This window comes from Streptomyces sp. Je 1-332 (genome assembly GCF_040730185.1).
GTDB lineage: Bacteria > Actinomycetota > Actinomycetes > Streptomycetales > Streptomycetaceae > Streptomyces.
Genome location: NZ_CP160402.1, coordinates 3,803,993 through 3,860,158 on the forward strand (window position 1 = coordinate 3,803,993; position 56,166 = coordinate 3,860,158).

General features: G+C 68.8%; 55 protein-coding genes and 2 rRNA genes (2 of these 57 only partly in view). 38 read left to right on the forward strand and 19 right to left on the reverse strand.

Translation table 11 applies throughout. The features are described 5' to 3' along the window. The 6 genes from ABXJ52_RS17110 to ABXJ52_RS17135 form a co-directional block, all read right to left on the reverse strand. On the reverse strand, positions 1-618 hold the 5' portion of the coding sequence (locus ABXJ52_RS17110) for a sulfurtransferase (RefSeq protein WP_367043434.1). It extends 228 nt beyond the left edge of the window; the window shows 618 of its 846 coding nt (coding positions 1-618); the start codon lies at positions 616-618; the stop codon falls past the left edge of the window. 158 nt (positions 619-776) lie between these two features. After that, positions 777-857 (reverse strand): putative leader peptide, encoded by an 81-nt coding sequence (locus ABXJ52_RS17115; RefSeq protein WP_351007875.1) that lies wholly within the window; start codon positions 855-857, stop codon positions 777-779. Positions 858-1,097: 240 nt separating this feature from the next. Continuing rightward, positions 1,098-1,850, reverse strand: coding sequence for a DUF2993 domain-containing protein (locus tag ABXJ52_RS17120; RefSeq protein WP_367043435.1), 753 nt, complete (start codon positions 1,848-1,850; stop codon positions 1,098-1,100). A gap of 111 nt (positions 1,851-1,961) precedes the next feature. After that, complete coding sequence (locus ABXJ52_RS17125; RefSeq protein WP_367043436.1) at positions 1,962-3,113, reverse strand: hypothetical protein; 1,152 nt, start codon at positions 3,111-3,113, stop codon at positions 1,962-1,964. An 8-nt stretch (positions 3,114-3,121) separates the two neighbouring features. After that, positions 3,122-3,376: a MoaD/ThiS family protein gene (locus tag ABXJ52_RS17130; RefSeq protein WP_160505846.1), complete on the reverse strand. Its 255-nt coding sequence runs from the start codon at positions 3,374-3,376 to the stop codon at positions 3,122-3,124. Continuing rightward, positions 3,376-4,272 carry an alpha/beta fold hydrolase gene (locus ABXJ52_RS17135; protein WP_367043438.1) on the reverse strand — a complete coding sequence of 299 codons (897 nt, stop codon included), beginning with the start codon at positions 4,270-4,272 and terminating at the stop codon, positions 3,376-3,378. Before ABXJ52_RS17135 ends, ABXJ52_RS17130 begins: the two co-directional genes overlap by 1 nt. A 243-nt stretch (positions 4,273-4,515) precedes the next feature. Here ABXJ52_RS17135 and ABXJ52_RS17140 point away from each other — a divergent pair, with 243 nt between their 5' ends. From ABXJ52_RS17140 to ABXJ52_RS17165, 6 genes are all read left to right on the forward strand, one after another. Next, entirely contained in the window at positions 4,516-5,328 is an 813-nt protein-coding gene (locus ABXJ52_RS17140) for a response regulator transcription factor (protein ID WP_367043439.1), read from the forward strand. A 23-nt stretch (positions 5,329-5,351) separates the two neighbouring features. Continuing rightward, positions 5,352-6,374, forward strand: coding sequence for a LacI family DNA-binding transcriptional regulator (locus ABXJ52_RS17145; protein WP_367043441.1), 1,023 nt, complete (start codon positions 5,352-5,354; stop codon positions 6,372-6,374). Between the two features lie 142 nt (positions 6,375-6,516). Continuing rightward, a complete protein-coding gene (locus tag ABXJ52_RS17150) occupies positions 6,517-7,545 on the forward strand; it encodes a trypsin-like peptidase domain-containing protein (protein WP_367043443.1) in 1,029 nt (342 codons plus the stop codon). Between the two features lie 36 nt (positions 7,546-7,581). Further along, complete coding sequence (locus ABXJ52_RS17155; RefSeq protein WP_367043445.1) at positions 7,582-7,812, forward strand: hypothetical protein; 231 nt, start codon at positions 7,582-7,584, stop codon at positions 7,810-7,812. Between the two features lie 45 nt (positions 7,813-7,857). Then, a complete protein-coding gene (locus ABXJ52_RS17160) occupies positions 7,858-8,598 on the forward strand; it encodes a response regulator transcription factor (RefSeq protein ID WP_367043446.1) in 741 nt (246 codons plus the stop codon). Then, positions 8,595-10,013, forward strand: a complete 1,419-nt coding sequence (locus ABXJ52_RS17165; protein WP_367043448.1) for a HAMP domain-containing sensor histidine kinase — start codon at positions 8,595-8,597, stop codon at positions 10,011-10,013. Before ABXJ52_RS17160 ends, ABXJ52_RS17165 begins: the two co-directional genes overlap by 4 nt. A gap of 1 nt (position 10,014) precedes the next feature. Here the strand turns inward: ABXJ52_RS17165 and ABXJ52_RS17170 are convergent, their stop codons facing one another. Continuing rightward, the gene (locus tag ABXJ52_RS17170; protein WP_367043450.1) at positions 10,015-11,337 is read right to left on the reverse strand and encodes a DUF2993 domain-containing protein; all 1,323 of its coding nucleotides are present in this window, start codon (positions 11,335-11,337) and stop codon (positions 10,015-10,017) included. 97 nt (positions 11,338-11,434) lie between these two features. Next, entirely contained in the window at positions 11,435-13,246 is a 1,812-nt protein-coding gene (locus ABXJ52_RS17175; protein WP_367043451.1) for a bifunctional metallophosphatase/5'-nucleotidase, read from the reverse strand. A gap of 282 nt (positions 13,247-13,528) precedes the next feature. On the opposite strand from ABXJ52_RS17175, the gene mshD reads away from it, so the two are divergent. The 11 genes from mshD (at position 13,529) to pstB (ending at position 25,299) form a co-directional block, all read left to right on the forward strand. Beyond that, positions 13,529-14,449 carry a mycothiol synthase gene (gene mshD / locus ABXJ52_RS17180; RefSeq protein ID WP_367043453.1) on the forward strand — a complete coding sequence of 307 codons (921 nt, stop codon included), beginning with the start codon at positions 13,529-13,531 and terminating at the stop codon, positions 14,447-14,449. Between the two features lie 91 nt (positions 14,450-14,540). Beyond that, positions 14,541-14,951 carry a GntR family transcriptional regulator gene (locus ABXJ52_RS17185; protein ID WP_367043454.1) on the forward strand — a complete coding sequence of 137 codons (411 nt, stop codon included), beginning with the start codon at positions 14,541-14,543 and terminating at the stop codon, positions 14,949-14,951. Next, positions 14,948-15,847, forward strand: a complete 900-nt coding sequence (locus ABXJ52_RS17190) for an ABC transporter ATP-binding protein (protein ID WP_367043456.1) — start codon at positions 14,948-14,950, stop codon at positions 15,845-15,847. The genes ABXJ52_RS17185 and ABXJ52_RS17190 overlap by 4 nt, the downstream gene beginning before the upstream one ends. After that, the gene (locus tag ABXJ52_RS17195; RefSeq protein WP_367043458.1) at positions 15,844-16,869 is read left to right on the forward strand and encodes a hypothetical protein; all 1,026 of its coding nucleotides are present in this window, start codon (positions 15,844-15,846) and stop codon (positions 16,867-16,869) included. The genes ABXJ52_RS17190 and ABXJ52_RS17195 overlap by 4 nt, the downstream gene beginning before the upstream one ends. A gap of 212 nt (positions 16,870-17,081) precedes the next feature. Then, a complete protein-coding gene (locus ABXJ52_RS17200) occupies positions 17,082-19,328 on the forward strand; it encodes an RNA degradosome polyphosphate kinase (protein ID WP_367043460.1) in 2,247 nt (748 codons plus the stop codon). Then, a complete protein-coding gene (locus tag ABXJ52_RS17205; protein ID WP_367043461.1) occupies positions 19,309-20,418 on the forward strand; it encodes a CHAD domain-containing protein in 1,110 nt (369 codons plus the stop codon). Before ABXJ52_RS17200 ends, ABXJ52_RS17205 begins: the two co-directional genes overlap by 20 nt. Further along, positions 20,415-20,837, forward strand: a complete 423-nt coding sequence (locus ABXJ52_RS17210; RefSeq protein WP_367043463.1) for an NUDIX hydrolase — start codon at positions 20,415-20,417, stop codon at positions 20,835-20,837. Before ABXJ52_RS17205 ends, ABXJ52_RS17210 begins: the two co-directional genes overlap by 4 nt. Positions 20,838-21,040: 203 nt before the next feature. Then, positions 21,041-22,171: a phosphate ABC transporter substrate-binding protein PstS gene (pstS, locus tag ABXJ52_RS17215; protein WP_367043464.1), complete on the forward strand. Its 1,131-nt coding sequence runs from the start codon at positions 21,041-21,043 to the stop codon at positions 22,169-22,171. A gap of 232 nt (positions 22,172-22,403) precedes the next feature. Then, a complete protein-coding gene (gene pstC, locus ABXJ52_RS17220; RefSeq protein ID WP_367043465.1) occupies positions 22,404-23,426 on the forward strand; it encodes a phosphate ABC transporter permease subunit PstC in 1,023 nt (340 codons plus the stop codon). After that, positions 23,423-24,472 (forward strand): phosphate ABC transporter permease PstA, encoded by a 1,050-nt coding sequence (gene pstA, locus ABXJ52_RS17225; protein WP_367043467.1) that lies wholly within the window; start codon positions 23,423-23,425, stop codon positions 24,470-24,472. Before pstC ends, pstA begins: the two co-directional genes overlap by 4 nt. A gap of 50 nt (positions 24,473-24,522) precedes the next feature. Then, on the forward strand, positions 24,523-25,299 hold the full coding sequence (gene pstB, locus ABXJ52_RS17230) for a phosphate ABC transporter ATP-binding protein PstB (RefSeq protein WP_367043469.1): 777 nt from the start codon (positions 24,523-24,525) through the stop codon (positions 25,297-25,299). A gap of 191 nt (positions 25,300-25,490) precedes the next feature. Here pstB and ABXJ52_RS17235 read toward each other — a convergent pair whose 3' ends face one another. Both ABXJ52_RS17235 and ABXJ52_RS17240 read right to left on the reverse strand, forming a co-directional pair. Further along, entirely contained in the window at positions 25,491-26,489 is a 999-nt protein-coding gene (locus ABXJ52_RS17235) for an inorganic phosphate transporter (protein ID WP_367043471.1), read from the reverse strand. Positions 26,490-26,498: 9 nt separating this feature from the next. After that, positions 26,499-27,119, reverse strand: a complete 621-nt coding sequence (locus tag ABXJ52_RS17240) for a DUF47 family protein (RefSeq protein ID WP_367043472.1) — start codon at positions 27,117-27,119, stop codon at positions 26,499-26,501. Positions 27,120-27,341: 222 nt separating this feature from the next. On the opposite strand from ABXJ52_RS17240, the gene ABXJ52_RS17245 reads away from it, so the two are divergent. After that, complete coding sequence (locus ABXJ52_RS17245; protein ID WP_160505880.1) at positions 27,342-27,698, forward strand: metal-sensitive transcriptional regulator; 357 nt, start codon at positions 27,342-27,344, stop codon at positions 27,696-27,698. A 292-nt stretch (positions 27,699-27,990) separates the two neighbouring features. Here the strand turns inward: ABXJ52_RS17245 and ABXJ52_RS17250 are convergent, their stop codons facing one another. Together ABXJ52_RS17250 and ABXJ52_RS17255 are read right to left on the reverse strand one after the other, a co-directional pair. Continuing rightward, entirely contained in the window at positions 27,991-28,176 is a 186-nt protein-coding gene (locus ABXJ52_RS17250; RefSeq protein WP_367043474.1) for a hypothetical protein, read from the reverse strand. Positions 28,177-28,299: 123 nt separating this feature from the next. After that, positions 28,300-29,121 carry a hypothetical protein gene (locus ABXJ52_RS17255; protein ID WP_367043475.1) on the reverse strand — a complete coding sequence of 274 codons (822 nt, stop codon included), beginning with the start codon at positions 29,119-29,121 and terminating at the stop codon, positions 28,300-28,302. A gap of 121 nt (positions 29,122-29,242) precedes the next feature. Between ABXJ52_RS17255 and ABXJ52_RS17260 the strand changes: the two genes are divergently transcribed. Together ABXJ52_RS17260 and ABXJ52_RS17265 are read left to right on the forward strand one after the other, a co-directional pair. Next, the gene (locus ABXJ52_RS17260) at positions 29,243-29,398 is read left to right on the forward strand and encodes a hypothetical protein (RefSeq protein ID WP_367043477.1); all 156 of its coding nucleotides are present in this window, start codon (positions 29,243-29,245) and stop codon (positions 29,396-29,398) included. Between the two features lie 94 nt (positions 29,399-29,492). Then, entirely contained in the window at positions 29,493-31,076 is a 1,584-nt protein-coding gene (locus ABXJ52_RS17265; RefSeq protein ID WP_367043479.1) for an FAD-binding oxidoreductase, read from the forward strand. Between the two features lie 417 nt (positions 31,077-31,493). Here ABXJ52_RS17265 and ABXJ52_RS17270 read toward each other — a convergent pair whose 3' ends face one another. The 3 genes from ABXJ52_RS17270 to ABXJ52_RS17280 all read right to left on the reverse strand — a co-directional run bounded on the left by ABXJ52_RS17270 (position 31,494) and on the right by ABXJ52_RS17280 (position 33,862). Next, positions 31,494-32,213, reverse strand: coding sequence for a phosphatase PAP2 family protein (locus tag ABXJ52_RS17270; protein WP_367043481.1), 720 nt, complete (start codon positions 32,211-32,213; stop codon positions 31,494-31,496). A gap of 287 nt (positions 32,214-32,500) precedes the next feature. After that, positions 32,501-33,511 (reverse strand): bifunctional lytic transglycosylase/C40 family peptidase, encoded by a 1,011-nt coding sequence (locus tag ABXJ52_RS17275; protein WP_367043482.1) that lies wholly within the window; start codon positions 33,509-33,511, stop codon positions 32,501-32,503. 87 nt (positions 33,512-33,598) lie between these two features. Next, positions 33,599-33,862: a hypothetical protein gene (locus tag ABXJ52_RS17280; RefSeq protein WP_367043483.1), complete on the reverse strand. Its 264-nt coding sequence runs from the start codon at positions 33,860-33,862 to the stop codon at positions 33,599-33,601. 9 nt (positions 33,863-33,871) lie between these two features. On the opposite strand from ABXJ52_RS17280, the gene ABXJ52_RS17285 reads away from it, so the two are divergent. Together ABXJ52_RS17285 and ABXJ52_RS17290 are read left to right on the forward strand one after the other, a co-directional pair. Further along, complete coding sequence (locus tag ABXJ52_RS17285) at positions 33,872-34,231, forward strand: hypothetical protein (RefSeq protein WP_367043485.1); 360 nt, start codon at positions 33,872-33,874, stop codon at positions 34,229-34,231. A gap of 195 nt (positions 34,232-34,426) precedes the next feature. Next, positions 34,427-35,113, forward strand: a complete 687-nt coding sequence (locus tag ABXJ52_RS17290; protein WP_367043486.1) for a DUF4232 domain-containing protein — start codon at positions 34,427-34,429, stop codon at positions 35,111-35,113. 28 nt (positions 35,114-35,141) lie between these two features. Here the strand turns inward: ABXJ52_RS17290 and ABXJ52_RS17295 are convergent, their stop codons facing one another. Next, a complete protein-coding gene (locus ABXJ52_RS17295) occupies positions 35,142-35,780 on the reverse strand; it encodes an NAD(P)-binding domain-containing protein (protein ID WP_367043488.1) in 639 nt (212 codons plus the stop codon). A gap of 377 nt (positions 35,781-36,157) precedes the next feature. On the opposite strand from ABXJ52_RS17295, the gene ABXJ52_RS17300 reads away from it, so the two are divergent. Genes ABXJ52_RS17300 through ABXJ52_RS17315 form a run of 4 tightly spaced genes read left to right on the forward strand, consistent with a single transcriptional unit; the run spans position 36,158 to position 39,107 of the window. Continuing rightward, complete coding sequence (locus tag ABXJ52_RS17300; RefSeq protein ID WP_367043489.1) at positions 36,158-36,484, forward strand: hypothetical protein; 327 nt, start codon at positions 36,158-36,160, stop codon at positions 36,482-36,484. Beyond that, the gene (locus ABXJ52_RS17305; RefSeq protein ID WP_367043491.1) at positions 36,481-37,710 is read left to right on the forward strand and encodes a putative T7SS-secreted protein; all 1,230 of its coding nucleotides are present in this window, start codon (positions 36,481-36,483) and stop codon (positions 37,708-37,710) included. Before ABXJ52_RS17300 ends, ABXJ52_RS17305 begins: the two co-directional genes overlap by 4 nt. Before the next feature lie 27 nt (positions 37,711-37,737). After that, positions 37,738-38,424 carry a hypothetical protein gene (locus ABXJ52_RS17310; protein WP_367043493.1) on the forward strand — a complete coding sequence of 229 codons (687 nt, stop codon included), beginning with the start codon at positions 37,738-37,740 and terminating at the stop codon, positions 38,422-38,424. Beyond that, a complete protein-coding gene (locus tag ABXJ52_RS17315; protein ID WP_367043494.1) occupies positions 38,421-39,107 on the forward strand; it encodes a hypothetical protein in 687 nt (228 codons plus the stop codon). Before ABXJ52_RS17310 ends, ABXJ52_RS17315 begins: the two co-directional genes overlap by 4 nt. Here ABXJ52_RS17315 and ABXJ52_RS17320 read toward each other — a convergent pair. Beyond that, complete coding sequence (locus ABXJ52_RS17320; protein ID WP_367043496.1) at positions 39,104-39,856, reverse strand: TetR/AcrR family transcriptional regulator; 753 nt, start codon at positions 39,854-39,856, stop codon at positions 39,104-39,106. The genes ABXJ52_RS17315 and ABXJ52_RS17320 overlap by 4 nt on opposite strands. A gap of 94 nt (positions 39,857-39,950) precedes the next feature. Here ABXJ52_RS17320 and ABXJ52_RS17325 point away from each other — a divergent pair, with 94 nt between their 5' ends. The 12 genes from ABXJ52_RS17325 (at position 39,951) to ABXJ52_RS17380 (ending at position 53,544) form a co-directional block, all read left to right on the forward strand. Further along, positions 39,951-40,172, forward strand: coding sequence for a hypothetical protein (locus tag ABXJ52_RS17325; RefSeq protein ID WP_367043497.1), 222 nt, complete (start codon positions 39,951-39,953; stop codon positions 40,170-40,172). Positions 40,173-40,540: 368 nt separating this feature from the next. Beyond that, positions 40,541-42,193: a tetratricopeptide repeat protein gene (locus tag ABXJ52_RS17330; RefSeq protein ID WP_367043499.1), complete on the forward strand. Its 1,653-nt coding sequence runs from the start codon at positions 40,541-40,543 to the stop codon at positions 42,191-42,193. 236 nt (positions 42,194-42,429) lie between these two features. After that, positions 42,430-42,738 carry a hypothetical protein gene (locus ABXJ52_RS17335; RefSeq protein ID WP_367043501.1) on the forward strand — a complete coding sequence of 103 codons (309 nt, stop codon included), beginning with the start codon at positions 42,430-42,432 and terminating at the stop codon, positions 42,736-42,738. Between the two features lie 225 nt (positions 42,739-42,963). Continuing rightward, a complete protein-coding gene (locus ABXJ52_RS17340; RefSeq protein WP_367043503.1) occupies positions 42,964-43,803 on the forward strand; it encodes a hypothetical protein in 840 nt (279 codons plus the stop codon). Then, a complete protein-coding gene (locus ABXJ52_RS17345; RefSeq protein ID WP_367043505.1) occupies positions 43,793-45,154 on the forward strand; it encodes a hypothetical protein in 1,362 nt (453 codons plus the stop codon). Before ABXJ52_RS17340 ends, ABXJ52_RS17345 begins: the two co-directional genes overlap by 11 nt. Next, the gene (locus ABXJ52_RS17350; protein ID WP_367043507.1) at positions 45,151-46,710 is read left to right on the forward strand and encodes an SCO6880 family protein; all 1,560 of its coding nucleotides are present in this window, start codon (positions 45,151-45,153) and stop codon (positions 46,708-46,710) included. The genes ABXJ52_RS17345 and ABXJ52_RS17350 overlap by 4 nt, the downstream gene beginning before the upstream one ends. Before the next feature lie 17 nt (positions 46,711-46,727). Beyond that, positions 46,728-48,149: an ATP-binding protein gene (locus ABXJ52_RS17355; protein WP_249589079.1), complete on the forward strand. Its 1,422-nt coding sequence runs from the start codon at positions 46,728-46,730 to the stop codon at positions 48,147-48,149. A gap of 3 nt (positions 48,150-48,152) precedes the next feature. After that, complete coding sequence (locus ABXJ52_RS17360; RefSeq protein ID WP_367043509.1) at positions 48,153-49,745, forward strand: type IV secretory system conjugative DNA transfer family protein; 1,593 nt, start codon at positions 48,153-48,155, stop codon at positions 49,743-49,745. 110 nt (positions 49,746-49,855) lie between these two features. Next, entirely contained in the window at positions 49,856-50,791 is a 936-nt protein-coding gene (locus ABXJ52_RS17365; RefSeq protein ID WP_367043512.1) for an ATP-binding cassette domain-containing protein, read from the forward strand. Continuing rightward, positions 50,788-51,600, forward strand: coding sequence for an ABC transporter permease (locus ABXJ52_RS17370; protein WP_367043513.1), 813 nt, complete (start codon positions 50,788-50,790; stop codon positions 51,598-51,600). The genes ABXJ52_RS17365 and ABXJ52_RS17370 overlap by 4 nt, the downstream gene beginning before the upstream one ends. A 55-nt stretch (positions 51,601-51,655) precedes the next feature. Next, positions 51,656-52,876 carry a histidine kinase gene (locus ABXJ52_RS17375; protein ID WP_367043515.1) on the forward strand — a complete coding sequence of 407 codons (1,221 nt, stop codon included), beginning with the start codon at positions 51,656-51,658 and terminating at the stop codon, positions 52,874-52,876. Then, positions 52,873-53,544 carry a response regulator transcription factor gene (locus ABXJ52_RS17380; RefSeq protein ID WP_367043518.1) on the forward strand — a complete coding sequence of 224 codons (672 nt, stop codon included), beginning with the start codon at positions 52,873-52,875 and terminating at the stop codon, positions 53,542-53,544. The genes ABXJ52_RS17375 and ABXJ52_RS17380 overlap by 4 nt, the downstream gene beginning before the upstream one ends. An 80-nt stretch (positions 53,545-53,624) precedes the next feature. Here ABXJ52_RS17380 and rrf read toward each other — a convergent pair. Then, positions 53,625-53,741: ribosomal RNA gene (gene rrf / locus ABXJ52_RS17385) — 5S ribosomal RNA — on the reverse strand. A 91-nt stretch (positions 53,742-53,832) separates the two neighbouring features. Next, a 23S ribosomal RNA gene (locus ABXJ52_RS17390) occupies positions 53,833-56,166 on the reverse strand; it runs 790 nt beyond the window's last position.

The window sequence follows — 56,166 nt, forward strand, 5'->3', positions numbered from 1 at the left end:
GTCGTTGGCGTTCTTCGACCACGGGATGTTGCGCGCGGACGGGACGTGGCCCGGACGCTGCGACTGCTCCTGCGGCAGGTGCGCGGGGGCGAGCAGCTTGCCGCTGAACTCGTCGGGCGAGCGCACGTCGACCAGGTTCTGCGCGCCGATCGCGTTGACGACGTCGTCACGGAAGGCGCGGATCGAGGTGTCCTGGGGCTTGGCCTTGTAGGACGTGGCGGGGCGGCTCGGGACCTCGGAGCCGTCGACCAGGTCGCGGGAGTCGAGCTCCCACTTCTTGCGGCCGCCGTCGAGGAGCTTCACGTCCTGGTGGCCGTAGAGCTTGAAGTACCAGAAGGCGTAGGACGCGAACCAGTTGTTGTTGCCGCCGTAGAGGACGACGGTGGTGTCGTTCGCGATGCCCTTGGCCGACAGGAGCTTCTCGAAGCCCTCCTGGTCGACGAAGTCGCGGCGGACCGGGTCCTGGAGGTCGTCGGTCCAGTCGATGCGGATCGCGTTCTTGATGTGGTTCTTGTCGTACGCGGAGGTGTCTTCGTCGACCTCGACGATGGCGACCTTCGGGTCGTCGATGTGGGCCTCGACCCAGTCGGCGTCTACCAGGACGTCGCTGCGGCTCATACTTCTTCTCCTCCGGGGCAGTTGCGGCGGGGCTGCGGTGCTGTGCGAGGGGTTCGTGGCGGGTACGGGCGGTGACTGCGCTGTAGCGCGGCGTACGCGGCACGGGGTGGCCCTGACGGTGTCAACGGGCCGGGGGATACGGGAGTCGGAGCTCCCGCTCAGAAGGTGCGACAGAGCATGGCGGCGACGCGGCACAGGTCTACTGCCCGCCGCTTCGTGAGGTCCGCCTGTCGCTGCATGCGTCCGATCGTAAGGACGCGAGGGTGGCCGTGTCACCGGGGTGTCGGATGGTGAGACGGGATCATCCATGATGTGGGATGCGTGCGGGTTGGATCGAACGGAGAAGCCGCCCGCGCGGGGGCGGGGAGCGGGGTTCGCTCCTGTCGCATCCATCGCGCGGACGGCTTTGTCTCGTACTGCGGAACGGCCGCTCCGGGCGGGCAATCCGGGAGGCCGCTGCGGGCCTCAGCCCGCGTACCTCAGCCCGCGAGTCTCACGTTCGTTCCCTTGACCGAGATGTCCACGCCGTCCTGCGCCGGCTCCACCTCGTCGATCTTGATGCCGCCCGGCAGGCCGGTGATCTTCTCCTCGAAGTCGGTCACATCGCGGACCATGCCCTCGGGGAGGGGGATCGAGACGCCCATGACCTCGAACTTCTTCGGGATCTCGTCGGCGTTGACCTTGATCGTGTCGCCCTCGACCTTGACCGAGCTCAGCACGTGCACCGGCCTGGGCAGCTTCGCGCCGCCCTTGCTCACCTCGACCTCGACCTTGATCTTGCCGTCACCGCCGTCGGAGAGGCCGACCACCTTGCCGGTGGCGCCCAGCGGCAGCTCGACGGGCGGCTCGCCCTGCGCCTCCTTGAGCAGCTCGTCGTACGAGATGTGGGCGGTGCCCGTGGCCTCCGCGGCGGTGGCGGAGCTGTAGTCGCCGGAGAACTCGACGCCCTGCATCCGGGCGTTCAGATCGGCGATGCGGATCGTGTCGGAGCCGGAGGTGGCGTCGTAGTTCTCGATGCCGATCTCGACGTCGTCGAGTGTGCCGCCCGCGACCTGGGTCAGGAAGGGAAAGCCCTTGATGGAGACGTCGGGCGTCTCGCTGAGCCCCTCGCTGGTACGCAGCTTCTCCGCCACCTCGTCCTCGGCGAAGCCCACCATGAAGCGGTCGGCGCCCACGAAGAGACCCCCCAGGATCACGAGGACGATCAGAAGTATTCGTACGGAGCGCTTCATGTCCGGTGTTCCCCCACCTTGTACCCCCGCTTGGCTGTCGTTGCCGCGAGCCTAAAGGACAGGTCCCCGGCCGGAGTGCCCGGCCGGGGACCTGTCGATCAGCTGTGACGATCAGCCGATGGCCCTGCCCAGGAGGTAGACGGCCGGGGCCGCGGCGGCGAGCGGCAGCGCGACACCCGCCGTCATGTGCACGAAGCGGGACGGGTAGTCGTAGCTGGCGACCCGGTGGCCGATCAGCGCGCAGACGCCGGCCCCGAGACCGAGCAGCGCCCCCTTGCTGCCGACGTCCGTCGCGCCGCCGACGGCGACTCCGGCCCCCGCGGCGGCGAGCAGCGCGACGACGACCGAGGCGGGCGTCGGCAGCGGCAGCGCGCGGGCGATCACGGCGACCGCCACGGCGATACCGCCCACCGTCACGGCTTCCTCCGACGCCGCGAGGTGCCCGGTCGCGATGATCGCGAGCGCGGCGGACGCGACGGTCGCCATCAGACCGGCCATCCGCTCGTCGGCGGAGGCGCGGCTGCGCAGCTGGAGCACGAGAACGAGCAGCACCCAGACGCCGAGGGTGCCGAGGATCGCGGCGGGCGCGTTCTCCTTGCCGGTGGCGAGCAGGGCGATGTCGGCGACGACCCCGCCCATGAAGGCGAGTGCGATGCCCTGCCGGGCGGGCCACATCCCGTTGAGCCGGAACCATCCTGCGGCGGTGACGGCCTGCAGCAGGATCAGCGGTACGAGGAGTGCGTACTGCCCGATGGCGGCCGTCACGGCGAGCAGCAGCCCGAGGACGGCGGTCAGCGCGGCGGGCTGGATCCCCGGCTCTATGACCGGCGACCGCCCCTCGGCACGGGCGCGCTGGGCGTCGGTGACGCGGGGGTTGCCGGTGGTGGTGGCGGGGCCGTAGGTGGCGGGGGGCTCTTCGTCTGCTGCCACTGCCGCTGCGGCGGCCGGCGGCTGCGGTTGCTGCGGCTCCCCGTACGACTGCGGGGGCAGATAAGCCGTCTCCGTCACGTCCACCACAGGTGAGGGCTGGATCGTCGTGTCCCAGGTCTGCCCCTCCCACTGCTGGGTGTACGGGTCCTGGGCGTACGGCTGTTGCTGCGGGTGCGCGTACTGCTGCTGCGGGTACTGGTACTGCTGCTGGGCGTACTGCTGGTCAGCGGGGTAAACCTGCTGCTCGGGCGGGTATGCCTGCGGCTCGGCAGGCGGGTAGTCCCCCCGGTAGGGGTCGTAGTCCCCGTACCCCTGATATCGCGGATCGCTCATATCGCTGCTCACCCTCCTGCGAACGGCGGGAGCACCTCGACCGTGCCGCCCTCGGCCAGCCGTACCGTCTCATGCCCGCGGGTACCCACGGGGTCGCCGTCGATGAGGAACGAGCATCGCCGCAGTACACGGACCAGCTCGCCGGGGTGTCGCTCGCGCGCCGCGTCCAGCGCCTCGGCCAGCGTCGTCGCGGCGTACGGCTCCTCCGCGACACCTGCGGCTGCTTTGGCCGCGGCCCAGTAACGAATGGTGCCGTTCACCATCACAGCTCCTCTCCTTCGGCGGTCGCCGATCCCTCGGCTGTTGCCGGTCTTCCTTCGGCTGTCGCCGACGTCCATGATGCCGTGACCCAATCGGCGATCCGACCGAGCAGTGCGTCGTCCGCCGCGTTCTCCGCGTGCCCCATGCCCGCCTCCAGCCAGAGCTCCGCCCCGCCCTGCGCGGCGGCGGCCAGCATCCGGGGGTGGTCCACGGGGAAGTACGGGTCCCGGTCGCCGTGCACGATCAGCAGCGGCGTCGGCGCGATGAGCGGGACCGATTCCACGGGCGAGAGCGGTACGGGGTCCCACTCGTGCGGGTGGATTCGCGTGCGCAGACCCCACCGGCCCACCACGCGCCCCGCGGGCCGCGTCACCACCCAGTGCAGCCGCCGCATCGGCGCCGTCCCCCGGTAGAACCAACGGGCCGGGGCACTCACAGCGACCACCGCGTCAACCCGCGCTTCCGTGCGCCCCCCATGCGCGGCGCCCGCGATGGCCGCGTGCCGCAGCACCACGGAACCGCCCATCGAGAAGCCCACGGTCACCACCCGTGCGTGGCCGAGGGACCGCGCCCACTCCACCGCGGCAGCCAGGTCGAGCACCTCGCGGTCACCGACCGTGGAGAACCCGCCGGACGCCCCGTGGCCCCGGAAGGAGAACGTGATCACGGCCGCGGCCTTGGCGAAGACACCGGCGGCCCGCCGCACGTGCGGCCGGTCCAGATCTCCGGTGAAGCCGTGCGCGATCACGATCGCCAGGTCCGTTCCCGGGTCGGGGCCGGGCTGGTACAGAGCGTCGATCACGACTCCGTCCCGTGTACGGAGCGTTGCGCTCTGCTGAACGCGAGTGATCGGCTGCACAGAAGATCGCGCGACTTGACCTGCCGGACCGGAACTCATGTGGGCTATTCTCCTTGGCAGAGGATCCGGGCAGCGAAGCCCCCGGGTCCTTTCGTGCTTTCAGACGCGTTGTGATCGACAGCGCGCCAGGGTCCAGGGCGCGGGCCCCGGAATCACGGCAGTACCAGGTAGTAACAGTACGAAGCAGTGCCGTAAACGTCCTCGCAGGGACCGAGGAGGAACCGACGTTATGGGCGAGCGAAACGTGCACAACCGTATGACGACCCAGGCAGGTGGGGAGCGATGAGTTCTCTGCTGCTCCTCACCAATGCCCTTCAGCCGTCGACGGAGGTGCTTCCCGCCCTCGGCCTGCTGCTGCACAACGTGCGGGTCGCCCCCGCCGAAGGCCCGGCCCTCGTCGACACCCCTGGTGCCGACGTCATCCTGATCGACGGCCGCCGTGACCTCCCGCAGGTCCGCAGCCTCTGCCAGCTGCTGCGCTCCACGGGACCCGGCTGTCCGCTCGTCCTCGTCGTCACGGAGGGCGGCCTCGCGGCCGTCACCGCCGACTGGGGCATCGACGACGTGCTCCTGGACACCGCGGGACCGGCCGAGGTCGAGGCGCGGCTGCGGCTCGCGATGGGCCGCCAGCAGATCACGTCGGACGACTCCCCCATGGAGATCCGCAACGGCGATCTGTCCGTGGACGAGGCGACGTACAGCGCGAAGCTGAAGGGCCGGGTCCTGGACCTGACCTTCAAGGAGTTCGAGCTGCTCAAGTACCTGGCGCAGCACCCGGGCCGTGTGTTCACGCGGGCCCAGCTGCTCCAGGAGGTATGGGGCTACGACTACTTCGGCGGTACGCGCACGGTCGACGTCCACGTACGTCGCCTTCGCGCGAAGCTCGGTGTAGAGCACGAGTCGCTGATCGGCACCGTCCGGAATGTCGGCTATCGCTTCGTGACGCCGGAGAAGGTCGAGCGGGCCGCCGACGGGGCGAAGGCAAAGGCGGCGACTCCGCCTGCCGAGGGTGAGCACAGGCCGACGCCTAAGGGCGACCAGGCCCCCGCCGTGTCCCCGCCGAAGGAAGCTGCCGTACGACCTGCCCAGCGGTAGTTCCATCCGCGTAGACTCCGCGCGTGGCCAAGGTGACTCGGGATGACGTGGCGCGACTTGCGGGTACTTCCACCGCCGTCGTCAGCTATGTCATCAACAACGGACCTAGGCCGGTTGCCCCGGCCACGCGCGAGCGTGTACTCGCCGCGATCAAAGAGCTGGGGTACCGGCCCGACCGGGTCGCCCAGGCCATGGCGTCGCGGCGTACGGACCTCATAGGCATGATCGTGCCGGACGCGCGGCAGCCGTTCTTCGCGGAGATGACGCACGCCGTGGAGCAGGCGGCGTCCGAGCGCGGAAAAATGGTGCTCGTCGGCAACACCGACTACGTGGACGAACGCGAGGCCCACTATCTGCGGGCCTTCCTCGGCATGCGGGTCTCCGGGCTCATCCTCGTCAGCCACGGCCTGACGGATTCGGCCGCCGCCGAGATCGACGCGTGGGACGCGCGGGTCGTGCTCCTGCACGAGCGGCCCGAGGCGATCGACGACGTCGCCGTCGTCACGGACGACCTGGGCGGCGCGCAGCTTGCCACGCGGCATCTCCTTGAGCACGGGCACGAGTACGTCGCCTGTGTCGGCGGCACGGCCGAGACCCCGACCGTCGGTGACCCCGTCTCCGACCACGTCGAGGGGTGGCGGCGGGCCATGCGGGAGGCGGGGCGCTCGGTGGAGGGGCGGCTCTTCGAAGCCCCGTACAACCGGTACGACGCGTATCAGATGGCGCTCGAGCTGCTTGCCCGGCCGGACCGGCCGACGGCGGTCTTCTGCTCCACGGACGACCAGGCGATCGGCATCCTGCGGGCCGCGCGGGAGCTCCGGATCGACGTGCCGGGTGAGCTTGCCGTCGCCGGGTTCGACGACGTGAAGGAAGCGGGCCTGACGGATCCGCCGCTGACGACGGTGGCGTCGGACCGTCCCGCGATGGCGCGGGCGGCGGTTGATCTTGTTCTGGACGACGGGCTTCGGGTCGCCGGTTCGCGCCGGGAGCGGCTGAAGCTGTTCCCGTCCCGCCTTGTGGTCCGGCAGTCCTGCGGCTGCAACTGAGGCACGTCCCGCAGGGCCGCCGCCCCGGGCCGCCTGCAGGGCCGCCCGCCCCGGGCCGCTTTATATGGGGCATACGAGCTTCTACCGGTGTTCTCAGGGCGCACTCAGCCGCCTCTCATGAACGCCCCGCAGCCTGGATCCCATGACAAACAGCGGCGAGTACCTCCAGCAGCAGCAGTCGTCAGCGCCTGTTCACCATGGCGGTACGCAGGGCGCGTACCCGCCCCCGCCCGCTTTCGCGCCGGAGGCGCAGGCACCGGGAGAGCCGCCGAGGCACCGGCGCCGTGCCAGGGGCCCCATGGCCCTGCTCGCCGCCGTGGCCATCGCGGCGGCGGCGGTCGGCGGCGGCACCGCCTACGCCTTCCAGGAACTGACCGGCAAGGACGGCTCGGCGAGCAGCGCGACCAACACGAACGTCGTGCCCACCAGCCAGAAGGGCACCGTCTCCGGCGTCGCCGAGGCGGTGAGCCCCAGCATCGTGGAGATCAGCGCGCAGTCCGGCTCGGGCGAGGCCACCGGATCGGGCGTGATCATCACCAAGGACGGCGAGATCATCACCAACAACCACGTGATCTCCGGCGCCTCCTCGGTCAAGGTGACGACGAACGACGGCAAGACGTACAACGCCGAGGTCGTCGGCACCGACAGCAAGAAGGACCTGGCGCTGATCAAGCTCAAGGGCGCCTCCGGCCTCAAGGCCGCGAGTCTTGGCGACTCCGACAACGTCAAGACCGGCGACGACGTCGTGGCGATCGGCTCCCCCGAGGGGCTGACCGGCACCGTCACCAGCGGCATCATCTCCGCCCTCGACCGTGACGTCACCGTCTCGGCCGACCAGGACCAGCAGGGCCAGGGGCAGCGGCAACAGCAGGGCGGCGGCGGCAACTGGCCCTTCGAGTACGGCGGCGAGCAGTTCAACGGCGACACCGGCTCGTCGAAGACCACGTACAAGGCCCTGCAGACCGACGCCTCGCTCAACCCGGGGAACTCCGGCGGCGCCCTCATCGACATGAACGGCAACATCATCGGCATCAACTCCGCGATGTACTCGCCCAGTTCGGCGCAGGCCGGGGCCCAGTCGGGCTCCGGAAGCGTCGGCCTCGGCTTCGCCATCCCGATCAACACGGTCAAGGCCGACCTGGACACCCTGCGGGCCGGCTCGACCGACTGACCCCGACCACTCCCCCTGGAGCACCTGGAGGCCGCCATGCCCGGACCCCTGATCACCGTCAACCGCGCCCGGCACGTCCTCGCCGTCACCGTCGGCTGGGGCAGCCTGCCCGACACCGACCCGGCGGGACTCGGCCTCCCCCTCTCCGTGGCCGGGGAACTGCACGGCGCCACCGCGACCGCCCGCGTCCCGGAAGTGGCCACGGCCAAGGCACCGTCCTCCCGGCCCGCCGCACGCCGCAAGCCCCGCGCGCGCGTGCGAGGCTGATAGCGGCCCCGTCCACCGCCCCGTACCCGAGGAAGTACCAAGCCGATGAGCCCCGCCGAAGGCGACCGCGAACAGCTGCGCATCCTGATCGTCGACGACGAGCCCGCCGTGCGGGAGGCGCTGCAGCGCAGTCTCGCCTTCGAGGGGTACGGCACGGAGGTCGCCGTCGACGGCGCCGACGCGCTGGAGAAGGCGGCGGCCTACCGCCCCGACCTCGTCGTCCTCGACATCCAGATGCCCCGCATGGACGGCCTCACCGCCGCGCGCAGGCTCCGCGCGACGGGCTCGGTGACGCCCATCCTGATGCTCACCGCGCGCGACACCGTGGGCGACCGTGTCACGGGGCTCGACGCGGGCGCCGACGACTACCTGGTCAAGCCGTTCGAGCTCGACGAACTGTTCGCCCGCATCCGGGCACTCCTGCGCCGCAGTTCGTACGCCGCCGCCGCGGGCCAGGCCGAGGAGGGCGACACGCTCGCCTTCGCCGACCTGCGGATGGACCTCGCGACGCGCGAGGTCACTCGCGGGGCGCGCACGGTGGAGCTGACCCGCACGGAGTTCACCCTCCTGGAGATGTTCCTCGCGCATCCGCGGCAGGTGCTCACGCGGGAGCAGATCCTGAAGGCGGTCTGGGGCTTCGACTTCGAGCCCTCCTCCAACTCCCTGGACGTGTACGTCATGTACCTGCGCCGCAAGACGGAAGCCGGGGGCGAGCCTCGGCTCGTTCATACGGTGCGGGGTGTGGGGTATGTGCTGCGGCCCGGCTCCGGCGGGGGCGTGGAGTGAAGGGTCTTGTCCGCAGGTACCGCGCGATGCCGTTGCGCTCGCGCCTGGCGTTGCTGGTGGCCACCGCCGTCGCGGTCGCGGTCGCGGCGGCAGCCGTCGTGTGCTGGTTCGTGGTGCGGAACGCACTGATCAACTCGCTGGACGACGCGCTGGGTTCCAGCCGTGTGCCGGAGGACCTGGTCCTCAGCCTGATCGACCAGGACGGCCAGTGCCGCCATGCCTCGATCGTCACCAATCGGGAGAACAACCCGAACCCGTTCAAGTCGACCGTCCAGGTGGTCGACCGCAAGGGCAACAGCTGCGTCATCTCCGGGCAGCAGTCCGTCGAGGTCTCGCCCGCGGACATCTCGGTCGCCAAGCACGAGTCTCCCCAAGCCGTCCACACCGCCACCGCGGCGAACGGCGCGAAGTACCGGGTGCTCACCTACCCCCTGGACAGGCAGCCCCTGGCCGTCACCGTCGCCCGGCCCCTCAGCGAAGTCGACGACACCCTCAACAACCTGGTCCTGGTCCTCGCCGTCGTCGCCGGCATCGGCGTCATCGGAGCGGGCGCCGCCGGCCTGTGGGTGGCCCGTACCGGGCTGCGCCCGGTCGATCAGCTCACCGAGGCCGTCGAGCACGTGGCCCGCACCGAGGACCTGGATCTGCGGATTCCCGCGGACGGCGACGACGAGATCGCCCGGCTCTCCCGCTCCTTCAACTCCATGACCGCCTCGCTCGCCTCGTCCCGCGACCTCCAGCAGCAGCTCATCGCCGACGCCGGGCACGAGCTCCGCACCCCCCTCACCTCGCTGCGTACGAACATCGAGCTGCTCGCCCGCAGCGAGGAGACGGGCCGGGCCATCCCGCCCGACGACCGCAAGGCCCTGCTCTCCTCCGTCACGGCGCAGATGACCGAACTGGCGGCGCTGATCGGGGACTTGCAGGAGCTTTCGCGCACGGACAGCGGCCAGGACGGCAAGGTGCAGGTCATCGCCCTGCACGAGGTGGTGGAGACCGCCCTGGAGCGGGCGCGGCTGCGCGGGCCCGAGCTGACGTTCACCGCGGACCTCGCCCCCTGGTACGTACGCGCGGAACCCCCGGCGCTGGAGCGGGCCATCGTGAACATCCTGGACAACGCGGTGAAGTTCGGGCCCCCCGGCTCCACCGTCGAGGTGGCCCTGAAGGACGGCGCGCTGACCGTACGGGATCACGGCCCCGGCATCCCCACCGACGAGCTCCCGCACGTCTTCGACCGGTTCTGGCGTTCCCCGTCGGCCCGCAGCCTCCCCGGATCGGGCCTCGGCCTGTCCATCGTGGCCCGCACCGTGCACCAGTCCGGCGGCCAGGTCGCGCTGCGGCCCGCCGAAGGCGGCGGGACGGTGGCGACGGTCAGCCTGCCGGGAGCGCCCACCCCGCCCCCAGCCACGGCGTGACCTACGTGCCGATGCCGAGCCCCGTCCCGGTGAGGCGCACCCGGATGCCGTCCTCCTGCACGCTCACGTCCTGGAGCCGGACGTTCCCCTCGCCCGGCAGCTTCGGCAGCTGGAAGGCGAGCGTGAGGCGGTCGGCGAGTACGGGGCGGGTGAGCTGGGAGAGGCCCTTGAGGAGCGCGGGGTCCAGGCCCAGCTTCTTCAGGAGCTCGGGGTGGCCCATCGCGACGTCGATGAGGTTCAGGCCCATCACGTCGTTGATGAAGCGCGGCGTTCCGACGAGGTCGTGGAGCTTGGTGTCGCTCTTCAGGGCACCGCTGACCATCGAGTCGGACACCCCGAGCCGCTTGACGATCGACGGCACGGAGAGCAGGGCCTTCGCCTTGGCGGTCTCCTCGGCGAGGCGGTCCGCGGAGTCCTTGCTGAGGTGCAGGCCCTCGGACTCGCGGGTGCCGGGCCGGTAGGTCGCCAGATCGCCGATCTGCAGGCTCATCCCGCCGATGTCGGTGGAGACGCCGCGCTCGCCGTTGCGCTGGATGCGGGCGTCGGCGCGCAGCTTCAGGTCGTGGCCGGCGACGGGCAGGGTGCCGCGCGCCAGGACCTGGTCGTTGCCGTGGCCGGTGAACGTGACCTGGGAGGCGCCCAGTTCACGGTTCAGGTCGTCGAAGGAGAGCAGCACCTCGCCCTTCATCTCGCGGATGAGGGCGCCCTTGATGTCGGTGGGCCCGTCGCCGGTGATCGTCACGTCCTCGGCGGTGGCGGAGACCTGGGCGAGCGAGATCCGGTCGGCCGCGACGTCCGGGACGGTGACCTTGACCTTGTCCACGCGCTTGTCGAGGACCTGGGTCAGGAAGGGAAAGCCTTCGATGTCGACCTCGGGCGCGGCGCTCAGGTGCAGGGAGTCCTTGAGCTTGTCCGCGGCCTCGTGCTCGGCGTAGAGCAGGGCCCAGCGGTCACCGAGCGCGAGGAAGGCGGCGAGGACCACGAGGGCGACGACGGCTTTCGCGGCGAGCGGGAGCCCGGCGAAGCGGTTGCGGCGGCGACGGTTGCCGCGGCGGTGGTTCGGAGGCTGCCAGGGAGCGTCAGCCCTGCGGGCTCCGGCCTCGGTCTCGTCCTCGTCGTCGGTCTCGCGGAGGAAGTCCTCCAGCGGGCCGGGTCCCGCGAGGGCACCGAGCTCGTCGTACGGGTTGAGCGGGGCGGTGGTCTCCGCGCGCGTCTCGGGTGCTGCTGATGCTTCGGGGGGAACCGATGCGGCGTGCCAACCATCAGACGGACTAGCCTGGTTGTGATCGGGCGGAAGCGTGGCTATGCGGTGGGGGGAACGCATCAGCTGATTTCACCATACGTTCACACCCCACCCCAAGCCTTACGCCCAGTAACGAACGATTTATGCCGCCTTCTGAGCGCGTCTGTTAACGCGTCGTTCACTTCACGATGGTGATCCGGTCCGCCTTGGGCGGTGCGATCGGCTTGTCGGCCGAGGAGTTGGCGGTCAGGTAGTCGTTGAACGCCTTCAGGTCGTCGCTGCCGACCAGCGGCTTCGTACCCTTGCCGAGCTCGGCGAAGCCGTCGCCGCCGCCCGCGAGGAAGGAGTTCATCGCCACACGGTAGGTGGCGGCCGGATCGATCGCCTTGCCGCCCAGCTTGATCGAGTCCGTCACGACACGGTCGGCGCCGGACTTCGTCATGTCCAGCGTGTAGGTCAGGCCGTCCGAGATCTGCAGAATCTTCGGGGATGCCTCGTTCGCCCCGCTCACCTGCTGCTTGAGCCCGGTGATCAGCTGCGCGCCGGTCAGGTCGACGAGATTGACGGTGTTGCTGAACGGCTGCACGGTGAAGCCCTCGCCGTACGTCACCACCCCGTCACCCTCGCTCCCGCTCGCCTTGTGGACGAGGTCGGAACGGATGCCGCCCGGGTTCATCAGTGCAAGATCCGTCTCCGGATCGAGCGACTTGCCGTGCGCGAGCTGCGCGTCCGCGATCAGGTCGCCGAGCGGCGCCTCGGGGGTGGTGGCGCCGCGGCCCGGGATGTCGGCGGAGATGAAGCCGACGGGCTTGTTGGCGACGGGCTCGGCCAGCTTGTTCCAGCGCCCGATGAGCGAGGTCATGTCCTTGGCCTTGGCCTGCTCACGGCTGACGACGTGGTTCGCGGACTTCACGGACGTACGGACGATGTCCTTGGTCCTGCGGTCGTACGTGAGCGTCGTGTCCGTGTAGAGCTTCCCGTAGGACGAGGCGGACGTGACCATGCGGGGCTTGCCCGACGGGTCCGGGATGGTGCAGACGTACGCGGAGTGCGTGTGCCCGGTGACCAGCGCGTCGACCTTGGGCGTGATGCCCTTGGCGATGGTGGTGATCGGGCCCGAGATGCCGTCGCCCGCGCCCGGGGAGTCACAGTCGTAGTTGTAGCTCTGCGACGCGGGGGAGCCGCCCTCGTGGAGGAGCGTGACGATCGACTTCACGCCCTGCTTGTCGAGGATCTTGGCGTACTTGTTGACCGTCTCGATCTCGTCGTGGAACTTCAGGCCCTTGATGCCCTCGGCGGAGACGATGTCGGGCGTGCCCTCCAGCGTCACACCGATGAAGCCGACCTTGACGCCCTTGTTCTTCCACACCCAGTACGGCTTGAGGATGGGCTTGTCGGTCTTCTCGTCGGTCACGTTGGCCGCGAGGTAGGGGTAGTCGGCCCCCTTGAACTTCTTGCCCTTCTCGAAGCAGCCGTCCTTGGGGTGACAGCCGCCGTTCTGGATGCGGGCCAGCTCCTTGGCCCCCTCGTCGAACTCGTGGTTCCCGACGCTGGTGACGTCGAGGTCGAGCTTGTTCATCGCCTCGACCGTCGGCTCGTCGTGGAACAGACCCGACAGGAGCGGGCTCGCGCCTATCAGGTCGCCGGCCGCGGCCGTGACGCTGTAGGGGTTGCCCTTGCGGGCCGTACGGAGCGACGTGGCGAGGTACTCGGCGCCGCCCGCGTCGATCTTCTTCTCGGTCCCGTCCGCCTGCTTCTCCGTCACCTGGCCCGACGACCCGGCCGGCGGCTGGAGATTGCCGTGGAAGTCGTTGAAGGACAGCAGCTGCACGTCGACGGTGCGCTTCTTGCCCGCCGCACCGGTGTGGTCCTGCCCGGCGCTCGCGGGCAGCGCGGCGGCCAGCGCACCGAGCGTGGCGAGAGAGGCCGCGGCGGCGAGCACACGGGTGGCGCGGCGTCTTGGCCGACGCAACTGAGGAGTGGCTGGCACGTGTCCCCCTGGGAGAGGTATGAGACGACTGAGGGTGTGAGGCTGTGCGCAGCCTAAAGTCAACGCGCGTAGCGCGACAGGGGGTTACGGGTTACGAGGTGGTTGCCGCCGGGGGCTCCGAGGGGGGCGTTGCGGACACTTGGGGCAAGCGTGACGGCGTACGGGGGCGAAGTCGGCCGGGGTGCGGTGACACGGGCGCGCGCGCCGTCGTGCACTCCCCCGCGGACGCCGAGTACGTCCGTGATCTGCTCCTCGACCGGCCGCCGCCGTACCCTCGACTCCATGACTGACGAGCAGCAGCCTCCCGCCCTGCGGCAGATCGACACCGTCGCCGCCCTCACATCCGACCAGGCCGACGCCGTGCTCGGACTCCTCGCGGAAGCTGCCCGCTCGGACGGCCAGCAGGCCGTGTCCGAGCAGGGGCGGCTGCAACTGCGGGGCGGAGCGCGGGAGGGAGTGCGGCATCTGCTGCTCGGCCTGGGCGAAGAGCTCGTCGGGTACGCGCAGCTGGAGGACACCGACCCCATCGAGGCGCCGGCCGCCGAGCTCGTCGTGCACCCCGCGCACCGCGGACGCGGACACGGCAGGGCGCTCGGCACCGCGCTGCTCGCCGAGTCCGGCCGGCGGCTGCGGATCTGGGCGCACGGCGGACACTCGGCCGCGCGCCACCTGGCCCAGGTGCTCGGGCTCACCCTCTTCCGTGAACTGCGGCAGATGCGCAGGTCGTTGGGTGACCTGAAGCTGCCCGAGCCGGTCCTCCCGGAGGGCGTCACCGTACGTGCCTTCGTCCCCGGCCAGGACGACGCGGCCTGGCTCGCGGTGAACGCCGACGCCTTCGCCCACCACCCCGAGCAGGGCTCCCTCACCCAGCGCGACCTGGACGACCGCAAGGCCGAGCCGTGGTTCGACCCGGAGGGCTTCTTCCTCGCGGAGAAGGACGGCGAGCTCGTCGGCTTCCACTGGACCAAGGTGCACGCGGACGAGGGCCTCGGCGAGGTGTACGTCCTCGGGGTGCGGTCGGGCGCGCAGGGCGGCGGCCTCGGCAAGGCGCTGACGACGATCGGCCTCAACCACCTGGCGGCGGCGGGCCTGCCGACCGCGATGCTGTACGTGGACGCGGACAACAAGGCGGCCGTGAGCGTCTACGAGCGGCTCGGGTTCACCACGCACGAGACGGACCTGATGTACCGCACGGAGTCCTGAGCCAGCTTCCCGAGGGGCGGCGTCACTTGACGCCGCCCCTTTCTTGCACCACCCTTTCACTACTCAATTAGTGAAAGGGTGGTGCAAGGGCATGGTCGAGTTCCGTATCGACCGGCGCAGCGGCGTCGCCACCTATCTCCAGATCGTCCAGCAGACCCAGCAGGCCCTGCGCCTGGGCCTGCTGGAGCCGGGCGACAAGCTGCCCACGGCCCGCGAGGTCGTCGAGGCGACGGCCATCAACCCGAACACGGTCCTGAAGGCCTACCGCGAGCTGGAACGCGAGGGCCTGGTCGAGGCCCGCCGCGGGCTCGGCACCTTCGTGCGGAAGTCACTGGGCTCCACGCCCACCGACTCCCCGCTGCGCGGCGAACTGAGCCGGTGGGCCGCCCGCGCCCGTGCGTCCGGTCTGGAGAGGGACGACGTCGCGGCGCTGTTCAGCGCCGTACTCGAAGAGCACTTCACCGAGGCAGAGCAGCACGTAACCAAGGGGGACCCCGCATGACCGACACCGCCATCGAGGCGGCCTCGCTCGCCAAGAGATACGGGCGGCGGGGCCATGCCCTGCTCGACTGCTCCTTCCGGCTGCCCGCCGGAAGGATCTGTGCGGTCGTCGGGCCCAACGGCGCGGGCAAGTCGACGCTGCTGGCCCTGGCCGCCGGGCTGATGAGGCCGACCGGGGGCACGCTCAGCGTGCTCGGCACCGACCCGGCCGCCGCGCGGGCACGCCTCGCGTACGTGGCCCAGGACAAGCCGCTCTATCCGCAGCTCAGCATCGCCGACACGCTGCGTCTTGGCGCCGAGCTGAACCCGGGGCGCTGGGACGCGGCGCTCGCCGAACGTGCCGTCGGGGAAGGGGGGTTGGACCCGAAGGCACGCGTGCGGACGCTCTCCGGTGGTCAGCGCACCCGCGTCGCGCTCGCCCTCGCGCTCGGCAAGCGGGCCGAACTCCTGCTCCTGGACGAGCCGATGGCCGACCTCGACCCGCTCGCCCGGCATCAGCTGATGGGCACGCTGATGGCGGAGGCCGCCGAGCACGGCACCACCGTGGTGATGTCCTCGCACATCGTCGGCGAACTGGCCGACGCCTGCGACTACTTGCTGCTCGTCTCCGGCGGCCGGGTGCGGCTCGGCGGCGGCATCGACGACCTCGTCGGCGCGCACGCCCTGGTCACCGGGCGCCGGCCCGCCGAGGACCTCGCCCCGCACATCGTCGTCGAATCCCGCGCGACCGGACGCGGCCTGACCGCACTGATCCGCCCGGAGGGCCCGGTCGACGACGGCTGGGACATCGAGGAACCTTCCCTGGAGGAACTGTTGCTGGCCCATCTGCGCTCCCCCGAGGCGCCCGCACTCCTGACGCCGGGCACGACCGCGACCGAACCGGCGGTGACCGCGTGACCGCGTCGACGACGGCGCCCGCAGCCCGGGCACAGAGCCGCAGCACCACCCTCACTCTGCCCGGCCCGTACCGCGCCGCACTGCGCCAGCACCGCACCGCCCTGTGGATCACGCTCGGTCTGCTGGTGCTCGCCATCGCGTTCCTGGTCACCAACCAGCTGGTGATCTCCCACGAGGCGGATGCCTTCAGGGCGACCGGTTGCACCATCGGAATGGACATCAGCCCCGACTGCTACACCACGGTCCGCGAGTACGTCGACTCGGACTTCTCGTTCCGCCGGTCCATCGACTACTCGGGCATGGCCATCCTCGCCCTGCCCTGCCTGATCGGCCTGTTCGTCGCCGGCCCGATGATCGGGCGGGACATGGAGACCGGCACATACAAGCTGGCCTGGACGCAGTCCATCTCCCCGGTGCGCTGGCTCACCGTCCGGTTCACCCTGTGCGCCATCGTGGTGGTCGGCTTCGGCACGCTGCTCGCCGCAGGACAGCGCCTGGCGTGGAGCTCGGTGCCGGATCTGAACGGTCCGCGGACTTCCTGGTTCGAGCGCGCGATCTACGGATCCGTGGGCCCGGTAGCTGTCGCGTACGCCCTCCTCGGCCTCGCCGTGGGCACGCTCGCGGCGGTGGTGCTGCGGCGCACGCTGCCCGCGATGGCCGCCGCACTGGCCGTCACCGCGGGCGCGGTCATCGCGATGCCGCTGCTCCGGGGCCGCCTGTGGGCGACGGAGACGGTCACCTCGTCGGGCAAGTACGCGCAGGGCCCTCCCGGCAACGGCTTCGGCGTGGAGCAGGGCATGCTCACCGCCGACGGCCGACGGCTGCCGGAGTCCGTGTGCTCGAACCATGCAGGCCAATTCAGTCAGTGCCTCGACAAGAACCAAGTCACAGGCTGGTACAACGACTTCCACCCCTCGTCCCACTTCTGGCCTCTCCAGCTCGTGGAGACCGGCATCATCCTCGCCCTCACCGCAGCGGCAACGTACGCCGCCTTCCGCGTCCTGCGCCGCCGCGCAGCCTGAGTCGCGCATCGCCCCCGGACGTGTAGACGTCCGGGGGCCTCCCGCACATGTCCCGCACGTCATGTCGCCGTAACCAGTGATTCAGACTGGCTTGCGACCCTCGCTCAATGCAGCCCGCCGTGCCCGACCCTCCCCCCATGAACGGGAAGCTCGTCCTCACCCCGGCACTCTCCGACGCGCCTATCGTGCCTCCCGCGCGGAAGAATGGGTCCATGAGCCAGCCCAGCACCCAAGGTCAGGTCCAGCACGCCCAGCCTTCCGTAGGCTCCATCGCCGCGCACCGGCCGCACACGCTGTCGGCAGCGGTCTCCGACCTCGACCCCGACATCGACGCGGATCTCGACGCCTACGACGAGGACGGCCAGGTAGGACACGACGGCCAGGAGCTTCCGCAGGGCCGGTTCCTGGACCGGGAGCGCAGCTGGCTCGCCTTCAACGAGCGCGTCCTGGAGCTCGCCGAGGACCCGAACACCCCGCTCCTCGAACGGGCCAACTTCCTGGCGATCTTCGCCTCGAACCTGGACGAGTTCTTCATGGTCCGGGTGGCAGGCCTGAAGCGGCGCATCGCGACCGGCGTCGCCACCCGTTCGGCCTCGGGCCTGCAGCCCCGCGAGGTCCTGGAACTGATCTGGAACCGCTCCCGTGAGCTCATGGCCCGGCACGCCGCCTGCTACCAGGAGGACGTCGCCCCCGGCCTCGCCGACGAGGGCATCCACCTGGTCCGCTGGAACGAGCTGACCGAGAAGGAGCAGTCCCGCCTCTTCACGCTCTTCCGGCAGCAGATCTTCCCCGTCCTGACCCCGCTGGCCGTGGACCCCGCGCACCCCTTCCCGTACATCTCGGGGCTCTCGCTCAACCTCGCCGTGGTCGTACGCAACCCGGTCTCCGGCCACACCCACTTCGCGCGCGTGAAGGTTCCGCCGCTGCTGTCCCGCTTCCTTGAGGCCTCCCCCCAGCGGTACGTCCCCATCGAGGACGTCATCGCCGCTCCCGCGCACCTCGCGGAGCTCTTTCCGGGCATGGAGATCCAGGAGCACCACATGTTCCGGCTCACCCGGAACGAGGACCTGGAGGTGGAGGAGGACGACGCCGAGAACCTCCTCCAGGCCCTGGAGAAGGAGCTCATGCGGCGCCGCTTCGGGCCGCCGGTGCGCCTGGAGGTCGAGGAGTCCATCGACAGGAACGTCCTCGACCTGCTCGTACGCGAGCTGAAGATCAGCGAGGCCGAGGTCTATCCGCTGCCGGGTCCGCTCGACCTGACCGGGCTCTTCGGCATCTCGTCCCTGGACCGGCCCGAGCTGAAGTACCCGAAGTTCATCGCGGGCACGCACCGCGACCTCGCCGAGGTGGAGTCCGCGTCCGCACCGGACATCTTCGCCGCACTTCGCGAACGTGACGTACTGCTCCACCACCCGTACGACTCGTTCTCCACGTCCGTACAGGCCTTCCTGGAGCAGGCGGCAGCCGACCCGGACGTCCTCGCGATCAAGCAGACGCTGTACCGCACCTCCGGCGACTCCCCGATAGTCGACGCTCTGATCGACGCCGCCGAGTCGGGCAAGCAGGTGCTCGTCCTGGTCGAGATCAAGGCACGCTTCGACGAGCAGGCGAACATCAAGTGGGCGCGGAAGCTGGAAGAGGCGGGCTGCCACGTCGTCTACGGCCTGGTCGGCCTGAAGACGCACTGCAAGCTGTCGCTCGTCGTCCGCCAGGAGGGCGAGACACTGGTCCGCTACTCCCACGTCGGCACCGGCAACTACCACCCCAAGACCGCCCGGCTCTACGAGGACCTGGGGCTGCTCACCGCCAAGCAGGAGGTGGGCGCCGACCTGTCCGACCTCTTCAACAGGCTCTCGGGGTACTCGCGCCGCGAGACCTACCGCCGTCTCCTCGTCGCCCCCAAGTCCCTGCGTGACGGCCTCATTTCACGCATCGACAAGGAAATACAGCACCACCGCGCGGGCCGCCCCGCCTACGTACGCATCAAGGTCAACTCGATGGTCGACGAGGCGGTCGTGGACTCGCTCTACCGCGCGTCGCAGGCAGGCGTGCCGGTGGACGTGTGGGTGCGCGGGATCTGTGCCGTGCGGCCCGGTGTCGCCGGGCTCTCGGAGACGATCCGGGTCCGTTCCGTGCTCGGCCGCTTCCTGGAGCACTCCCGCGTCTTCGCCTTCGGCAACGCGGGCGAGCCCGAGGTGTGGATAGGCAGCGCCGACATGATGCACCGCAATCTCGACCGCCGCATCGAGGCGCTGGTCAGGGTCACCGACCCGGCACACCGGGCGACGCTGAACCGGCTCCTGGAGACCGGCATGTCTGACACCACCGCCTCCTGGCACCTGGGCGCTGACGGCAACTGGACCCGGCACGCGCTGGATCCGGAGGGCCAGCCCCTGCGGAACGTACAGGAGATGCTCATAGACGCCCGGAGGCGCCGGCGTGGCACAGCTAAACCATGAGACGACGACAGGCGATGTCCTGTCGGCCTATCTGCAGGGCCAGGCCACGGAGTTCCTGCGCTCACTGCGGCTGCACCGCGAGTCGTCGACGGACGCGCAGGGCGCCGAGGAGTCCCTGGAGGCGGCCCGCGCCCTGCGCCGCGCCGCCCGCCGCATCGGCGGCACCCTGCACACCTTCCGCCCGCTCCTGGACCAGGAGTGGGCTGCGGGGATGCGTCCCGAACTGGCATGGCTCTCCGGCACGTTGGCCCGCGAACACGCGTACGCGACCCGCTTGGAACGCTTGCTGGACGCACTGCACCGGCTCTCGGGTACGCCGGGGGTTCCGGCTCCGGTGCGTCATGATGTCCCCGCTGTGGGCAGGCGTTCCGCACGGCGATGGGGGTCCCCCCGCTCGAGCGGAGCCGAGAGTGGGGGAGGGTGGGCACAGCCCACACCGCCGGGTGCGGACGAACAGAGCGGGACTCCAAGGGGCCTCACGGTAGGCGCAGCCAAGGCCGCTGCACTGCTGGAGCGGCAACTCACCCTGGCGCGGACAAGGGCCCACTCCACAGCCCTCCAAGCCTTCGGCTCCTCCCGCTTCCACGCGGTGGCGGACAACGTCGCCGTACTGGCGAGCGAGGTCCCGCTGACCCAGGCGACGGAGGACCTGAAGCCGCTGGCAGCCAAAGCCGAGGAGAACCTCGCGGAAGCGGTCGCCGCCCTCCCCCTCGGCCAGGCAGGCCACCCGTACAACGCGGAGGCCCTGACGCACGGCCTCGCGGCGGCCGAGGCCCCCGAGGCCCAGGACGCCCCCTGGCTGAAGACCCGCGCCCTCCTGCGCCTGCACAGGTACGCCCAGGAAGTCCTCACCGCGGGCCCCGGCGGGGACCTGCGCCTCGCGGAGGCCGGCCACGCCCTGGACCGCCACCGCGAGGCCGCGGACGCCGCGTCGGCCGCGGCTTCGGCCGCCCGTACCCCCCGCATCGCCCCGGCGACGGCGTACGCACTGGGCGTTCTGCACGCCGACCAGCGCCACGAGGTGGAGGCGGCCCGCTTCGCCTTCCACCAGGCCTGGCTCCGCGAGACGGAGGCGGTGAGCACCTCGTGACACCCGACGGGGACGAGGTCGTCCGGGCCGCGGGCTGCGTCCTGTGGCGCCACTCCCCGCATGACGGCCGCCTGGAGATCTGCCTGGTCCACCGCCCGAAGTACGACGACTGGTCGCACCCCAAGGGCAAGCTGAAGCGGTCCGAGTCGCCCCTCGCGGGCGCCCTGCGGGAGGTCGAGGAGGAGACCGGCCACCGCTGCACCCCCGGCGCCCGGCTCCCCACGGTCCGCTACCTCGCCCAGGGGCGCCCCAAGGAGGTCAGCTACTGGGCGGCGGAGGTGGCCGGCGGCCACTTCACGCCCAACAACGAGGTCGACCGCATCCTCTGGCTCTCGCCGACGGCGGCCCGCAACCGCCTCACACAACCCCGCGACCAGCAGCTTGTCGACGCTCTGCTCGGGGTACTCAACCCTGCGTGACTGATCCGCTACTTTCTGTAGCCCGCCGCCTAACCAGGCCGCCCTCCGAGGTTCACCCCCCGTTCACTCATGCCCTTCGGCCACTTCACCTGCCCTGCCTAATTTCGGCCTTACAAGACGACGTAAGACCCGTAGGACCGCAGGACGAAGACCTCGCACGCCGCCAGCAAAGGGCCGGCGGCTCCCGGAAGGAAAACCCGAAAGTGAAGCTTCAGCGCAAGAACCGGCTCCGCGCCCTCTCCCTCGGCGCCATCGCCGTCTCCGGCGCCCTGGCCCTCACGGCGTGCGGCTCCGACGACACGAGCGGCGGCAGCGGTGGCAGCGGCAAGGAGACCAACGCCAACGCCAACATCAAGTGCGACGACGCCAAGGGTCAGCTCGCGGCCTCCGGTTCGTCCGCGCAGAAGAACGCGATCGACGCCTGGCGCAAGGTCTACTCGACCGCCTGCAAGGACGTTCAGCTGAACTACAACCCGACGGGCTCCGGCGCCGGTATCACGGCGTTCATGCAGGGCCAGACCGCCTTCGCGGGCTCCGACTCGGCGCTGAAGCCCGAGGAGATCGCGGCGTCGAAGAAGGTCTGCAAGAACAGCCAGGCCATCGACCTGCCGATGGTCGGCGGCCCGATCGCCGTCGGCTACAACGTGCCCGGTGTGGACAACCTCGTCCTGGACGCCGAGACCCTCGCCAAGATCTTCGACGACAAGATCAAGACGTGGGACGACAAGGCGATCAAGAAGCTGAACCCCGACGCCAAGCTCCCCGGCACCAAGATCCAGGCCTTCCACCGCTCGGACGAGTCCGGCACCACGGACAACTTCACCAAGTACCTCAAGGGCGCGGCCCCCTCCGCCTGGTCGCACGAGCCCGGCAAGTCCTGGGAGGCCAAGGGTGGCCAGTCCGCCAACGGCTCCTCCGGTGTCGCGGGCCAGGTCAAGCAGACCCCCGGCGCCATCTCCTACTTCGAGCTCTCCTACGCCTCGGACGGCATCAAGACGGTCGACCTGCAGACCGACGCCAAGGAGCCGGTGAAGGCCACCGTCGACAACGCCTCCAAGGCCATCTCCGAGGCCAAGGTCGTCGGCAAGGGCAACGACCTCGCCCTGGAGCTCAACTACAAGCCCACCGCCGAGGGCGCCTACCCGATCACCCTGGTGACGTACGAGGTCCTCTGCGAGAAGGGCAACAAGGCCGAGACCCTGGCCGCGACCAAGTCCTTCCTGACCTACATCGCGAGCGAGGACGGCCAGAACGTCCTCAAGGAGAACGACTACGCGCCGATCCCGGCCGAGATCATCGCCAAGGTCCGCACGGCCGTCGCGGGCCTGAGCTAAGCAGCCCTGCGGAAAGGCCGCGCGGTTCGGCAGCGCCCCGAAGGGGCGCGGGGAACTGCGCGACCAGCCACGACGCACCCGCAGATACGCACCGCAATTCCCGCGGAGCGCTTAGCTGAACCGAGTGCGGCCGGCCCGGCGATCCAGGGCCGGCCGCACCGTCCGGTGCACCGCCGCCAGGAGCAACGGCCGCTGAAGAAGCGGTTACCGGCTCCGCAGACCGGAGAATCTTATGGATATACCAAGCAGTACGACCGCACCTCCACCCCTCAACGACGTGCAGCCCTCGGGCATCACCCCGAAGCGTCCCCGCCGCAGCGCGACCCGCCCCGGCGACCGGATCTTCCTCGGCCTCTCGCGCGGCTCCGGCATCACGCTGCTCGTGATCATGGCCGCCATCGCGGCCTTCCTGACCTACCGTGCGGCCCTCGCGCTCTCGGACAACACGGGCAACTTCCTCACCACCTTCGAGTGGGACCCGGCCGGTACGACCACCGCGGGCAAGCCGTTCTTCGGCATCGCGGTCCTGGTCTTCGGCACCGTGGTGAGCTCGGTGATCGCCCTGGCGATCGCCGTCCCCGTGGCCATCGGCATCGCGCTGTTCATCTCGCACTACGCGCCGCGCAGGCTGGCCACCCCGATCGCCTTCGTGATCGACCTCCTGGCCGCCGTGCCGTCGATCGTCTACGGCCTCTGGGGCGCCCTCGTGGTCGCGCCCAACCTCACCGGCCTCTACAGCTGGCTCGACGACTACTTCGGCTGGACCGGCATCTTCGAGTACCAGGGCGGCGCCCCGCGCTCCCTGATGACGGTCGGCATCCTGCTCGCCATCATGATCCTGCCGATCATCACGAACGTCAGCCGTGAGGTCTTCCTGCAGGTCCCGAAGATGCACGAGGAGGCCGCGCTCGCGCTCGGCGCCACGCGCTGGGAGACCATCCGCATGTCGGTGCTCCCCTTCGCCCGCTCGGGCGTGATCTCCGCCTCGATGCTGGGCCTGGGCCGTGCGCTCGGCGAGACGATCGCCGTCGCCACCGTGCTCTCCCCGACCTTCCTCATCAGCGCGTCCGTGCTCGACCCCGGCGGCGGCACCTTCGCGCAGAACATCGCCAGCAAGTTCAACGAGGCGACCGAGTACGGCCGTGACGCGCTCATCGCCTCCGGCCTGGTCCTGTTCATCATCACGCTGCTGGTCAACGGCGCGGCCCGCCTGATCATCGCGCGCCGCAAGGAGTACTCGGGGGCCAACGCATGAGCGCCACCATCGTCAAGCCCACGAGCCTGCAGGGAGCCCGCCTCCCGCGCTGGACGCCGGTCGTCGTCGCACTCGGTTCCGCCGCCGTCGCCGTCGGCATCGGCATGGGGGCCGGCCTCGACAGCCGTATCCAGTGGGGCCTGATCGCGGCCGTCCTCTTCCTCGTCGCCTCGTACGTCCTCGCGGTCACCGTCGAGGGCGGACGCCAGGCCAAGGACCGCCTCGCCACCTCGCTGGTGTGGGTCATGTTCCTGCTGGCCGTCGTGCCGCTCGCCTCGCTGATCTACGAGACCGTCGAGCGCGGCGCGAAGGTCTTCAACGGCTACTTCCTGACCCACTCCATGGGCGTGGTGGCCGACGACGAGCCCGGCGGCGGCATCTACCACGCGATCATCGGCACCCTGGAGCAGGTGCTCCTGGCCTCCCTGATCGCCGTGCCGATCGGCCTGCTCACCGCGATCTACCTCGTCGAGTACGGGCGCGGGAAGCTCTCCAAGGTCGTCACGTTCTTCGTGGACGTCATGACCGGCATCCCGTCGATCGTCGCGGGTCTGTTCGTCCTCAGCTTCTGGATCCTGATCCTGGGCTTCGACTTCTCCGGCTGGGCCGGCGCCATGGCTCTCGCCATCCTGATGATGCCGGTGATCGTGCGCTCCACCGAGGAGATGCTCAAGCTCGTCCCGAACGAGCTGCGGGAGGCGTCACTCGCCCTCGGCATCCCGAAGTGGCGCACCATCCTCAAGGTGGTCCTGCCCACCGCGATCGGCGGCATCACCACCGGCGTCATGCTGGCGGTAGCCCGTATCGCGGGCGAGACCGCGCCGGTGCTGCTCCTGGTCTGGGTGAACCCCATGATCAACATGAACCCGTTCGAAGGCTCGCAGGCCTCCCTGCCGCTGTACATCTACCAGCAGTACGGGGCCGGCAACCAGGCCGGTTACGACCGCGCCTGGGCAGCGGCGCTCGCCCTCATCGGCTTCATCATGATCCTCAACCTGGCGGCCCGCGGCGTAGCCCGCTGGAAGGCCCCCAAGACGGGCCGCTGACGCGGCCACCTCAGCGACCTCTCTGTAACCCCCTTAAGGCAGTGATCCCCATGGCCAAGCGAATCGACGTATCGGGCCTGACCGCTTACTACAGCTCCCACAAGGCCATCGAGGACATCTCGATGACCGTGGAGCCCCGCTCCGTGACGGCCTTCATCGGCCCCTCCGGCTGCGGCAAGTCCACCTTCCTGCGCACCCTCAACCGCATGCACGAGGTCACCACCGGTGGCCGCGTCGAGGGCAAGGTGCTCCTGGACGACGAGGACCTCTACGGTCCCGGTGTCGACCCGGTCGCCGTGCGCCGCACCATCGGCATGGTGTTCCAGCGCCCCAACCCGTTCCCGACGATGTCGATCTTCGACAACGTGGCGGCGGGCCTGCGGCTCAACGGCTCGTACAAGAAGAGCGAGCTGAACGCCATCGTCGAGAAGTCCCTCAAGGGCGCCAACCTCTGGAACGAGGTCAAGGACCGTCTGAACAAGCCCGGCTCCGGCCTCTCCGGCGGCCAGCAGCAGCGTCTGTGCATCGCGCGGGCCATCGCGGTGGAGCCCCAGGTGCTTCTGATGGACGAGCCCTGCTCGGCCCTGGACCCGATCTCCACCCTCGCGATCGAGGACCTGATCGGGGAGCTGAAGGAGCGCTTCACGATCGTCATCGTGACGCACAACATGCAGCAGGCGGCGCGCGTCTCGGACCGCACGGCCTTCTTCAACCTCGCGGCGGTCGGCCAGCCCGGCAAGCTCGTCGAGATCGACGAGACGGAGCGGATCTTCTCCAACCCGTCCGTGCAGGCGACCGAGGACTACATCTCGGGCCGCTTCGGATAAACCCTGGTTGCGTACAGACTCCCCGCGGTGCTGCATGGCGGTGCCACCGCAGGGGCAACAAGAAAGGCCCGCCCCCTGGCTCCCGGGGGGCGGGCCTTTCCTTTGTCTCTTCGCTTTGTCTCTTCGCTTTGTCTCTTCGCTTTGTCTCTTCGCCTTGTCTCTTCGCCTTGTCTCTTCGCTTTCCCGTGCTGCTACAGGAAAGCCAGGTTCACGATCCAGAAACTGGCGGCGGCCACAATGGCGGCCGCGGGCATCGTGATGAACCAGCCCAGAATGATGTTCTTGGCGACGCCCCAGCGCACGGCGTTCACGCGCTTCGTGGCACCCACACCCATGATCGCGGAAGTGATCACGTGCGTGGTGGAGATCGGCGCGTGGAACATGAACGCGGTGGTGAACATGATGCCCGCGCCGGTGGTCTCGGCGGCGAATCCCTGCGGCGGGTCCAGCTCGATGATCTTGCGGCCGAGCGTACGCATGATGCGCCAGCCACCGGCATACGTACCGAGCGACAGCATCAGCGCACAGGCGATCTTGACCCAGATCGGAATGGGCGCGTCGGCGTCCTGCACATCGGAGATGACCAGGGCCATCACCACGATGCCCATGGTCTTCTGGGCGTCCTGCAGACCGTGCCCGAGCGCCATTCCGGCCGCGGACACCGTCTGCGCGATACGGAATCCGCGCTTGGCCTTGTGCGGGTTGGACTTCCGGAACATCCACATGATCGCGCACATCACCAGATAGCCGGCGACAAGGCCGACGAGGGGCGAGATGAACATCGGAATGACGACCTTGTCGAGCACTCCGGACCAGATCACCCCGATTCCACCGGCGAGCGCGGCTCCGACCATTCCACCGAAAAGCGCGTGGGATGAGGACGAAGGAAGCCCGAAGTACCAGGTGATGAGGTTCCACACGATGGCGCCCACCAGGGCGGCAAAGAGGATCCACATTCCCTTGTCGCCCTCGGGCGTCTCGATCAGGCCCTTACTGACCGTCTTGGCCACACCGCTGCCCATGAAGGCACCGGCGAGGTTCATGACGGCGGCCATCGCGAGTGCCGCGCGGGGCGTCAGCGCACGGGTGGAGACGGAAGTGGCGATGGCGTTCGCGGAGTCGTGAAAGCCATTCGTATACGTAAATCCGAGCGCGACGCCAATGGTCACGATCAAAGCAAAGGTGTCCATGGAGAGGCCTCAGGACTCCTTGACCGCAATGGTCTCCACCGTGTTGGCGACGTGCTCGAACGCGTCGGCCGCCTCTTCAAGCACGTCGACGATCTGCTTGAGCTTCAGCACCTCCATGGCGTCGTACTTGCCGTTGAAGAGCTGAGCGAGAAGCTTGCGGTGAATCTGGTCGGCCTGGTTCTCCAGACGGTTGACCTCGATCCAGTACTCGGTGAGGTTCGCCATCGTCCGCAGATTGGGCATGGCCTCCGCCGTGAGTTCGGCGGCCCTCGCGAGCACCTCGATCTGCTGCTCGACACCCTTGGGGAGTTCCTCGACCTGGTAAAGGACGACCAGGTCGACGGCCTCCTCCATGAAGTCCATGATGTCGTCGAGGGACGAGGCCAGCTTGTAGATGTCCTCGCGGTCGAAAGGCGTGATGAAGGAGGAGTTCAGCTGGTGGAAGATCGCATGTGTCGCGTCATCTCCAGCGTGCTCCGCGGCCCGCATACGCTCTGCGATCTCGGCTCGGGCGGAGGCGTCAGCCCCGAGCAGTTCCATCAGGAGCTTCGAGCCCGTGACAATGTTGTCCGCGGATGCGGCGAACATGTCGTAGAAGCTCGTCTCCCTGGGGGTCAGACGAAAGCGCACGTGGGGTCCTCGGGGTGCTCTGGATTTGGTCAGGCTGATGCTAGGCGCATCATCCGGCCACGGCTAACCGGCCAGACCCCAGTGTCGCCCATCAGGCACAGTGATCAGCACACCCCCCGAGCAATCGAGTATCCTATACCCGCTAGGGGTATACGAAGCCAGTTGAGCCAGTGGCTTTCCTATGACTGCCCAGCAGAATGACTGTCCAAGCAGGAGGACGCGATGACGACCACCGAGCCGGCCGGTGTGGCCATGAACACCGAAGCGCCCTCCGAGCCCGGCGGCCACGACCAGGGTGTCCACGGCTACCACAAGCAGAAGGACGAGCACCTCAAGCGGCTGCGCCGCATCGAGGGCCAGATCCGCGGCCTCCAGCGCATGGTCGAGGAAGACGTCTACTGCATCGACATACTCACGCAGGTATCGGCCGGCACGAAGGCCCTGCAGTCCTTCGCCCTACAGCTCCTCGAGGAGCACCTGCGGCACTGCGTGGCGGACGCGGCGGTCAAGGGCGGCGACGAGATCGACGCGAAGGTCGAAGAGGCCACGAAGGCGATCGCCCGCATGATGCGAACGTAGGCTCCCGCCGGGGGCACCAGCCCCCGAGCCCACCGCTTCACGGCGGACGACCTCCGCCCTTTGACCGCCCCGCGGGGTGCGCGCGACGGATCGCCTCCACCCCCCAGCCCCCCGCAGGGTGCACGCGCCCGCCCCCCACCCCCACCGATAGCCCCGCGGGGTACTCGGGTGGGTGGGTGGGAGACATCCGTCGCGAAGCGGCGGGCTTGGTGTTTGCGGTTGGGCCGCGGCAGATGCGGGGGCGAGGCGGAGGCAGGGTCTGGGCCACGCACCGCTTCCGGGGACCCCGGGGTCAGTCGCGGTCCTCGGTTCGGCGCCGCTCCACGTCAGTGGAGACGTCCAGGACCTCGTCGATGCGGTCGGCACTCAACCGCTCCTCCGCGGCGGACGCCGCGATGATGAGTTCGCCGCAGAGCTCGATCTCGGCGAGGGCAACGTGGTCCTGAACAGTCGTACCGCGCACCAGAGCCACGTCCATCACCTCTTCCTGACCTTGCTTCCTGCTGCCGGTACCGACTTCCTAGAGTAGGGAGCGGCCTACACACCGCGCATGGCACGGACGGACCATTTCCACACCCCCGGGCGCGACTAGCCGTGCACCCTACTTCTCGGCGATCTTCCCCGCGAAAATGTCCTCGCTGGCAGGCAGCCGCACGTCCACCGGCACCCCGAAGTCGAACAGCAGCGTGGTCGAGGCCACCTCGGCGTTCGCGACGCTGAAGTGCTGGCGCAGCTTCCGCAGCCGCCCCTGCTCGTCGACGTACGCGTCGAACGGCACCCGCCCCTTGCTGAACCCTTTCGCCGCCGCCTCCAGAGCCTGCCGCTGCCCCTCGGAAGCGGACTTCGCGGCGCTCGGCAGGTCCGCGGTCCCGCGGTAGTGCCGCACCTTCACCCCGGCCACCGCCGTCTCCCCCACGTACGACGCCTTGCTCACGCCCCCCAGCAGCTCCGCCGCGGCCAGCGGATCGGTGGCGCCGCCCGTGACGAGGTTGCCGTCCGACAGCGACGCCGTGTCGATCCGCACCCACTTGTCGGCGGGCACCCCGGCCCCCCGGTTCTTCATGTACAGCGCGCCGCTCGCCATCAGCTCGGTGATGGGACGGTGCTCCTCGCTTCCGGCGGGATCCTTCGGCAGCACCACCACGAACCGCCCCACCTGCCGCCTGAAGTCGTACGCGCCCTTCCCACGGATGGTCACGCGGGTCCCGCCGCTCGCCATCTCCATGGACGTACGCGCCTGGGAACTCCCCGCGCGGACAAGGGCATCGGCGGAGCCCCGCACCACGTCGACGGCGTCCTGGGAGGCGCTGCGCCCGTCGTCCGCCGCGGCTCCGCCCCCCGAACAGCCCGTGGCGACGGCCATGAGACCCACCGCCGCGGCCGTGGCGACCGCCCCGCCTGTGCGCCTGTGCTGCTGACCCATCGCCCGACTACCCCCAAGCCTTCCCGCGAGGTGCTGTAGCCCCCTGTCGTGACGTGTAACGACCGGTACGTTGACCCGGTCACGCGTAAGAGCGTTCACCGGGCGTGGGTACGGTGGTCCCGTGGCCGAGGAGCAACAGGACGAACCCCACCGCACGACGACGGTCGAGCAGGGCCGCTTCTGCGCGGCCACGTGCAGTTGCGGCTGGCGCGGCCCCGCCCGCAGAGCGCGCAGCAAGGCCCGGACGGACGCGGAGTCCCACACGTCCCGCGGGTAGACCACCGCGCCACGCACAACTCCCCTTTCCGCCCAGCGGAACCCATGGGTCCCGTACGCCGTCTCGTAGTCCGGGAAGCAACGGGAGGGGCGTCATGGAACGACGTACGTTCATCGGCACGGCGGCGGCGACCGCGGCGGCCTTCGCGGCGGCGGGCTGCAGCGGCTCGGGCGGCGGCAGCGGCACCGGCGGCAGCGCGGCCTCTCGCAGCACGGGCACCCCCCGCTCCGGCACCCCCATCCGCACCTCGAGCGCCGCCGCGTCCGCCGCGGCGAACCTCACCGCCCTCGCCAAGGACCTGGACGGCACCCTGGTCAAGCCGGGCGAGGCGAAGTGGGCGGCGGCACGGCAGCTCTACAACACGCGCTACGACAGCCTGAAGCCGACGGCGGTCGCGTACGTGGCGAACCAGGACGACATCCGGACGACCCTGGCCTACGCCCGCGCCCACGACGTCCCGGTCTCCATACGCAACGGCGGCCATTCCTACGGGGGTTGGTCGTCCGGCACGGGCCGCCTCATCGTCGACGTATCGAAGCTGAACAAGACCCGCGCCAGTGGCTCGACGGCCACGGTCGGCGCGGGCGCGAAGCTGATCGACGTCTACCGCTCGCTCGCGGCGAAGGGCGTGACGATCCCGGCGGGCTCCTGCCCGACGGTCGGCATCTCCGGCCTGACGCTGGGCGGCGGCCATGGAGTGGTCTCGCGGGCGTACGGCCTGACCTGCGACAGCCTGACGTCGGCGACGCTGGTCACGGCGGACGGCAAGCAGCTGACGGCGAGCGAGAGCGAGAACAAGGACCTGTTCTGGGCGCTGCGGGGCGCGGGGAGCGGAAACTTCGGCGTGGTGACGGAGCTGAGCTTCCGCACGCACGCGGCCCCGCAAGGCGTCTCGGCGTACATGACCTGGCCCTGGTCGAAGGCGGCCGCGGTCATCAAGGCGTGGCAGGAGTGGGGCCCCGGCCAGCCGGACGAGATCTGGTCGTCGGCGCATCTGGCGAACACGCCGGGCGGCACGCCCACGGTGTCGGTGGCGTGCTTCTCCCTGGGCACGTACGGCGAACTGCAGAACGCGGTGGACCGCCTGGCGGACAAGATCGGCGCTCCGGCCCGCAGCGTGTCCCTGAAGCGGCGCTCGTACAAGGAGTCGATGGAGGTGTACGCGGGCTGCTCGTCCTTCACCTCGGACGCCCAGTGCCACCTGCCGGGCGCGACACCGGGCCGGAGCACGCAGGGCGCCCTCAACCGCGAGACGTACGCGGCAAGTTCGGACTTCTTCGACCGCTCGCTGTCGGCGGCCGGGATCCGCACGCTCCTCAGCCAGGTGGAGAACGTGACGGGCGCGAGCGGGGGCAGCATCGCTCTCACCGCCCTGGGCGGCGCGATCAACCGGGTCGATCCGACGGCCACGGCCTTCGTCCACCGCCGCAGCCGGATGCTGGCGCAGTACATCGCGTCCTGGCGCCCCGGCACATCCGGCAAGCCGGCCCAGGCCTGGCTGAAAAGCGCGCATGGGGCGATGGGCCGGTACGCGTCCGGGGCGGCGTACCAGAACTACGCGGACCCCACGCTGGCCAACTGGCGTGAGGCTTACTACGGTTCGGCGGCGTCCCGCTTGAAGCGTCTGAAGAAGCAGTACGACCCAGAGCGCTTCTTCGACTACCCCCAGGCTCTCTGAATCCCCCAGCCCGGCCGGGCGATATTCAGCCCGTCCGGCGTTTGAGGACGAACTCGGCGGAGCCGGTGATGACGGCACGCAAGGCCCCCGCGCCAGAGCGGGTTTTCGGGAAGGGGCGGGGTTGGGGAACGAATAAGCCGTTACCCCAGACGGCCGCCCCCGCAACCCGAACAGCCCACCCGACACGCCCTCAGGTGGCCCACTGCCAAGGACCCCGCTGCTCTGGGGGTATGAACCCGCGAATAGCCACAGCAGCAGCCTCCACCGCCGCCCTACTGGCCCTGGCAGCCCCGGCGGCAACCGCTGCCGACGGCGACACACACCCCGAGGCCGGCCCCCTCACCGCAGCCTCCGCAGGAGTCACCGCCGCGGCGGCCGCCACAGGCTGGTGGCTGTTGAAGCGCCGCAAGGCAGACGCTAGGCAGCAAGATCCCGCTCGTCCGGAGCGGAGGGCGCAGGCGGAGCCAGCTCCGCCACACCCTCACCCTCAACCTCGCCCGGCACCGGCCCCCGCTTCGCCCACACCAGCCACCCGCCCCGCCCCGTCCGCCCAACAGCCCTGGCCACAGGGGTGAGCAGGGCCATAGCCAGCGGCGAGAGCAACAGCGCGACGGCCGTTCCGAGCGCGAATCCGCCCACGACGTCCGTCGGATAGTGCACGCCCATGAAGACCCGGCAGAAGCCTTCGAGCAGGGCGAGGGCGATGCCGACAAGGCCGAACTTCCGGTTGGCCACGAAGAGCCCGGCGCCAAGAGCCATCGCGAGCGTCGCGTGATCGCTCACGAAGGAGAAGTCGGTCTTTCCGTCCACAAGGAGCTCAAGGCCGTCATGGTCCTTGAAAGGCCGACGCCGCTCCACGAATCCACGGATCGGTACATTCACCAGGACGGCGATCCCGGCCGCCAAGGGCGCCCAGACCACAGCGGCGACGGAGGAAGCGGCGTCATCCAGCGACCCCCGCTTCCGCTGTCCCCACCAGCACCAGACGACCAGCAGAACAAGCGCGAGCAGCAGTCCGTACTCGCCGACGAATGCGATCGACTTCGCCAGCCAGGCCGGCGAATCCTCAGCCAGGCCGTTGATGTCGTAGAGCAGGCTGACGTCGGGGTTCGACCCTGTTGTGTCGAGTCCAGCCATGGTGCTGCGGCCCCTTGTCTCCTCGCCTCGGACGCACCTTGCCGTGCGCCCTTCCATCAACCCCCGTGGTCAGTGCTGCTTGCTGCGTGGTCAATGCCGCTCGCTACTCGAAGGAAACGCGCGGTCCCCTCCCCTACGTTCCACTCTCCACTGAATGATCACGCAGACGTTATCGAAGAGAGACACATCACCGCAGCTCAGAGAAGTGTACTGACGGAGAGTTCAAGCCACATCACGCGCCGCTCACGGCTCCGCAACAGGTCCGCTCCGGGGTCGTGAGCGACCCGTCAGGCCGCTGACAGCTTGTCGGGCACGGCGTTCGCCCCGTCCTCGGTGACACGAGTCGCGCCAAAATAGTCCGGGGTGTCGATCGGGTCGAAACGGATCACGGCGCCGGGCCGCGGGGCGTTGATCATGTAGCCCCCGCCCACATAGATCCCGACGTGCCGGATGGCCCGGGAATTGGTGAGGTCGTCCGAGAAGAACACCAGGTCGCCCGGGAGCAGTTCGTCCCGTTTCGGGTGAGGTCCCGCGTTGTACTGGTCGTTGGCGACACGCGGCAGATCGATGTCGACACTTCGATAGGCGGCGAGCGTAAGACCGGAACAGTCGAACCGGCCGTTCTGCTCGGCGGTGCCATTACCGCCCCACAGATAGAGCGTGCCGAGCTTTTTCTGCGCGTAGTAGATGGCGCCCGCCGCCTGCTGCGAGGGCTGCACTCTGCCGGTGGGCCGGGCGAAGCTCTTCTCCAGGTCCGTGATGGTCTTCACGTAGTTCTGGGTCTCGCGGTAAGGCGGTACGCCGCCGTACTTGATGACGGCGTAGGCGCCCGCGTTGTACGCGGCGAGCATGTTCTTCGTGGGGCTTCCCGGGGCGTCCTTCACATAACCGGCGAGTTTGCAGTCGTACGAAGCGGCGGACGGGATGGCGTCCTTCGGGTCCCACACGTCGCGATCGCCGTCACCGTCACCGTCGACCCCGTGCGTGGCCCAGGTCCCCGGGATGAACTGCGCTATTCCCTGGGCCGCGGCCGGGCTCTTCGCCTTCGGATTGAACCCGCTCTCCTGATACAGCTGCGCGGCGAGGAGGGCGGGGTTGATGGCCTTGCAGAGGTTGCCCCACTTCTGCACGAGAGGCTGGTAGGTCGCGGGCACAGCGCCTTTCGCCAGCCCGACGTTGCCCTGACCGGCGCCGCCGGCGATGCTCCCGGCGGCCATGTACGTCCCCACGACGAGCAGGGCGATGAAGCTCATCGCCCCACCGATCCCGACGGCCGCGACCAGCCACGCCTTACGCACCGTCAACCACCCCTCACCGCGCGGGAGTCCGCCGCGCTCAGTGTAGAGGCGTGAGCCCGCCCCCCGGGGGACCACCGCCGGGTCCGGTCATCGCACCCCGACGCCCGCGTCCCGGCAGCGGCGCTCCGCGGTGAGGCGCGCGGCGGCCGTGAGCCTGCCGGCGCCCCGCTGCGCGGCGAGCGCGCACGAGACCTCGACCAGCTGCCGGGCGTCGGCGTCGAGACTGTCCTCGGCCGGCAGCATGACGCCGACCGCGCGCGTGGTGTCGACTCCGCCGGCGGCCTGGGCCCGCAGTGCCGAGGGCAGCAGACGAGCCACGCTCTGCGGTGTCGCACGCTCCCCGACGCCCATCGCCGCCAGTTGCGGACTGATCCGTACCAGGCCGTCCCGGCACTCGATGACCGGCGCAAGCGCCCTTCCAGAGGAACAGACCGCCTCCACCGAGGAGCAGATCGTGGAACGTCAGATGGAGGCGTACAACCGGCAGGCGCTCGAGGAGTTCCTCCCACGGCCCTGGTACGGGAGACGGGCCTCGCCCCCCAGTCCACGGTCCAGGAGGGCGGCGAGGCGGTCCTGAGCCTGGCGCTGTCCACCGAGAGGGCATCGGCCACCGGGGGCTACTACTCCGGTCTCGAGGCATCGGCGCCCCACGACGACGTACTCGACCCCGGCAAGCGGCTGGCCCTGCGGGAGTCCACGGAACGGCTGTTGGGCCGGTAGACGCAAGGCTCGCTCCTGCCCGCGCGTCCCACCCGACCATTCCAGGCGAGGCACGTCGTCGCAGGTCAGGCCCCTGGAACCGTTCCATCGTCCCGGATGGGCCGGTGATCCTTGCTCCGGTCAGGACCCTCCCCCTTAGCTGTGATCGCCACTGACCCACAGCACTGACTCACAGCACTGATCCGGGGGACTCCCATGAAGCACACCCGCAAGGCCGTCGCAGCAGTCGTCGGCCTCGTCGCCGCCCTCTCGCTCACCGCCTGCAACGGCGACGACAACGCGTCGTCGGAGACGACCACCAAGCCCTCCGCGTCGGCGGACAAGGGCGGCGACGACGCGGACACTGGTACAGACGCAGGTACCGGCAGCACCGGCAACAGCACCGACGGGGCTTCCGGCGGCGGCAAGGAGACCAGCGGCGGAGGTGACCAGGGCTCTGCCGCCGGCTCCGGTGACAACAGCGACGGCGAGGCCGGCATCTGCCGTACCGACGAGCTCGAGGTGAACGCCACCGACAACACCACCGACAAGACGGAAGGCGTCGTCACTGTCGTCTTCAAGAACGGAGGCGGTCGCGACTGCACCATCAAGGGCTACGCAGGAGTCGACCTCACGGCGTCCACGGGCGACACCCTCTCGGTGAACCGCAGCGGCGAGCAGGCCGTGCCCGGGGTTCTGAAGGACGGCGAGTCGGCCGCCTTCAACATCACGTTCCCGTACAACAACTCGGGGGGCTCCGGCGTCCGCATCACCAGCCTCGTCGTCACGCCCCCGAACGAGACCAAGCACGTCACTCTCGACTGGCCCGCGGGTACGCTCCCGGTCTCCGACGGCGAGAGCGCGGTCAAGCTGGAGATCAACCCGGTGGGCAAGGTCGGCTGAACAGCGCGGCCCTCACCCCGGCGCCTGCTCAGGCGGCCCGCCGCGGACGCACCACCTTGAAGCCGAAGCCGTACGTGCCGAGCGCGTCCCCCACCCCGATGAACAGCAGCGCGGCGTGTTCCTGCCCCCGCGCGGTCCCGATGCCTCCCAGGTCCAGCTGGGAGGCATCAGGCCATCCCAGGTCACTGAGCAGCTGCCGCGTCGTCCGCTTGGCCGCGTCGTCGTCACCGGAGAGGAAGACCATGCCCGGCTCCTCCAGGCTCCCCGGATTCGTCATCACCACCGAGTCCATGGTGACGAGCGTCTTGACGACCGGCGTCGCGGGAAACGCGGCCTGGATCTCCTCGCTCAGGCTGTAGTTGGGGTGGGAGAGCTCCATGTCCCCGGTGAACCCGACACCCACATCGACCAGCACCTTCCCGGCGAGAGCAGCCGCACCAATCCCTCGCAGGAGCCCCACCGACTCGGTCCCGGGCGTGGCATTGACGAGCACCTCCCCATGCCCGGCAGCCTCCTCGAGCCCCACAACCCTGAACCCCGCAAGCCCCTCCGCCTTCCTCCGCTCCCCAGGGCTTCGCGACCCCAACACAACGTCATGCCCCGCAACCCGCCACCCATCAGCCAGCGCAGTAGCAACATGTCCTGTCCCAAGCAGTCCGATTCGCATGAACAAGACGCTAAGCACCACCCCCAGAAGCCGAATCGGCCGAAGGACCGGTACTGGCTGGGCCGGTTGACGTACACCCATGGCCTGATGCCACCGGGCACAGAAGACCGGGCAGACCAAGGCCCCTCAACAGGGCCTCAACCCGAACGAGCTACGAGCCCAAGACCGTCCTTCGGGTTACCCCGAAGGGTTGACATCCCAATCCGACCGATTCATGTGGGTTCGCGCACCTATGACGCAAACTTCGCACTAGCGAAACCGCATACCCCATAGATAGCGTCGGTTGTCCCAAAACCGCCGCGTCACCGGGATTCGAACACGCTGCACAACGTGTCCACTAGTGAATCGATCGCGTGACCAGACCCGAGGGAACAGGCATGGCCGAGAGGCTGAGGCTCGACGCCGTCGAGCTAGAAGAATTCATGAGGTTGCTCGACGGCTCGGTCACCTCCCTGAAGGGTCTGCGAAACGCACTCGCCGGCGCGACTGTCGACGGCCTCGGCACGGACGACCTCGACAAGGCCTGCGAGGACTTCCAGGCGGACTGGAAATACGGCGCAGAGCAGATCGGTGAGCAGACGGAGGACCTGAGCAAGATTGTCGAACAGAACAAGGACGCGTTCCTGGAGGTCGATGATGCGCTCGCCAAGGCCTTGCACAAGGCCGGGAAGACCAACGATGACATCGTTGAGGTGCCGAAATGACGGATTCCACCACCTACCCGGATCTCGGCTTCGATCCGACGCCCGGCGACTGCGACACCGTAAAGGAACTACGCAAGAAGCTGGGCAACTGCGTCACCATCCTCCGCGACACCCGCAAGGTCGTCACCAAGTTGATGGACGGCAGCTACTGGGAGGGCGACGCAGCGGTGGCCTTCCGAGAGACCGTCAAGGACGGGCCGCTGTCCCTCAACCTGAAGAATGCCGCGCGCTCCATCGAAAAGGCGGCAACGCAGTTGGAGCGCTGGGAAGGCGACCTGGACGACTTCCAGCGTCGCGCAAAGGCTCTGGACGGTAAGGCAAAGGAAGCTCGGGAGGCGCTGAAGGCGGCGAAGGGACATGCCGACACTGCCGGTCACGATCCTGACCTGGACAAGAAGGGCGACAAGCAGGAGGACGCCAAGAAGTCCCTGAAGCTCGCCAACGGAAAGGTCGAAGACGCTCAGGCGGAACTGGACCGGGTCCTGGCGAGGGCGCGGAGCCTCGAGGATGAGCACGGGAAGAGGTCCGCGTACCGGGCAACCAAGATCCGCGAAGCCACGGACAAACTGGCCCCGCACGAGCCTGGCGTGTTCGAGAAGTCCTGGGAGTGGGTCAAGGAGAACCTTCCGGATATTCTCAGCGCGGCTGCCGGGGTTCTGGCGTTGGTGGCGATCCTGGCCACCGGTCCTCTGGGCCTTGGAGTAGCGGCGGCGCTCATGGTGGCGGCCTCAGCCACAAGCGCTGCGGCGCTCGGAGTGCGACTCTCGGATCCCGCGGTGCGGGAGTCACTGATGGACGGCTTGACCAAGGGCGAGTTCGACGCCGACTTCTTCGGAAATCTGGTTTCGGTCGGAGCCGACGCCGTAGGGGTGGTGCCTGGCCTGGGAGCCGTCGTCAAGGGAGGCCGCGCCGCCACTCAAGCGGTGCGGGCGGGCACCGGGGCCATGAGTCTCGGTCAGAAACTGGCCACCTATGGCACACACACCTTGGATGCCGGCAAGGACATCGCCCGACTGGGCAATCCTTTGATCAACTCAGTGGTTACCAGTGAAACGGTAGCTGAAAACGTGGCAGTCACCTCAGGCGCCTTGGGTCTCGCGACCGCCGGCTATGGGTTCTTCGATGACGACGAAGGCAGGGCCGAGGCGACGACCAAGGTTGACGGCGGACGTCTCCTGCTCGACTTGCCAGGAATCCCGGCCATCGCGCGTTTCGCCTTCCCCTAATTCTTCCCCGCAGAAAGAAGCGACCAGATGAACCCTGCCGACTACCCCACGGCGTGGCAACATCCACCAACGCGACGCGCCTGGACCCTGCTCATGGTCAAGAACGTGACAGGGCTCGTCGGCTGGATCGGTGTCTGGGTAGCGCTTCTCGCCCTTTCCACCGAGGCGGACTGGGTGTTGTGGATCTTTATCGCGTACTCCATCTACGGCAGTTGGCGACTGTTCGTCCAGATCTTTGGTTACTTCCCCAACGCCATGCGTAAGCTCCGCATCCTGCGTACATACCCATGGCAGGTGCTGCGAGGAGTTCCGAACGGCCTGAGTAAGTATCCAGACATTGTGGGCGATCAGTACGGATGGTTCGAGTTTCCCAACCCTGCCGAACCGCAGCAGCAACTCCCGCTCGTCGTCTCCAACCACCTCCGTGTGGGCTGGTGGCACCGAAGAATGGCACCTCGGGCCAAGCCACAGCTGAAAGCCCATATCGAGACGGTGTGGTTCGCAGGCGACCCTCGCATGATCGGCCTTATCGCCGCACCCTCACCGAGTGGCGGTACACCTGGTCACTTCAAGATCCTCAGGCAGCGTTTGGCGAGGGCCGATCACGCACTCACCACAGAATGGGGTGCCACAGCTGAGGACGTGGAAATCGGTCGGCGCGCCGGCTTTACCCCCAACGTTGATCCGCGCCAACCGAAGGCGAAATCACTGTGACCGCGCCCAGGTTCATTCTCGACGCATCAGCTCATAACGCCGAGGCCGACATCTGGTTCGCCCAACCCGCAGGCTTCACCACAATCCCCCTCCGCGCACTGCTGAATCCACGCAACTCCCCCGGAGCCGAAGCGTTGCGTGACGCGCTCGCACCGATCCTGGACTCGGCCAAGGACGACCTCGCCCGCCAGCAATTCCTGATCCAACTCGCCCGGGGGCAGGAGCTCTTGGCTGCCCTCGTCGAAGCGCGCACCACCCGATGCGCCATCGGCCTGCACCACGACGACATCGCCGACAGCGACACGGGAGACAACAACGGCAGCTACCTCTTCTCCCTCTTCACCCTCTCCTGGCGAGACATCGCCACCGCCACCCCCACCGTCACCGCCGCCCGCGCAGTCACCGGCACCGAGGGGCACACGAACATCGAGTTCCTCGAACTCCCGTGCGGCCCAGCCTCATTCAGCGAGGTAGTACGCACCCCGAATGCCGAGTCCGGCCTCCCGCAGGACCCGATCCTCCAGGTGTTCGCCCACCTCCCGCACCCGGACAGCAAACGCCTGGTGGTGCTCACGCTGGGAACCACCGCCGTGCACCGGCGTGCGGAGTACCGAAGCCTGATCCACCAGATCGCCGAGAACGTCAGCTTCGAGGACCCCCTGCCGGTCGGGGCGGCCCGCTAGGCCGGGCCGAAGAGCTTGGCCAAGTGGTAGGCCAGCGTGGCGCGTACGTCGTTCAACGTGCGGCGGCCGTGGAGTACGTCGCCGCCCAGGCCGACCGCGGCGGCCACCAGCAGGTCGGCCTCGCGGCCTGCGTCCAGGCCGGGGGCCGTCTGGCCACTCTCCTGGGCCGTGGTGATGAGACCGGCTACCAGGTCCTCCAGGGGGTGGTCGTCGCTCAGGAAGACCGCCGCCAGGGCGGGATCGGTGAGGCTGCGCGCGTAGTACGCGGAGAACACCCGCAAGGCCCTGTCGCGTTGGGCGTCCAGGGGCAGGAACTCGTCCAGCAGAGAGCTGAGTACGCCGCGTAGGTCCGCGGGGTCGTAGTGGACGCGGGTCCTGGCCAGGCGTTCGTTCTCGCGGTGCAGCATGTGCAGGGCGGCCACGAGGAGTTGGTGCTTGCTGCCGAAGTGGTACTGGACGACGCGCAGCGACACCCCCGCCTCCGCCGCGATCTCCCGCATGCTCGCCGCGTCCAGACCCCGCTCGGCAGCGATGCGCCACACCGCCTCGGCGATCTGCCGGCGCCTGCGCGACCGGGCGCCGGACGTGGGCGCGGGGCGTTCGGGCGCCGGGACGGGCGGCTGCTTCCGCCGCCGGTAGGCCCTCGCCTGGCAGCTGCGAGAGCAGTAGAGAGCGGGCCGGCCACGCTTGCTCGCGACGCTGATTCCGGCCCGGCAGACCGTGCAGCGAGGCTCTTTTTCGTCACGCACAACTCCCACTATAGAACTTGAAATGTGTGACGTAAGTGGGGAACGTGTGGGCTGTGCCACCGATTTCGGCCCAGGGCGCTGATACGTTCGTAACGTGAAATACGACATCCTCCAGGTCCTCGGCGCGATCCTGATGTGTTTCTCCGCTCAAGGCCTCATCCGACTGCTCATCGACCACGACCACACCGGCTTCCTGGGCCGGCTCCCCGGAGGCTTCGCGCCTCTCCTGTTCGCCTACGTCGTCGCCCTCGCCGCGGGCGTGCTCCTGACCGGCTGGTCCCACTCCCGCGCCAAGGCCATCGGCCGCCGCGGCTGAGCGATGCCGATGAGGGGCGCGCGGGCTGTTGACGGGTGTCCAACTTTCGCCGATCGTTGGGGAATTGGGCGCAAATCAAAGCGTCGCGTTGTGACGGCTGGGGGGAGCCGAACATGCAACCTGGGGACGAGCACAGGCCTGGGCAGGGGCCCGACGACGCCGTATCGGGCCGGGAGCCCAGGGACGCGGTTCCGGGTGGGGAGCATCGCCCGGAGGCCGAGGCGGCGCCGGCACCCCCCGGGCGAGGGCCGGACGAGAGCCGAAGCCCCGAGCCGGGCCAAGCGCCCCCCACCCCACCCGCGGCCCCGCCCGGCGGCCACTTCGGACCGCCGCCCCCGATGGCACCGCCCACCACGGCGCTACCCACCATGACCCCGCCCCCGCCCGCCAGGCCACCCTCGCCCCCGCCCCCCGGAGCCCCACCCACCTACGCCACACCCGCACCCCCGACCGCACCCCCACCCGCCCCCGACGCCCTGCGTGCCCTCTCCGCCGGGCTGCTCAATCTCACCGGCCTCGGCCTCGGCTACGTCCTCCTGAAGCGCTGGCTCCTGGCCGCCCTGTGCTGGGCCGCGACCGCGGCGCTGCTCCTCGTCGCGCTCCCCGCGGAGGTCGACGGCGTCCCCGGCGGCGTACTCATCGGGTTCGTGGCCTTCCTGCTCATCGCGACGGCCGACGGGGCCCGCCGCGCGCTGCGTACGCACCAGCACTGGCCGCTGCGCGCGCCGCTCGCCGTCGGGCTCGGCCTCGTCCTGCTCGCCGTACCCGCCGGCGGCGTCATCGCGTACGACGCCGCGCGCGACGAAGCCGTCGAGCAGATGCTGCTCGACCGGCTCGGCAAGGCGGACAAGATCGTCACGGCCGCCGAGGGCCGCACCTTCGACGCGGCCGAGGACGACTACCGCTCCGCCCTCGCCATCTACCGCGACCTGGGCGACGACCACCCGGACTCGAAGGCCGCCGAGCGCGTCCCGGACAGCCTCTCCGCGTACTACAAGTCCGTCGCCGCCCCTTACGACGAGCGCAAGTACTGCGACGCCCTCCAACCCCTGAAGTACCTCCGCACCCTCCCCGACACCCTGGGCAAGGACCGCGTCGGCACCCTCGCCACCTGGCCCGACGACCGCCTGGCGACCTCCCTGTACGAGTGCGGCAGCCAGGGACTCGGAACCACCACGGCCGGAAGCGGGGGCGGCGAGCTCAGCGAGCTGCTGCGTACGTTCCCCGACTCCGACCAGGCCGGAAAGGTCGAGCCCGCCATCCGCGCCGCCATCGACACCCGCTCATCGGCCCTGAAGGGCTCCGACCCCTGCAAGGCCACCGAGGAGCTGCGCGGCATCGGCTCCACCGCCAAGGCCCTCCCCGGCGACGCGGGCGGCAGCCTCTCCGGCGACGCCGCGAGCGCCGTGGAGTCCGGGGTGTACGCGTGCGGGGTGGACGAGTTCAAGGACGGAAAGTTCTCCCAGGCGGCCAAGACGCTCGACGACTTCGCCGGAACCTACAAGAGCAACGGCAAGCGCGACCGCGCCAAGGACATCGCCATCGCCGCGGAGATCGCCGCCGCCCGCCCGGCGGCCGGCCGCAGCCTGCCGCCGACGAAGTCACCGGGCGGCGCGAAACTCACGTACGTCGTCGAGAACGGCGGCCCTGGACCGCTCGAAGTCCTCTACACCGGCCCCACCACCGGCAGCCTCAAGCTCGCCTCGTGCGGCAACTGCAAGACGTACACCAGCAAGGCCCAGGGCAAGAAGGCCTGCCTGGCGGGCAAGGGGTATCCACAAAAGACGCTCCACCTGCCCCCCGGCGACTACCACTTCCTCTACAAGCGCGACGCGAGCAGCGTGGGCAGCGTCCGCAACAACACCGAGGGCAGCAAGGTCCAACCCGGCTACCGCTACACCGACTGCTCGTACGTCGTGACGGGCGGCGGCCTCGGCGACCTCGACGGCCTGGACGGTCTGGACGGGCTCGTTGGCCTGGACGGTCTGGACGGGCTCGATGGCCTCGACGGGGTTGCATGACCCATGATGTGAGTGGCCGTCACCGGAGCCGGTCAGAATGAGACCTGGTCAGAGGGCTCGCCGGGCCGTCATTGCCCGGCGTCACTCAGCGTGATACACAGAGTGACCATACGTTTCAGCCAACGAATGACGCCAAGTCGACATGCACTGGCCCATTTGTCGGCGAGAATGAGCTGTCCTCTGTACTGCGGTAGGCAGAGGTGACAGAACAACCCACTAGGGGCGGTGAGTTACACATGCTTATGGCAGCCGAAAAGGGCGACATCACCACCATCATCGGCGGGATCGCCCCCGACTGGGGTCCCTTCGGGAACCTGGGCAACGAGGCGCGGGTGATGATCGAGGTCGTGATGGCGATCGCCATCCTCCTCTGTCTCGGCATCGCGATCTGGGGCGCGGCGAAACAGCGCATCGGCGCGACGGCGCTGCGCGACACGTTCAGCGCGGAGCAGGGCAAGGGCCTGATCATCGCGGGCCTGACCGGCGTCTTCATCATCGGATCGCTCGGCACGGTCTTCACCATCGTGTACGGCATGGCGGTCTAGCCCACCACCACGTGCGCCCCTCCGTTCCCGTCCCCTGCTCCGTCCCCGTCCCGTCCCGCGTCCCGCATCCCCCTCCCTGTCCCCTCCGACCCACCCATCCGTCGCGCCCACCGGCTGAGGTTGCAACTCCCTGATGTCGAGTCACCACACCGCGCCCGCGCGGGAACCAGCACGGCTACCGTCGTACGTGGCGGTACTCCGAGAGGTTGAGGGGGCGTGCGCGGCATGAGTCTCGACGGCGAGCGAAACGACGGCCTCTACGGCGGCTCGGGCGAAACCCGGACGCGGCTTCCCGAGGGGGAGGGAGGCGGCCAGGGCGGGTACGGCGGACCGCGCAGATCCAGCCGTTCTTCGTCACGCAGTCTCGTGACGGTGGTGGGTGTGGTGGTGCTGCTCATTGCGGCTATCGCCTTTGCTAACCGGGGGGACGGGGGTTCCTCCGGAGAGGGCGCCGGTGACGGCGAGAAGGCGGGCGCGGCGCCCACCGCCCCCACCGGCGAGAAGCCCGTCAACGGCAAGACGTCGGGGATTCCCTCGGGGTACACGAAGAGTGCGCAGGGCGCGCAGTCCGCTGCCGCGAACTATGCGGTGGCGCTGGGCTCGGCGGACATGTTCAACAAGACGAAGCGTGACGCCGTCCTGCAGGCCGTCATGGCTCCGTCGAGCGTCAGTCGGTTCAAAGCGAACCTCGACAAGGCGTACAGCGCTGACTTCTTCAAGAACGTGGGCCTGAACGAGAACGGCTCGACTCCTAAGGGCTATCAGTTCGTCTCACGCACGAGCCCGATCGGCACCAAGGCCATCAACGTCTCCGGTGAGAAGGCAACGGTGGAGGTCTGGTGCAGCGGCCTTCTCGGCCTGGCCGGGGAACAGTCCACCAAGCCGGTCACCAGCAGCTGGTTCACCATCACCATGAAACTGGTGTGGGTCGGCGGCGACTGGAAGGCCGCCACGCACTCCCAGAAGGACGGCCCCGCCCCTGTCCCGGGCGACGACCGCGCGTCCGGCTCCGATGACATCGCGAAGGCCGTTGAAGGGTACGGAGGGTTCACGTATGCCCGCTAACCGTCACGTACTCAAGGTCGCTGCAGCTGTCACTGCCGTACAGACCGCAGTGATCCTCGGTGCGACGCGTGCAGTCGCCGCGCCGGACGACGATCCCTGCGATCTCATTCACGGCCCCGCCAAGGAATACTGCGAAAAAGGCCAAGACAACGAAAGCTCCGGCGGCGACGGAAAATACCCCACCGACGACCCCCTGAGCTCCAACCTCGACCCCCTCTCCTCCCTGGCAAAGGGCTGCGCCGACGCCGCGTCCTGGACCGTCGACAAGCTCTCCGAGGCCGTGAAGGAGACCGCCGAGGTCGACTTCACGAACCCCAGCTTCCTCAAGCAGTACGCGGTCGTCTTCGCCGCGTCCACCATCCTCACCCTCCTCCTCTGGCTCCTCGCCGTCGCCAAACGCGCAGTGCGAGGCGTCCCCCTCACCACCGCGCTCTCCGAAGCCATCGGCTTCCTGTGGCTGACGGTCCTCGCCTCCGCCTTCACGCCGTTGATCCTCTACACGGTCGTCTCCGCGGCCGACGGCGTCACGGACGTCATCGCGAAGGCCACCGGCGGCCAGACGGACACCTTCTTCGGGACGTTCTCCGAAGCCCTGAAGAAGGGCGAGGACATCGGCGGCGGCCCGATCATGCTGATCGTCGTCTCGCTCGTGTCGATCCTCGCGGCCGGTGTCCTGTGGCTGGAGCTCGTCATCCGGGCCGCCCTGCTCTACGTGGGCGCCCTGCTCGGCACGGTCGTGTACGCGGGCCTCGTCGACAAGAACCTGTGGACGCACGTCCGCCGCTGGGCGGGAATCATGATCGCGGTGATCCTCGTCAAGCCGATCATCGTCATCGTGCTCGGTCTCGCCGGCGCGCTCTCCGCCGACGACGGACCCGACGCGTTCTCGGCGGTCGTCTCCGGGCTCTCGATCATCCTGCTCGCCATCTTCGCGAGCGCCATGATCTACCGCTTCGTCCCCGGCTTCGGCGACGAGATCGCGGGCTCCCGGAACAACCGCATCTCCCAGGGCGCCGAGAACCGTGCCGCGGCCGTCATCACCTCCCCCGCGTCCCTCGTCTCCCAGGGCATCAAGACCCACAGCTCCCGCGGAGGCGGCGGCGGAGGCGGCAACAACCAGTCCCGGCCGTCCAACCCCGCCAGCGGCGGCGTAGCAGCCCACAGCAGCCGCCCCAGCGGAGGCGGCGGCTCGGGCGGCTCATCGAACGGCGGCGGATCTGTCCCCTCCGCCGCACCCCCGCCCCGCAGCAGCGCGACCAGCACGCCGCACGCGCGCAACCGCGGCTCGGGAAACGGCTCCACGGGTTCCACTGGCAGTACCAATCGCACGGGAGGTGAAGGGCGTTCATGACCACCCAGTCCCACGTGTCCCATCCGGTCGCGCCCCGCCGCACATATCTGATCGGCCGTGCCCGGCCGAACGCGATCGTCGGCAAGAACCGGGAGACCGGTGAGATCGCGCTGATCATCGCCGGCGCCTTCGTCGGAATGATGTGCGGGCTCCTCGTCCCCGTCCTCTCCCTGCGCATCGTGCTGCTCATGGGCTTCCCGATGCTGGCGATCGCCGCGGTCTACGTCCCCTACAAGGGCCGCACGTTCTTCAAGTGGTTCGAGATCAACCGCAGCTACAAGCGCTCCCTGAAGCGCGGCACCGCCTACCGCTCCGCCACCCCCGAAGCGGGCGTCCGCTTCGACGGCCGGGAGGTCGAGGTGGGCCCGCCGCCCGGCATCGGCCGCATCAGCTGGCTGGCCGCGCCCTTCGGGCCGGACGAGATCGCCGTACTGCTGCACGCGGACCGGCGGACCGTCACCGCCGCCATCGAGATCGAGGGCCCGGGCGTCGGCCTGCGCGACTCCGAGGACCAGGAGGCCCTCGTAGACCGCTTCGGGACGCTGCTCAAGCACGTCGCCAACGGCGATGGGTTCGTGACGCGGCTCCAGATGCTCGCGCGCACCCTCCCCGCCGACCCGGACGCCCACGCCAAGGACGTCAGCGTACGAGGCGACGACCGGGCACTGCCCTGGCTGCAGCAGTCGTACGAGCAGCTGCAGTCGATGGTGTCCACCAGCAGCGAGCAGCACCGCGCGTATCTCGTGGCCTGCATGCACTACTCCCGCGACCTGGCCGCCGAGGCCCAGGCGATGGCCCGCGCCACCCGCCCGCACGGCGGCAGGAAGCTCGACAAGGACGCCGGTCTCGCGGTCGTCATGGCGCGCGAACTGACCGACATCTGCTCGCGGCTCCAGGAAGCCGACATCCGGGTGCGCCAGCCTCTCGGGCAGGGGCGCCTCTCCTCGCTCGTGCACTCCATGTACGACCCGGACCACCCCATCGACCACATCCAGGCGATGACCAAGCGCAACGCCTGGCCCGCCGAGCTCGACGCCATGGAGCCCACCTACCTCCAGGCCAAGACCCGCGAGTCCTCCACCCGCGCGCCCTGGTGCCACGCCACGGCCTGGGTGAAGGAGTGGCCGATGACGCCCGTCGGCGTCAACTTCCTCGCCCCACTGCTCGTCCACACCCCGGACGTGATCCGCACGGTCGCGGTGACCATGGACCTCGAACCCACCGAGGTCGCCATCGAGCGCATGCTGACGGAGAAGACGAACGACGAGGCGGAAGCCAGCCGCCAGGCCAAGCTGAACCGCACCGTCGACCCGCGCGACATCGCCTCGAACTCCCGCCTCGACCAGCGCGGCGAGGACCTCGCGAGCGGCGCTGCCGGCGTCAATCTGGTCGGCTACATCACCGTCTCGTCCCGTTCCCCCGAAGCCCTAGCGCGCGACAAGCGCACCATCCGGGCCTCGGCCGGGAAGTCGTATCTGAAGCTGGAGTGGTGCGACCGCGAGCACCACAGGGCCTTCGTCAACACGCTGCCGTTCGCGACCGGCATCCGACGCTAGAGCTGAGGGCTGCCAAGATGCGGGATCCGCTGACCATCCTCACGGACGCCTTCACGTCCTTCCTGTTCGGGAAGGTGGAGACGACCAGACTCCCCGTGCGTACGTCGACGGGGCAGGCCCAGGCGGTCTATCTGCCGACGGCCGCCCCCGGCCTCGGCGACTCGGGCGTGATCATCGGGCGCGAGGTGTACTCCGGCAAGGGCTACATCTACGACCCGTTCCAGCTGTACGGCCAGCAGCTCCCCGCCCCGCACTGGCTGGTGCTCGGCGAGTCGGGCAACGGCAAGTCGGCGCTGGAGAAGACGTACGTCCTGCGGCAGTTGAGGTTCAAGGACCGGCAGGTCGTGGTGCTCGACGCGCAGGGCGAGGACGGCGTCGGCGAATGGAACCTCATCGCGCAGGAGCTGGGAATAACTCCCATCCGCCTGGACCCGACGGCCGCCCTGGACATGGGCATCCGCCTCAACCCGCTGGACCCGGCGATCACGACCACCGGGCAGCTCGCGCTGCTCCGCACCATCATCGAGGTCGCGATGGGGCACGGCCTCGACGAGCGCTCGGGCTTCGCGCTCAAGGTCGCCCACGCGTACGTGAACGAGACGATCGTGGAGCGCCAGCCGGTACTAACGGACATCGTGGAACAACTGCGCCACCCGGAGCCGGAGTCGGCCGAGGCCATGAACGTCGCCATAGACGACGTACGGGCATGGGGTCTGGACGTCGCGCTCGTCCTGGACCGCCTGGTCGACGGTGACCTGCGGGGCATGTTCGACGGCCCGACGACGGTCGGCATCGACCTGGACGCCCCGCTCATCGTCTTCGACCTCTCCCACATCGACCGCAACTCGATCGCGATGCCGATCCTGATGGCGATCGTGGGCGTCTGGCTCGAACACACCTGGATCCGCCCGGACCGCAAGAAGCGCATCTTCCTGGTGGAAGAGGCCTGGCACATCATCAACTCGCCCTTCGTGGCGCAGCTCTTCCAGCGCCTGCTCAAGTTCGGCCGACGGCTCGGGCTCTCCTTCGTGGCGGTGGTCCACCACCTGAGCGACGTGGTGGACGGCGCGGCGGCCAAGGAGGCGGCGGCGATCCTGAAGATGGCGTCCACCAGGACGATCTACGCCCAGAAGGCGGACGAGGCGAGAGCGACGGGCCGAGTGCTGGGCCTGCCGCGCTGGGCAGTGGAGATCATCCCCACCCTCACTCCCGGCATCGCCGTATGGGACGTCAACGGCAACGTCCAGGTCGTCAAACACCTGATCACGGAGACCGAACGCCCCCTGGTCTTCACCGACCGCGCCATGACCGAGTCGTCGGCGGACCAGCTGCTCGGCGACGACGCGCTGCGGGCGGCGGACCTGGAGGCGGAGGAGCGTGCCGCGTACATGGAGCAGCAGATGAACGGCCCGTCGTCGTCGCGCTCCGGGGTGGCGTGAGGGATGGCCTACCGGCAGCCTGAGCCCTCCGAGTACCGGGGCGGGCGGCGCGAGTCACGCGAGCGGGGCATCCCGGACGGCCTGCTGGTGGGCGGCCTCGCCTTCGTGCTCGGCCTGACGGTGCTCGTCTGGTCGGCGACGGGCCTCGCGGGCTTCTTCTCGCACGGCTCCTGGCCCCAGGGCGTCACCTTCGGCAATACGCCGGTGGCGATGCGGCACCTGGTGCAGCAGCCGCACGACATCGCGGGCGCGTGGCCGGCGACCCCGGCGTCCCAACTCACGGGCTACGGCCTGTTCTGGGGCCTGCTGATCGGCCAGCTGATGGTGCTGGTGGTACTCACGATCTTCGTCCTGGGAACGGTCACACGGTGGCGAGCGGTACGAAGAGCCCGCCGCGAGACCCGCCTCGCGGCGCCTCCGGAGCCGGCTCCGGCTCCGGCTCCGGCTCCGATCGAGGCGGTGCCTGTCGAGTTCGCTCCCGCAGCCGCCGCTGCTGTGGGCAATCGTCCCGCAGGGCGATGGGGGTCCCCCCGCTCGAACGAAGTTGAGAGTGGGGGAGGGTGGGCACAGCCCCAACCGCCGAGTACCGATGAACAGGGCGCCGGGGCCTCGGTGCCGTACAGCACCGAGGTGCCGGGCACAGAAGCAGCTACGGTTCCCACCCCTCGTACGCCTTTGGTACTGGGCCCCGCGGAGACCCGCCGCGCACACGCACTCCAGGCCATCCGCGACGCGGAAAGCGCCGCCCTGATCCTCACCTCCGACCCCACCCTGTGGGAGGAGACCAAGGACGCCAGAGCGAAGCTCGGCCCCGTCCTGGTCTACGACCCGAACCACCTCTGCGACACCCCCGCAAGAATGCACTGGTCCCCCACCACCGCCTGCGAGGACAAGGCAGTGGCGGCCCAGAGAGCCACCGCCCTGCTGGCCGCCATAAGGCCGAGCGCCAAACTGGACAGCACGGTCGCCGACACGGCGGAAACGCTCCTGCGCAGCTTCCTCCACGCGGCGGCGGTGGACGGCCGCCCGGTCAAGCACGTACACCGCTGGGCCCAGGGGAGCGGTGTCCAGGACGCCGTACAAATTCTCCGCACGCACCAGAAGGCAGGCTCGGGCGCCGCAGGTGAGTTGGAGGCCGCGCTCACCGCGTACCCGGAACGCCGCGACATGGCCCAGGAGTTGACCGCACGCGCACTCTCCGCCCTCTTCACCCTGAACGTACGCGAATCGTGCACCCCGAACCGAACTGATGCCCTCACCTTGGATTCCTTCATCGATGAAGGGGGCACGCTTTTTGTGGTGGGTGAAGCCATCGAGGACCCCAAATCGCCCCAGGGGCCGGGAGCGATGCCCCTCCTCACGGCGCTCGCCTCAAGCGTGGTCGAGCACGGCCGGCGCATGGCCGAACGGTCATCTGCCGGTCGGCTCGACCCACCAATGACGCTGGTCCTGGACGACGTGGCCGCCGTGGCCCCGCTCCCCCAGCTCCCGGAGCTCCTGTCCACCGGAGCCGACCGCGGCCTGCCCACGCTGGCGCTCCTCCGCTCCCGCGAACAGGCCCGCACCCGCTGGCCGCACGCGGAACTCCCCGGCTAGGACGGGCGCCACCCTCAGGGTCCCGGTCCTACCCCGGTACTACCCGCACCCGCCCACCTCCCGCCCCTGGTCCGACGCCCCGCACCCCCGCGAGCGCCAGCATCAGAAGCATGATTCGGGCACACGAACTCACCAAGCGCTACGGCGCCAAGACCGTCGTCGAGGACCTGTCCTTCACCGTCCACCCCGGCACCGTCACCGGCTTCCTCGGCCCCAACGGCGCGGGCAAGTCCACCACCATGCGGATGCTCCTCGGCCTCGACGCCCCGACCCGCGGCCGCTCCACCGTCGGCGACCGGACGTACGCGACGCACACCGCGCCCCTGCACGAGGTGGGCGCGCTGCTTGAGGCGCGGTCCGTCCATCCGGGCCGCACCGCCTTCCACCACCTGATGGCCCTGGCTCATACGCACGGCATCCCGCGTCGCCGCGTCGAGACGGTCCTCGACCTCGTGGGCATCCACGAGGTGGCCCGCAAGCGCGTGAAGGGCTTCTCGCTCGGCATGGGCCAGCGCCTCGGTATCGCGGCGGCGCTCCTCGGCGACCCGGCCGTGATCATCCTCGACGAGCCGGTCAACGGCCTCGACCCCGAGGGCGTCCTGTGGATCCGCAACCTCCTCAAGTCGCTTGCCGCGGAGGGCCGTACGGTCCTGGTCTCCTCGCACCTCATGAGCGAGATGGCGCTGACCGCCGAGCACCTGATCATCATCGGCCGCGGCAGGCTCCTCGCGGACACGACAGTCGAAACCTTCGTACGCGAGTCGGGCACCGGCTCCGTCAGGGTCGTCACCCCCGAGGCGGGCCTGCTCGGCGAGCTGCTCGCCGCGCCGGGCGTACAGATCACCAGTGACGCGCCGGGCGTACTCGACGTACGCGGCGCGGACGGCGAACACATCGGCCGCACGGCGGCGCAGAACGGCATCCCCCTCTTCGAACTGACCTCGCACACCGCCTCGTTGGAGCAGGCGTTCATGGACCTGACGCGGGACTCGGTCGAGTACGTCACCCCGTCGATCACCCCGCAGCCGGAAGGAGCCGCAGCATGAGCACCGACACTCTCACGCCCACCACCCGGACGGCCCCGGGGCCCTCGTCGGCGTACCGCCTGAGCACCAAGGGCGTTCTGCGCTCCGAATGGCACAAGCTGTGGACGCTCCGCTCGACCTGGATCATCCTGCTCACCGCCGCCGCCCTCGTCCTGGCCGTCGGCATCACGATGGGCGTCACCTATGACGGGGACGACGCCGAGATCGACACGGTCGTCTTCACCCTCTTCGGCACGCAGCTCTCCCAGATCTGCCTCGCGGTCCTCGGCATCCTCGTCACCGCGGGCGAGTACTCGACGGGCATGATCCGGGCGTCCCTCACCGCGGTCCCGAAGCGGCTGCCGGTCCTGTGGTCCAAGGCGGGGATCTTCGCGGCCGCCGCCTTCACGATGTGTTTCGCCACCAACGTCGTCACGTTCCTCACCGCCCAGATCTGGCTCTCCGGCTCCGACAAGGAACTGTCCCTGACGGACTCCGGGGTCCTGGGCGCCCTCGCGAGCAGCGCCGCGGCCATCACCCTCCTGAGCCTCATCGCGCTGGGCCTCGGCGCCCTGTTCCGCTCGGTGCCCGGCGCCATCGGCGCGTTCGTCGGCGCCGTGCTGATCCTGCCGGAGGTCCTGACGATGCTGCCGTTCGCGGCCATGGACACCGTCATCCGGCACTTCCCCGCCCAGGCGGCGACCTCGCTCGGCTCGCTCACCCGGGTGGAGAACACCATCGCCCCGGCTACGGCCCTGTTCACGCTCACGCTCTGGGCAGCCGTGATCATCGCCGTGGCTTCGGTCCTGCTCAAGCGGCGCGACGTCTGACGATGCGGCCGGGAACTCCCGGGCGCATGCCCAACTCCTGTACGAGGATGAGGCCGTGACCGAGCCACACCCCCTCACCCAGCTGCTCCAGCGCTCCTCCCAGCGGGTGCGCGCCTTCGACAGGCGCCGCCCGCTGGTCTGGGACATCCTGGTGACCACGTTCTTCGTGATCGCCGCCCTCACCGACGCCACCGGCGGCTGGCGCAGCACCGCGGCCAACACCCAGGTGCCCCAGGGGCAGATCTACCTGATGAGCGTGTGCCTCACCGCCCCGCTCCTGTGGCGCCGCCGCCACCCGCTGGTCGCCCTCGCGGTGATGGCGGCGGTGACCGCGGCCAGCAACTGGACGGGCGCCTGGCTGCAGGCCGCGCTGATCCAGTACATCGTCGTCTTCAACATCGCCCTGCGGCTGCCCTTGAAGACCCTGGGCCGCGCGGCCGCGATGACGGCACTGCCCATGACGGTCTGCGTCTTCGCCTACCCCCGGGACAGCTGGGACGAGCTGATCGTCCCGCAGATCTGGTCCTTCGCCGTCGTTGCCCTGGCAGGAATCGCGGTGCGCTCCCGCCAGGACTACACCCAGGCCCTCGTCGAACGCGCCAAGCAGCTCGAAGTCGAACGGGACCAGCAGGCGCAGCTCGCCACCAACGCCGAACGCACGCGCATAGCCCGGGAGATGCACGACATCATCGGCCACAACCTCTCGGTCATCACGACCCTCGCGGACGGCGGTTCGTACGCCGCCGCCAAGTCCCCCGAGCGCGCCGCCCAGGCCCTCACAGCCATCGGCACCACAAGCCGCCAGGCCCTGACGGAGCTGCGCCGGCTCCTGGACGTCCTGCGCGAGGAAGCCCCTGGCTCGGCCGCGCTCGCTCCCCAGCCCGCGCTCACCGACCTGGACCAACTCATCGACGGGGTACGGGCCGCGGGACTTCCGGTACGCAGCTCCGTGCGCGGCCACCCGGACGCACTCCCGGCAGGCGGACAACTCACGGTCTACCGCGTGGTGCAGGAGGCCCTCACGAACACCCTCAAGCACGGAGGACCGGCAGCCACGGCCTACGTAGAGGTCGCGTACGACGAGGAAGGGGTGCGGGCGACGGTGACGGACACGGGAGTGGGAGGCAGCAGCCCACGCGGATCATCCGGCCGCGGTCTCACAGGAATGCGCGAGCGAACGGCGCTCTACGACGGGACACTTGAGGCAGGCCCGCTGCCGCACCCACCGGGTGGCTGGCACGTCGAACTCCATCTCCCCAAGGAATCCGCTCAGTGACCACCGTGCTCATCGTCGACGACCAGCCGATGCAACGCTTCGGCTTCCGCATGCTCCTGGAGAGCCAGGACGACATGAGGGTGGTGGGAGAAGCCGGCAACGGCAGCGAGGCGGTCCGCATGACGGCCGAACTCAGCCCGGACGTGGCCCTGATGGACATCCGCATGCCGGGCCTGGACGGCATCGAGGCCACACGCCGCATCGTGGCGTCGGGCGACCGCACCCGCGTCCTGATCCTCACCACGTTCGACCTGGACGAGTACGCGTACGCGGGCCTGCGTGCGGGGGCCTCGGGTTTCCTCATCAAGGACGCCCTGCCGGAGGAGCTGCTCTCCGGCATCCGCGCGGTCGCCACGGGCGACGCGGTGGTGGCCCCCAGCCTGACCCGCCGCCTCCTCGACGCGTACGCCGATCACCTGCCGACGCGGGCGGATTCGGACTCCGACCCGTCCAGGGACCCGCGCCTGGCAGCGCTGACGGACCGGGAGCGCGAAATCCTGACGGTCATCGGGCAGGGCTGGACGAACGCGGAGATCGCGGGCCGGCTGCATTTGGCGGAGTCGACGGTGAAGACACATGTGGGCCGCATTCTCGCGAAGACGGGGGCGAGAGACCGGGTGCAGGCGGTGATTCTGGCGTACGACACGAAACTGGTGAGGCCGGAGTAATGCACGCTCCCGGGAGAAAGGCCCCTGGAACGCAGAAAACCCCCGCACCCAGAGGGTGCGGGGGTTTCCCGTTAATAATAGTTCGGCGGCGTCCTACTCTCCCACAGGGTCCCCCCTGCAGTACCATCGGCGCTGTGAGGCTTAGCTTCCGGGTTCGGAATGTAACCGGGCGTTTCCCTCACGCTATGACCACCGAAACACTATGAAACTGTCAACCGCACCGTAGTCGTGGCCCGACATACGGGGTTGTTCGTGGTTTCAGAACCAACACAGTGGACGCGAGCAACTGAGGACAAGCCCTCGGCCTATTAGTACCAGTCACCTCCACCCGTTACCGGGCTTCCAGATCTGGCCTATCAACCCAGTCGTCTACTGGGAGCCTTAACCCCTCAAAGGGGGTGGGAATACTCATCTCGAAGCAGGCTTCCCGCTTAGATGCTTTCAGCGGTTATCCTTTCCGAACGTAGCCAACCAGCCATGCCCTTGGCAGGACAACTGGCACACCAGAGGTTCGTCCGTCCCGGTCCTCTCGTACTAGGGACAGCCCTTCTCAATATTCCTACGCGCACAGCGGATAGGGACCGAACTGTCTCACGACGTTCTAAACCCAGCTCGCGTACCGCTTTAATGGGCGAACAGCCCAACCCTTGGGACCGACTCCAGCCCCAGGATGCGACGAGCCGACATCGAGGTGCCAAACCATCCCGTCGATATGGACTCTTGGGGAAGATCAGCCTGTTATCCCCGGGGTACCTTTTATCCGTTGAGCGACGGCGCTTCCACAAGCCACCGCCGGATCACTAGTCCCGACTTTCGTCCCTGCTCGACCCGTCGGTCTCACAGTCAAGCTCCCTTGTGCACTTACACTCAACACCTGATTACCAACCAGGCTGAGGGAACCTTTGGGCGCCTCCGTTACTCTTTGGGAGGCAACCGCCCCAGTTAAACTACCCATCAGACACTGTCCCTGATCCGGATCACGGACCCAGGTTAGACATCCAGCACGACCAGAGTGGTATTTCAACGTTGACTCCACGAACACTGGCGTGCCCGCTTCAAAGTCTCCCACCTATCCTACACAAGCCGAACCGAACACCAATATCAAACTGTAGTAAAGGTCCCGGGGTCTTTCCGTCCTGCTGCGCGAAACGAGCATCTTTACTCGTAGTGCAATTTCACCGGGCCTATGGTTGAGACAGTCGAGAAGTCGTTACGCCATTCGTGCAGGTCGGAACTTACCCGACAAGGAATTTCGCTACCTTAGGATGGTTATAGTTACCACCGCCGTTTACTGGCGCTTAAGTTCTCAGCTTCGCCAACCCGAAAGTTGACTAACCGGTCCCCTTAACGTTCCAGCACCGGGCAGGCGTCAGTCCGTATACATCGCCTTACGGCTTCGCACGGACCTGTGTTTTTAGTAAACAGTCGCTTCTCGCTGGTCTCTGCGGCCACCCCCAGCTCATGGAGTAAATCCAATCACCAGTGATGGCCCCCCTTCTCCCGAAGTTACGGGGGCATTTTGCCGAGTTCCTTAACCATAGTTCACCCGAACGCCTCGGTATTCTCTACCTGACCACCTGAGTCGGTTTAGGGTACGGGCCGCCATGAAACTCGCTAGAGGCTTTTCTCGACAGCATAGGATCATCCACTTCACCACAATCGGCTCGGCATCAGGTCTCAGGCACAAGTGTGACGGATTTACCTATCACACGCCCTACACCCTTACCCCGGGACAACCACCGCCCGGGCTGGACTACCTTCCTGCGTCACCCCATCACTCACCTACTACCACCTTGGGTCGGCGGCTCCACCACTTCCCTTTGCCCGAAGGCTCCAGGACGGCTTCACGGCCTTAGCATTAATGGGCTCGATGTTTGACGCTTCACAGCGGGTACCGGAATATCAACCGGTTATCCATCGACTACGCCTGTCGGCCTCGCCTTAGGTCCCGACTTACCCTGGGCAGATCAGCTTGACCCAGGAACCCTTAGTCAATCGGCGCACACGTTTCTCACGTATGTATCGCTACTCATGCCTGCATTCTCACTCGTGAACCGTCCACCACTCGCTTCCGCGGCAGCTTCACCCGGCACACGACGCTCCCCTACCCATCCCAGCAGGCGTTGGCCCTATATGCTGGAATGACACGACTTCGGCGGTACGCTTGAGCCCCGCTACATTGTCGGCGCGGAATCACTTGACCAGTGAGCTATTACGCACTCTTTCAAGGGTGGCTGCTTCTAAGCCAACCTCCTGGTTGTCTCTGCGACTCCACATCCTTTCCCACTTAGCGTACGCTTAGGGGCCTTAGTCGATGCTCTGGGCTGTTTCCCTCTCGACCATGGAGCTTATCCCCCACAGTCTCACTGCCGTGCTCTCACTTACCGGCATTCGGAGTTTGGCTAAGGTCAGTAACCCGGTAGGGCCCATCGCCTATCCAGTGCTCTACCTCCGGCAAGAAACACACGACGCTGCACCTAAATGCATTTCGGGGAGAACCAGCTATCACGGAGTTTGATTGGCCTTTCACCCCTAACCACAGGTCATCCCCCAGGTTTTCAACCCTGGTGGGTTCGGTCCTCCACGACCTCTTACAGCCGCTTCAACCTGCCCATGGCTAGA

What these genes read in the sequence shown, in the direction of transcription:
- ABXJ52_RS17255 (WP_367043475.1), bottom strand. Translation starts at nt 29,121, where the DNA reads ATGGGTCAGCAGCACAGGCGCACAGGCGGGGCGGTCGCCACGGCCGCG.
- ABXJ52_RS17340 (WP_367043503.1), top strand. Translation starts at nt 42,964, where the DNA reads ATGAGTCTCGACGGCGAGCGAAACGACGGCCTCTACGGCGGCTCGGGC.
- ABXJ52_RS17330 (WP_367043499.1), top strand. Translation starts at nt 40,541, where the DNA reads ATGACCCCGCCCCCGCCCGCCAGGCCACCCTCGCCCCCGCCCCCCGGA.
- ABXJ52_RS17370 (WP_367043513.1), top strand. Translation starts at nt 50,788, where the DNA reads ATGAGCACCGACACTCTCACGCCCACCACCCGGACGGCCCCGGGGCCC.
- ABXJ52_RS17270 (WP_367043481.1), bottom strand. Translation starts at nt 32,213, where the DNA reads ATGGCTGGACTCGACACAACAGGGTCGAACCCCGACGTCAGCCTGCTC.
- ABXJ52_RS17140 (WP_367043439.1), top strand. Translation starts at nt 4,516, where the DNA reads ATGAGTTCTCTGCTGCTCCTCACCAATGCCCTTCAGCCGTCGACGGAG.
- mshD (WP_367043453.1), top strand. Translation starts at nt 13,529, where the DNA reads ATGACTGACGAGCAGCAGCCTCCCGCCCTGCGGCAGATCGACACCGTC.
- pstB (WP_367043469.1), top strand. Translation starts at nt 24,523, where the DNA reads ATGGCCAAGCGAATCGACGTATCGGGCCTGACCGCTTACTACAGCTCC.
- ABXJ52_RS17250 (WP_367043474.1), bottom strand. Translation starts at nt 28,176, where the DNA reads ATGGACGTGGCTCTGGTGCGCGGTACGACTGTTCAGGACCACGTTGCC.
- ABXJ52_RS17290 (WP_367043486.1), top strand. Translation starts at nt 34,427, where the DNA reads ATGAAGCACACCCGCAAGGCCGTCGCAGCAGTCGTCGGCCTCGTCGCC.
- ABXJ52_RS17335 (WP_367043501.1), top strand. Translation starts at nt 42,430, where the DNA reads ATGCTTATGGCAGCCGAAAAGGGCGACATCACCACCATCATCGGCGGG.
- ABXJ52_RS17360 (WP_367043509.1), top strand. Translation starts at nt 48,153, where the DNA reads ATGGCCTACCGGCAGCCTGAGCCCTCCGAGTACCGGGGCGGGCGGCGC.
- ABXJ52_RS17155 (WP_367043445.1), top strand. Translation starts at nt 7,582, where the DNA reads ATGCCCGGACCCCTGATCACCGTCAACCGCGCCCGGCACGTCCTCGCC.
- ABXJ52_RS17150 (WP_367043443.1), top strand. Translation starts at nt 6,517, where the DNA reads ATGACAAACAGCGGCGAGTACCTCCAGCAGCAGCAGTCGTCAGCGCCT.
- ABXJ52_RS17115 (WP_351007875.1), bottom strand. Translation starts at nt 857, where the DNA reads ATGCAGCGACAGGCGGACCTCACGAAGCGGCGGGCAGTAGACCTGTGC.
- ABXJ52_RS17160 (WP_367043446.1), top strand. Translation starts at nt 7,858, where the DNA reads ATGAGCCCCGCCGAAGGCGACCGCGAACAGCTGCGCATCCTGATCGTC.
- ABXJ52_RS17350 (WP_367043507.1), top strand. Translation starts at nt 45,151, where the DNA reads ATGACCACCCAGTCCCACGTGTCCCATCCGGTCGCGCCCCGCCGCACA.
- ABXJ52_RS17190 (WP_367043456.1), top strand. Translation starts at nt 14,948, where the DNA reads ATGACCGACACCGCCATCGAGGCGGCCTCGCTCGCCAAGAGATACGGG.
- ABXJ52_RS17305 (WP_367043491.1), top strand. Translation starts at nt 36,481, where the DNA reads ATGACGGATTCCACCACCTACCCGGATCTCGGCTTCGATCCGACGCCC.
- ABXJ52_RS17280 (WP_367043483.1), bottom strand. Translation starts at nt 33,862, where the DNA reads ATGGGCGTCGGGGAGCGTGCGACACCGCAGAGCGTGGCTCGTCTGCTG.
- ABXJ52_RS17200 (WP_367043460.1), top strand. Translation starts at nt 17,082, where the DNA reads ATGAGCCAGCCCAGCACCCAAGGTCAGGTCCAGCACGCCCAGCCTTCC.
- ABXJ52_RS17355 (WP_249589079.1), top strand. Translation starts at nt 46,728, where the DNA reads ATGCGGGATCCGCTGACCATCCTCACGGACGCCTTCACGTCCTTCCTG.
- ABXJ52_RS17125 (WP_367043436.1), bottom strand. Translation starts at nt 3,113, where the DNA reads ATGAGCGATCCGCGATATCAGGGGTACGGGGACTACGACCCCTACCGG.
- ABXJ52_RS17185 (WP_367043454.1), top strand. Translation starts at nt 14,541, where the DNA reads ATGGTCGAGTTCCGTATCGACCGGCGCAGCGGCGTCGCCACCTATCTC.
- ABXJ52_RS17120 (WP_367043435.1), bottom strand. Translation starts at nt 1,850, where the DNA reads ATGAAGCGCTCCGTACGAATACTTCTGATCGTCCTCGTGATCCTGGGG.
- ABXJ52_RS17310 (WP_367043493.1), top strand. Translation starts at nt 37,738, where the DNA reads ATGAACCCTGCCGACTACCCCACGGCGTGGCAACATCCACCAACGCGA.
- ABXJ52_RS17345 (WP_367043505.1), top strand. Translation starts at nt 43,793, where the DNA reads ATGCCCGCTAACCGTCACGTACTCAAGGTCGCTGCAGCTGTCACTGCC.
- ABXJ52_RS17235 (WP_367043471.1), bottom strand. Translation starts at nt 26,489, where the DNA reads ATGGACACCTTTGCTTTGATCGTGACCATTGGCGTCGCGCTCGGATTT.
- ABXJ52_RS17300 (WP_367043489.1), top strand. Translation starts at nt 36,158, where the DNA reads ATGGCCGAGAGGCTGAGGCTCGACGCCGTCGAGCTAGAAGAATTCATG.
- ABXJ52_RS17245 (WP_160505880.1), top strand. Translation starts at nt 27,342, where the DNA reads ATGACGACCACCGAGCCGGCCGGTGTGGCCATGAACACCGAAGCGCCC.
- ABXJ52_RS17265 (WP_367043479.1), top strand. Translation starts at nt 29,493, where the DNA reads ATGGAACGACGTACGTTCATCGGCACGGCGGCGGCGACCGCGGCGGCC.
- ABXJ52_RS17170 (WP_367043450.1), bottom strand. Translation starts at nt 11,337, where the DNA reads ATGCGTTCCCCCCACCGCATAGCCACGCTTCCGCCCGATCACAACCAG.
- pstA (WP_367043467.1), top strand. Translation starts at nt 23,423, where the DNA reads ATGAGCGCCACCATCGTCAAGCCCACGAGCCTGCAGGGAGCCCGCCTC.
- ABXJ52_RS17130 (WP_160505846.1), bottom strand. Translation starts at nt 3,376, where the DNA reads ATGGTGAACGGCACCATTCGTTACTGGGCCGCGGCCAAAGCAGCCGCA.
- ABXJ52_RS17365 (WP_367043512.1), top strand. Translation starts at nt 49,856, where the DNA reads ATGATTCGGGCACACGAACTCACCAAGCGCTACGGCGCCAAGACCGTC.
- ABXJ52_RS17295 (WP_367043488.1), bottom strand. Translation starts at nt 35,780, where the DNA reads ATGCGAATCGGACTGCTTGGGACAGGACATGTTGCTACTGCGCTGGCT.
- ABXJ52_RS17135 (WP_367043438.1), bottom strand. Translation starts at nt 4,272, where the DNA reads ATGAGTTCCGGTCCGGCAGGTCAAGTCGCGCGATCTTCTGTGCAGCCG.
- pstC (WP_367043465.1), top strand. Translation starts at nt 22,404, where the DNA reads ATGGATATACCAAGCAGTACGACCGCACCTCCACCCCTCAACGACGTG.